Origin of the sequence: Streptomyces sp. MBT53 (genome assembly GCF_016654115.1) — a bacterium.
GTDB lineage: Bacteria > Actinomycetota > Actinomycetes > Streptomycetales > Streptomycetaceae > Streptomyces.
In genome coordinates, this window is record NZ_JAEQAZ010000007.1 from 1 (window position 1) to 57,671 (window position 57,671).

Here is a 57,671-nt window from a genome sequence, read left to right on the forward strand (position 1 = left end):
GGGCGCGAGTGTGGGCGCGACGGACGGGGCCGCGGCGAAGGAGACCTCGGGGGCGGGGGCGGCCGGCTGCCACTCCTGCTGCGGCGGGCGCCAGGACGGTTCCGGTGCGGGCTGCCAGTCGGGCTGGGCCGCGGGCTGCTGGGGGATGAGAGGAATTTGCCCTGTGGACCAAGCCGGTTGCTCGGCGACTGCGGGCATCTGCCCGGTCGACCAGGCCGGTTGCTCGGTCACTGCGGGCATCTGCCCCGTGGACCACGTCTGTTGCTCGGTCACTGCGGGGAACTGGCCCGTGGACCACGGCGCTTGCTGGGTCACTGCGGGCATCTGCCCTGTGGACCAGGGCTGTTGCTCGGTCACCATTGGCATCTGTCCGGTGGACCACGTGGTCTCCGGGGCGGACCAGGCCGTCTCCGGCGGCGGCCAGGTGGCGCCCGTCGGCGCGGTCTCGGTGCGCGGCGCGCCGATGGGCGGGAGCAGGTCCAGGCTCGCGGTGAGCGGGTCGAAGGCCGGTGCCGGGGCCGTCGCGAACTGCTGCGGTGCCATGACGCGCGCGGGCGGCACGCCGAAGGCCGGGGCGATCGGCACCGGCGGCAGGTCGAGGACGGTCGCCGGAGGCATCTGCGACATCTGGGCCTGAGCCATCTGCGCGATCTGGGCGATCTGAGACATCTGCGGAGACTGCGGCATCTGCGTCTGCGGCATCTGCGCCATCACAGGAGACTGCTGTGTCTGCTGTGTCTGCTGTGCGGCGGGAGGTAGCGCGGCGATGGGCGCTGCGGTCAACTCCGCTGCGGGAGCCATGAGTTGCGGGGCGGTGGGCTCCGGTGCGGCGGTGGTCCCCATGGTCAGTTCGGCCACGGCGCGGCCGGTGCTCTGGGGTTCGGGACGTCGTTCGGACCGATCGGACCGCTCGGGGCGGGATTCGGCCGGGCGGGCAGGGGTCCTGCCGGGCGGCAGTATCGCCGGTACGGTCGGGCCCAGTTGGGTGCGGGCGCGGTCGAACAGCTGCCGGGTGACGGCTTCGACGGCGGGGTCGGAAGAGCGTGACGCGCTGGGGCGCGACTCGACACGCTTGCGCGGTTTCCCGGACATCGCACGTGTGGCGTTGTAGGTTCCGGAGTCCGTCTCGGCCCGGTCGTAAAGAGAGTTGATCCGCCGCTGGACTTCGTCGCGGCTGGGTCGGTCGTCCACGGTGGGGCCACTGCCTCCGGTGCGCGTGCGTCGTTCTGCCGGCATGGCAGACGTGCTCCTTCCGCTTCGCGCCTACCGGGTTAGCTGTCGGGTTCGGGCGTCGATCACGGAAGGTTTGCCCTACGGTCCTTGCCCTGAGGGGCAGTTGGACCGATTCACCCCAAGTTCGGTTGGGTCCCCGGCTCCGGCTGTCGCGAGCGACACGCCGGACTCGGCGCAAGCCGTGCGGCCCGGCGCCGATCGCCGGAGTAGGTCGTACGGCCTGGACGCCAACTTAGCCAACGTGTGTGCCTCGTGTGAAGGTTGAAGCGCGATATGTCCGATACGTATTTGTGACCTTTACCTCGCCCTGGTGTGTCGAGGGGTCAGGGGCTCGCCGGGGCGGGTGATCCATAAGAGGTCGCTATGAATTTCTGGGACGGTTGAACACGCTGGGGCCGGGCTCCGTATTGGGTCGGGGGATTTCCATGCCGGGACGAGCCGGGCCGACCGATACGTGTAGGAGCAACTTCCTTGGCACGCAACACGCGCAGACGCCCCACAGGCGCACGACGCGCGACGATGGCAGCAGTCGCCCTGATGCTGGGCGGCGGAGGACTGATGGCGGCGAACGTCTACGCGTCGGCGTCCGAAGGTGGTTGGGGCGGTGACTCCGCCCAGCAAGGGTCTCCGGACGCGGCATCGCGAGGCGCGACGATCGACTGCCCGGACATCGGTACCCAGTTGACGACGGTGCCCGACGAGGCGAAGGCCGACGTCGACAAGGAACTCGCGAATCTGGACCAGCAGATAACCGAGGCCTACCAGAAGCTTCAGGACTCGAGGGAGTCCATACGCCAGGACGCCTCCTTCGCCGACAACGCGATCATGAATCCGTTGAAGGAGAAGCGGGCCGCGACCATCGGGCGGATCGACGACGCGATCGCGCGCGTCGGGGACCGGCCGGAGGGGCTCGACGCGCTCGCCGCCTGCACCCTGATCGCGCCCACGAACGAGAACGGCGACCAGGGTGACCAGGGAGGCAACGGCAACGGCGACGACCAGAGCGCCAGTGCCAGTGCCAGCACCGGAGACCAGGGCGGCCAGGGCCAGCAGCAGTCCACCAACGGGCCCGTTGCCTCGGACTACGCGGACATCACCTCCGTACAGCCGAATGTGAACGCTCCGCAGGACCAGGCCGATGCCTCCCGCGGCACGTTCGTCACCGCCTGCGGGGTGAACGAGAACGGCCTGTTCAACTCCGACAACGTGATCGTCGCGCCCGGAGTCAGCAACGGCGCCCACCACTTCCACGACTACATCGGCAACCAGTCCAACAACGCCTTCGCCAGCGACCAGGATCTCGCGAACGCCGACACCAGCTGCGAGAACCCGGGCGACAAGTCCACCTACTACTGGCCCGTGCTGCGTCTGCAGAACGGCAAGCAGGAGCGGGACGCCGACAAGCCCGGTGGCGGCACCGAGGGCAACACCGGTGAGATCGTCACGGCCAAGCAGGTCACCCTGACCTTCGAGGGCAACCCGCAGAGCAAGGTCGTCGCGATGCCGCGCCTCCTGCGCATCATCACCGGCGACGCGAAGGCCTTCGTCAACGGCCCGGCCAACGCCAACGCCTCCTGGAGCTGCACCGGGTTCGAGGACCGGCAGCTCAAGGACAAGTACCCGCTGTGCCCGTCCGGCAGTGACGTCGTGCGCACCTTCAAGTTCCAGAGCTGCTGGGACGGCCGCAACATCGACAGCGCCAACCACCGCACCCACGTGGCCTTCGAGGCCGCCGACGGCGCCTGCCCGGCCGGCTTCAAGGCCATTCCGCAGCTGGTCCAGCGGATCGTCTACGCCGTCGACGCGCCGAGCCTCCAGGACGGCGGCAAGACGAGCCCGCTGTTCGCGGTGGACTCCTTCCCCGAGCAGCAGCACAAGCCCGTCACCGACCACGGCGACTTCATCAACGTCTTCTCCGAGAGCCTGATGAACGACATGGTCACCTGCATCAACAGCGGCGAGAAGTGCGGCGCCGGCACGGACAACGACCCTGGAACGGGCGGCGGTTCGGACAACGGCAACGGCAACGGCAATGGCAATGGCAACGGTGCTGGCGGCGGTTCGGGTGAGCCGCAGGAGTCCCCGTCGGCGACCGACACCGCTACGGCGGCGCCTACCGCCACCGCGTCCGACGAGCCCGGCGGGAACGGCGGCAACGGCGGGGACGAGGGGAATGGCGGCAACGGCGGCAACTCCGGTGACCAGCCTTCCGCCGATCCCGCGACGAGCGCCCCGGACACCGAGACCAGCGCCCCCGAGCCCACCGACACCCAGACCACCGACCCCGGAGATCTGACGACCGCCGTGTCCGTCCCCAAGGCCGACACAAAGACCGAAGGGTCCAAGTCGACAGAGACGCAGGGGAGTTCGGAAGACCAGACCGGTGGCCAGGTCGGCAGCCCCGTGGCGACACCGCCCGACTCGTCCTCGGGCGGGGAGAGCTACGCAGCCGTGGGTCCGAACCAGCCGCAGGCTCAGGGCGGCCTGGCGGAGACCGGCGCGAACCTGTGGCCGGCGATGGCCGGAGCGCTGCTGCTCGTCGCCGGATTCGTCGTGCTGTACCGGAGTAAGCGCAGCACTCGCTGACACCTCGCTCGGCTCTGACCGACAACGGCCCGACCGCCCTCACCGGGGCGGCCGGGCCGTCGTACGTTCAGCGTGTTCCGGTGGTCAGGCGGCGGGTGCCGGGTACGTCGGGTACTCGACCCCGGAGACGTGCTGGACGACGCGGACGACCTGGCAGGAGTAGCCGAACTCGTTGTCGTACCAGAGGTAGAGGATCGCGTTGTCGCCGTCGACCTTGGTGGCGCCCGCGTCGATGATCGAGGCGTGGCGGGAGCCCATGAAGTCGCTCGACACCGCGTCCGGGGCGGTGGTGAAGTCGATCTGCCGCTTGAGCGGTGAGGTCAGCGAGACATCGCGGAGGTAGTCGAGGACCTCGGCGCGGGTGGTCTCGCGGCCGAGTCGCAGGCTGAGGATCGCGATCGAGACGTCCGGCACCGGGACGCGGATCGAGCTGCCGGTGATCGGCGCCTTGAGGTCCGGGAGCGCCTTGGCGACGGCGGACGCGGCACCGGTCTCGGTGATCACCATGTTGAGCGGCGCGGAACGGCCGCGGCGGTCGGCCTTGTGGTAATTGTCCAGCAGGTTCTGGTCGTTGGTGAACGAGTGGACGGTCTCCACATGGCCGCGCAGTACACCGTACTCGTCGGCCATCGCCTTCAGCGGCGGCACGATCGCGTTGGTGGTGCAGGACGCGCAGGACAGGATCTGCTCGTCCGGCTTGATCGTGTCGTGGTTGACGCCGTGCACGATGTTGGGGACGTCGCCCTTGCCCGGCGCGGTCAGCACCACCTTGTCGATCCCGGGCCGCAGATGCTGCGAAAGTCCTTCCCGGTCACGCCACTTGCCCGTGTTGTCGATGAGGATGGCGTCCTTGATGCCGTACGCCGTGTAGTCGACCTCGGACGGGTCGCTCGCGTAGATCACCTTGATCTCGTTGCCGTTGGCGATGATCGTGCTGCTCGCCTCGTCGACGGTGATCGTGCCCTGGAACTGGCCGTGGATCGAGTCGCGGCGCAGCAGCGAGGCGCGCTTCACGATGTCCTGGTCCCCGCCCTGGCGTACGACGATGGCGCGCAGCCGTAGGCCGTTGCCCGAGCCGGCCTTCTCGATGAGCAGGCGGGCGACCAGGCGGCCGATGCGGCCGAAGCCGTAGAGAACGACGTCGCGACCCTCGCGGAACGCGATCTTGTTGCCGCCGGTGGCACCCGCGACGGCCTCGGCTGTGAACTCCTCGGCGGTCAGGCCGTGTTCGTCGGTGCGGTGGGTCGCGGCGAGCATGCCGATGTCGATCTGGGAGGGGCCCAGGTCGAGCGTGGTGAGTGCCCGCAGATACGGCAGGGTCTCGGTGACGGAGAGTTCCTCGCCGTCGATCTGGCGGGCGAACCGGTGGGTCTTGAGGATGCTGACGACCGACTTGTTGACCAGGGAGCGGCTGTGCAGCAGGACGGTGACGTCCCTCTCGCGGTGCAGCTTCCCGATCATCGGGATCATCGACTCCGCGATCTCCTCACGGTGCTTCCAGTTGGTGAACGAGTCCTCGTTGACAGGCACAGGTTTCTCTTTCGAGCTAGGCGGCGCTCATATGCTAACCCGCTGTTCATCTGCTCGTTCCGAGGGGGTCCCTCCTGGGCCGCCGAACGCCGTGAGGGCCCTGCCGACGCGCGTCGGCAGGGCCCTCACGGTTGTGCTGGTGTCGTTCCTACGCGTCCTGGGGCGCGCCGCTGCCCAACAGCGCCGACGCGTTCTCGAACGGCGTGAGCGCGTGCACAGGCGCCGCCTCCGGCAGGCCGTGGCAGGTGAAGCCGAGCCGGGTCATGGCCCGGATGACCTCGCCGCTGTTGAAGTCGCGCGGATCCTGTCGGGTGATGACCTGCCCCACCTGCTTGACGGGGTAGCGGCGCCGCCCGATGGTCACGGACTCACCCGTGACCAGCTCGGGCTTGATGCCCTTCATCGTCTCCAGCACTCCCAGCTTGGTGAGATCGAAGGGATACCGGGCGATGACACAACGCATGTTGCCTCACAGAGAGAAGGAGAAACCGTCCGAACAGGTCGCCGAAGAGGCCGAGTTGATCCCTAGGCCGCAGGGCCGAAGGACGAGCGTCGCTGGCCCCTGCCGCTTCCGCCGGAGCCGCCGTTGCCGCCGCCACCGCGCCGGGCGGCACCGCCGCCGGTCCGGCCCTCGGCGGCGGGACGGCCACGACGGCCGCGCGACGACGAGGAGGAAGGGCTGCGGCGAGTGCGCTCGCGCTGCTCCACGACCGGGGCGGTGATGACGACCGGGACGCCGGAGGGGGCCTGGGCGCCGGTGATCCGGGTCAGCTCCTCCTCGCCCGAGCGCACCGAGGTGACCTCCGGGGTGACGCCGGCCATGGTCATCAGGCGGGTGAAGTCACGGCGCTGGTCGGGGGTGACCAGCGTGACGACACTGCCGGACTCGCCCGCACGGGCCGTACGGCCGCCGCGGTGCAGATAGTCCTTGGGGTCGGTGGGCGGGTCGACGTTGACGACCAGGTCGAGGTTGTCGACGTGGATGCCGCGCGCCGCGACGTTGGTCGCCACCAGCGCCGTCACATGCCCGTCCTTGAACTGGGCGAGGGTGCGGGTGCGCTGCGGCTGGGACTTGCCGCCGTGCAGACCGGCCGCGCGGACGCCGTTGCTCAGCAGGTGCTTGACCAGCTTGTCCACCGCGTGCTTGGTGTCCAGGAACATGATGACCCGGCCGTCGCGCGCCGCGATCTCGGTGGTCGCCCGCTGCTTGTCCGTGCCGTGGACGTGCAGGACGTGGTGTTCCATCGTCGTGACCGCGCCCGCGGAGGGGTCGACGGAGTGGACGACGGGGTCGGTCAGATAGCGGCGGACCAGGAGGTCCACGTTGCGGTCCAGGGTGGCCGAGAACAGCATCCGCTGGCCGCCGGTCTGCACCTGGTCCAGCAGGCCGGTGACCTGCGGCATGAAGCCCATGTCGGCCATCTGGTCGGCCTCGTCGAGGACGGTGATGGTGACGTGGTCGAGGCGGCAGTCGCCGCGGTCGATGAGGTCCTTGAGGCGTCCCGGAGTCGCGACCACGACCTCCGCACCGCCGCGCAGCGCCCCGGCCTGGCGGCCGATCGACATACCGCCGACGACGGTGGTCATCCGCACGCTGACGGCGCGGGCGTACGGGGTGAGCGCGTCGGTGACCTGCTGGGCCAGCTCGCGGGTCGGGACGAGGACGAGCGCGAGTGGCTGACGCGGCTCGGCACGGCGGCCCGCCGTACGGGCCAGCATCGCGAGGCCGAAGGCGAGGGTCTTGCCGGAGCCGGTACGGCCGCGGCCGAGAACGTCGCGCCCGGCAAGGGAGTTGGGGAGGGTCGTGGCCTGGATCGGGAACGGGACGGTGACGCCCTCGTGGCCGAGCGCGGCCAACAACTTGGCGGGCATGTCGAGTTCGGCGAACGACTCCACGGCCGGCAGGCCGGGGGTCACGGTCTTCGGCAGCGCGAACTCGCCCTGCAGCGCGGCCGGTCGACCGCCGCCGCCCTTGGAGCGGCGCGGAGCGCTGGAGCGATTGCCGGACGGAGCCGCCGAGCGGTAGCCGCCGCTCTTTCCGGATTCCGGATTTCCATTGCGCTTTCGCGCGAAGCGATCATTTGTACGTGCGCGGTTCAATGTGGAACCTTCCTTGATATGGCACGTATCAAGGAATTCCCGCGGTGAATGAACGGCGCAGAGAATCGCAAGAACGAGCCGGTGGCTTCGACGGAATAACGCCGAAGCATGGAAAATGCAGCGAGCTGGGGCCCGCACCCCAAGGTGCGGGCCCCAGCTGCGAAGTTAACGTCGGTGTTACGCAGGGACGATGTTCTCGGCCGTCGGGCCCTTCTGGCCCTGCGCGATGTCGAAGGTCACCTTCTGACCCTCCTGCAGCTCGCGGAAGCCCTGGGCGGCGATGTTCGAGTAGTGGGCGAAGACGTCAGCGCCGCCACCGTCCTGCTCGATGAAGCCGAAACCCTTTTCCGCGTTGAACCACTTCACGGTGCCACTGGCCATTTTGTTCTCCTTCGGGGCGGTCAGCGGAGTCCGCACAGTGCGGGCTCCGTGTCGCCGTGATGATCACCCCGCCGGAAGAAAAACCGGACACACAAAAAAATGCTCCACCGCCTCGGAGGGCGGTGCGGGCATCTGAAGGGTTTGGCAACCACAACTGCAACTGAGATCAATAGTAGCACGGCGCGATCGTGAGTGTGCGGGCGTGAATTCCGTTTCTCATGCCGCGAACATAGATATTCGATCTCCCGTCGGGCTATGCGAGGCCGTCGATCCAGTCGCGGACGGCCTTGGCCGTGGTCGGCGCGTTCTCTTCGAGCAGGCTGAGATGAGTGCCGGGGACGTCCGCCGTGTCCCGCACACCGGGCCAGGACGAGCGCCACTCCGACGGCATGTCCGCCAGGGGTGCGGAGGCCCGGACCAACAGGCTTGGCACCCGCGTGAGTTCGGGCTGCCAGCCACGGAACATCCGTGTGTACGCACCCAGCGACAGCAGTGCCAGATCGTCCACCAGGGTGTCGAATCTCTCGCCGGCCGCCAGCGGAATCCGCGCGGGCAGGGACAGCAGCCACGGCTCGGCCTCCCGGTCCGGGGTGATGTGGTACGAGTCGATCAGGACAAGCCCGGCCGGGGGAGCGTCGAGGTTCGCCAGGTGCGTGGTGAGCGCGTGGGCGGCCGATCCCCCCATGGAATGGCCGACCACTACATAGGGGCGATCGCCGAGCTGGTGCCGCACGGTCGCCGCGTGCGACGCGGTCAGGGTCTCCAGATCCCGTGGCAGCGCCTCTCCGTGATCGATCCCGGTGTGCCGCACCTCGAACACGTCCCGCTCGCCCTCGAAGCAGGCGGCGAGCCCGGCGTACCAGGGGCGGCCCAGGTTGGAGGCGAAGCCGGGAACACAGACCAGGGCCGGCCCCCGGGTGCCCGCGGCCAGCCGCAACGGCGGCAGCGCGTGCCGGGCCGCCTCCTCGGGGCCGAAGGCGGGAGCGCCGATGGACGCGGTCACCAGCAGATGCATGGCCGATACGACGTCACCGGTCTCGCACACCTGCCGGTACAGGGCGGGCAGCGACTGCCCGGCTCCGCGTCCACGTCCACCGGACCGCACCGGTGCCGGGACGCACGCGGCGGCGGGCTCGTCGGGCAGTGCGCCGCGCAGCTCGCCGTACAGGTGCTCGGCGAGCTGTTCGGTGTCCGGCCAGTCGTAGGCCACGGTGACGGCGAGCGGTGTCCCGGTCAGCAGGCTCAGCCGGTTGCAGAGCATGACCCGCATCAGGGAGTCGAGGCCCAGTTCGGCGAAGTCCCGGTTCACGGCGTCGACTTCGGTGTGTCCGAGCACGGCGGCGACCTCGGTGCGGATGAGCGAACGCAGGGCGGCCAACCGCTCGGGCGGGGCCAGGGCGGCGAGTTGGTTCCGCCAGGATCCTGCGCCGTCGTCCGCCACTCCGCCGCCCGCGCTGGCGGCGGCCGTGGGTCGGCCCGTACGCAGCAACCCGCGCAGTGGCGGCGGAACCGCCGTCCCGGCCGGGAGCGCCTTGGGCGAGCGGTCCAACGGCAGGGGCGCGAGGACGGGTTCGGTACTGCCGAGCGCGGCGTCGAAGAGCGCGAACGCCTGCTCCGGAGAGACCGCGCGCACCGGACCGCCGTGCACCCGTCCGCTGCGTGCTGCCATGCCCTCCTGATCCGCCCACGCGCCCCAGACCAACGACAGGGCGGGCAGGCCCAGTTCGGAGCGATGGCGTGCGAGCGCGTCCAGGAAGGAGTTCGCCGCCGCGTAGTTGGCCTGACCGGGGTTGCCCAGCAGCCCGGCCGCCGACGAGAACAGCACGAACCGGGCCGGCGGCAGATCCTTCGTCGACTCGTGCAACTGCCAGGCCGCGTCGGCCTTCGGCCCCAGCACCGCCGCCAGCCGCTCGGGTGTCATCGACGCCAGCACACCGTCGTCCAGCACCCCGGCCGCGTGCACTACGGCGGTCAGGTCCGGCCCGAACGCCTTGAGTACGGCGGCGAGTTGGTCCCGCTCGGTGATGTCGCAGGCCACCAGATCCACCTGTGCGCCCGCTCGATGAAGATCGTCACGCAACTCCCGCGCTCCCGGCGCCTGTTCGCCACGCCGACTGAGGAGGACGAGCCGTCGCACGCCGTGGCGGTCGACGAGGTGCCGGGCCAGCATCGCGCCCAGGGACCCGGTGCCGCCGGTGATCAGGACGGTGCCGCCGGCGAGCGAGCCCGCGTCCTCGGAAGGGGGCGCCGCTGCCAGTCGGGGCACGCACAACACGCCTTCACGTACGGCGAGTTGGGGTTCGCCCGTGGCGAGCGCGGCGGGCAGCTGTCGTAGCGACTCGGGGTGGCTGTCCACGTCCACGAGGGTGAGGCGTCCGGGGTACTCGGCCTGCGCGGTTCGGAGCAGGCCCCAGACCGTGGCGGCGGGCAGGTCGGGCGACGGCTCGGCGGCGCCGCGTGTGACCACGGTCAGGTGCCCGGAACCGGCGAGGTGTGTTTGCAGCAACTGCATTGCTCGTACGGTGAGTTGGTGTGCCTCCGCGACCGGGTCCGTGTCCTGGTCGCCGGGAGCGGCCAAGGAGGCGACTGTTGTCTCCGGTGTCTCCTCGTCGTCGGCAGAGGCGAGGAACGCGGCCAGGCCCAGATCGTCCGTCCGCGACACGACCACGGCGGGTACCTCACCGACAGCGGGCACGTTCGTCCACCGCAGCCGATACAGCTCCCCGGCCGGGGCGGGACCGATCTCCGGTGCCGGTCGGGTCGTCATCGACTCCAGGCGGGCCACGGGCGCGCCGGTCGGGGTCGCGAGATCGAGGGTGATCGTGTCCGGGCCGGGCCTCGTCATGCGGACGCGCAGTGCCGTCGCGCCTGTGGCGTGCACGGTCAGGCCGCGCCAGGCGAACGGCAGCCGGGCAGGACCGGAGGGCGGTTCGGCGAGCAGACCCGGGTGCAGGGCGGCGTCCAGCAGGGCCGGGTGGAGGACATGGCGCCGGGCGTCCGCGACCGGCAACGGGCCGACCTCGGCGAACAGTTCCTCGCCGCGCCGCCACAACGCGGTGACCCCCTGGAAGGCCGGACCGTAGGCCAACCCGGCCGCGGTCACCCGGTCGTAGGCCTCGGACAGGTCCACCCGCGTGGCACCCGTCGGCGGCCACACGGTGAGCGGGACCGCGTCGTCCAGGACACCCGGCGCGGTCGGGCCGAGCCGACCCGTCGCGTGCTGTGTCCAGGCGCCGAGCGCGCCGGACTTCTCGGACCGCGCGTACACGTCCGCCGCGCGACGCCCGGAGTCGTCCGGCTCACCCAGGACCACCTGGACCTGGACGCCCTCCTCGTCGTCGTCGGGCAGGAACAGCGGGTTCAGCAGGGCGAGTTCCTCCAGTACGGCCAGCCCGCACAGGTCGCCCGCGTGCAGCACGAGGTCGGCGAAGGCCGCGCCCGGCACGAGGGTGTGTCCGCCCACGACGTGGTCCCGCAACCACGGCTGGCCCGCACCGGACAACCGCCCGCCGCACAGCAGCCGTTCCGTACCCGGCACCGTGACGACCTGGGCCACCAGCGGGTGCCCGGAGCCTGCGCTCGGGTCGCTGCCGGTGTCGGGCAGCCAGTAGCGCTGCCGCTGGAAGGGATACGTCGGCAGGCCGTCGACCCGCCGGGCACCGCTGCCCGCGTAGACCTTGCGCCACTCCAACCGCACCCCATGCACGTGGAGTTGGCCGAGCGCGTCGAACAGCGTCCGCGCCTCGGCGCCTCTCCGCCGGGCCGTCGCGGCGAAGAGGAGCTCCTTGCCGGTCCCGGCGGCCTGGGCGGTGAGGTGGGCGTCCGGGCCGACCTCGGCGAACGCGGTCACCCGCCCGTCGTGTGCCAGCCAGTGCACGGCGTCCCCGAACCGCACGGCCTCACGGGCATGCCGCACCCAGTACGCGGCCGACCGCAGTTCCTCCCCGGTGGCCGGAAGCCCGGTCAGGCCCGACAGCACCGGGATGCCGGGAGTGCTGTAGGTCAACTCGCCCGCGACACGGCCGAATTCGGCGAGCATCGGCTCCATCAGCGGGGAGTGGAAGGCGTGACTGACCCGCAGCCGGACGGTACGACGGCCTCGTACCGCGAAGCGTTCCGCGAGCGCGAGGACCGGCTCCTGCGCGCCGGAGACGACGACCGCGCGCGGGCCGTTCACCGCCGCGATCGCGACTCCCTCGGTGAGCTCGGCCGTCACCTCCGCCTCGGTGGCGTCGAGCGCCACCATCGCGCCGCCCTCCGGCAGCTCCCGCATCAACCTCCCACGGGCCGCGACCAGTTCGACGGCGTCCGCCTCGGACAGCACGCCCGCGCAGTGCGCCGCCGCCAGCTCGCCGACCGAGTGCCCGGCCAGGAAGTCGGGCCGTACGCCCCAGGAGGAGAGCAGCCGGAAGAGGGACACCTCGTAGGTGAACAGGGCGGCCTGGGCGAAGTCCGTACGCTCCAGCAGGGCGCTTTGGCCCGCGTCCCAGAGCACCGGGCGCAACGGACACTCCAAGCGGGCGTCGAAGCGAGCGCACAGGGCGTCGAGCGCGGTCGCGAACACCGGGAAGGTGTCGTACAACTCCCGTCCCATGCCGGTGCGTTGGGCGCCCTGGCCGGTGAACAGCAGGGCCAGGCGGGCGGCGGAGGCGGCGGTGTGCGCGGGAGTGGACTCCGTCAGGGCGTCGAGGGCGGTCAGGGTCGCTGCCCGGTCGGTTGTGGTGACGGCCACGCGGTGGGGGAGGCCGGACCGGCTGGTCGCGTGGGTGAACGCCACGTCCAGAAGGGGGAGTTCGGGGTGCTCGCGGAGGAAGGCGGCGGTGCGTGCGGCCTGTGCTCGGAGGGCGGACGGGGTGGCGGCCGAGAGCAGCAGCGGGGGTGTCAACGTGTTGCGCGGGGATGGCGCAGCGTCTGCTTCCGCCTCCTCCAGGATCACGTGCGCGTTGGTCCCGCCGATGCCGAACGCGGAGACCGCCGCCCGCCTCGGCCGTCCGGGCTCGGGCCGCCACTCCTCGTCCTGGGACAGCAGCCGTACCGTGCCCGACGACCAGTCCACGTGCGGGGACGGCTCGTCGGCGTGCAGGGTGCGGGGGAGTCGGCCGTGGTGCATCGCCAGCACCGTCTTGATGACACCGGCGACCCCGGCCGCCGCCTGGGTGTGTCCGAGGTTGGACTTCAACGAGCCTAGCCACAGCGGGCGTTGGGCGGGACGGTCCCGGCCGTAGGTGGCGAGGAGCGCGTGGGCCTCGATCGGGTCGCCGAGCGCGGTGCCCGTGCCGTGTGCCTCCACGGTGTCGATGTCGGCGGGGGTCAGTCCCGCGTCGGCCAGGGCCGAGTGGATCACGCGTTGCTGCGCGGGGCCGTTGGGCGCGGTGAGACCGTTGGACGCGCCGTCGGAGTTGACGGCCGAGCCGCGCAGGACGGCCAGTACGGGATGGCCGTTGCGGCGCGCGTCCGAGAGCCGTTCCAGCAGGACCAGGCCGACCCCCTCGCCCCACGCGGTACCGTCGGCCGCCGCCGAGAAGGGCTTGCAGCGGCCGTCTGGCGCCAGCCCGCGCAGTCTGCTGAAGGCGATGAACGGTCCGGGCGACGACATGACCGTGACCCCGCCGGCCATCGCGAGGGAGCACTCCCCGTCGCGCAGGGACCGTACGGCCGAGTGCATCGCGACCAGCGACGACGAGCACGCGGTGTCCACGGTCACGGCGGGACCGCGCAGCCCCAGCGTGTAGGCGATGCGGCCGGAGGCCACGCTGCCTGCGGAGCCGAGGGCGAGATGCGCCTCCAACTCGTGCCCGCCGTGGTGCAGTCGGCTCGCGTAGGTGGCGTGCATGACGCCCACGAAGACACCGGTGTCGCTGTCGCGCAGACCGGCCGGGTCCAGCCCCGCCCGCTCCAGCAGCTCCCAACTCGTCTCCAGGAGCAGCCGTTGCTGGGGGTCGGTGGCCAGGGCCTCGCGGGGTGACATGGCGAAGAAGGCCGCGTCGAAGTCGGCCGCGTCATGCAGGAAACCGCCCCGCCGGGTGACCGATCTGCCGAGGCGGTCGGGGTCCGGGTCGTACAGGTCGGCCACGTTCCAGCCGCGGTCGGCGGGGAAGTCGGAGGTCGCGTCCGTGCCGTCGGCGAGCAGCCGCCACAGATCCTCCGGGGACTCCACCCCGCCCGGATAGCGGCAGGCCATGGCGACGACGGCGATGGGCTCCCCGGGGTCGCCTGCGGAGGTGCGCGCGGGACCCGGGGTGCTCTCGCCGTGCAACGTGGCACGCACCAGGTCAGCCACGGCGGTGGGCGTGGGGTGGTCGAAGACCAGGGTCGCGGGCAGCGTGAGACCGGTCGCCGTGCTCAGCCGATCGCGCAGCAGGACAGCGCCGAGCGAGGTCAACCCTTGGGCGCTGAACGGTACTTCGGGGTCCAGCTCCGGTACGGGGACGTCGAGGGTCCGTGCCGTCACGTCGAGGACCAGGCCGAGCACGGCGTCGGACGCGGCGGCGAACCGCTCGCGCAGGGCGGCCGAGGCAGCCGTACGTTCCGCGGCCAGGCGCTGCGGCAACTCCTCGACGAGCACCGCGCGGGCGAGCTTCCCGGACGCGGTGCGGGGAAGGGACTCGGTCGGATAGATCTCGTCCGGCACCTTGAACCCGGACAGCCGCTCCCGGCAGGCGGCGAGCGCCCGCTCGGTGTCGACCCCGTCCGGGCCGGGCACGACGAAGGCCACCGGCACCTCGCCCAGCACGTCGTGGCGTCGGCCGACGACCGCGGCGTCGACGACGTCGGGGCGGGCCAGCAACACCCGTTCCACCTCGGACGGGTTGATGTTCACCCCGCCCCGGATGATGAGTTCCTTGACCCTGCCGGTGACGTGGAGATGGCCGTGCGCGTCGCGCCGGCCGAGGTCCCCGGTGCGGTACCAGCCGTCGGTGAACGCCTCCGCGGTCGCCTCCGGACGGTTGTGATAGCCCGCCATCAGCCCCGGACCGCGTACCCAGATCTCGCCCTCGTCCGCGTCGCCGGCCTCGGCACCGGTGGAGGGGTCGGTGATCCGGATGTCCAGCACCAGCAGCGGAAATCCGCGCGAGGGGTCGTCGCGGGGGCTGTCCAGCCGCTCGATCGCGATCTTCCCGCAGGTCTCCGTGGAGCCGTACCCGTCGAGCAGGGGAGCGCCCAGGGTCTGTTCGACCTCGGTCCGCAACTCCGGGGAACAGGGAGCCCCGCCGCTGACACACACCCGCAGCGACGCGGGCACCGGACGTGCCGTCTCGCGCAGTGACTCCAGCAGGAGACGGTAGGTGGCGGGCACACCGCCCAGCACGGTGAACGGCTCGGCGGCGAGTGCCTCGGCGAGGTTCGCGCCCGGTCCGAGGACCCGCGCTGTCGCACCGACCGAGACGACACCCAGCAGGCACACGGAGTGGCCGAGGGCGTGGAACATCGGCAACGGCCACAGCAGTCGGTCCTGTTGCTCCAGCTCGTACGCCGGTACGTACGCCTTCGCCACCGACCAGAGCGCGGAACGCTGCGTGGAGACCACGCCCTTGCTCTGGCCGGTGGTGCCCGACGTGTAGTGGATCCAGGCCGGCTCGTCGAGCCCGAGGTCGTCACGGGCGGCCGTACCGGAATCCGTACCGGCCAGATCCTCGAAGTCGAGGGTGCCGTCGGCGAGTTCGTCCCTTCCGACGACGATCACCCGTCGTACGGCGGCCGGTTGGGCGACCGGCTGCTCCGTCACCACCACGACGGCTCCGCTGTCGTCGAGGAAGTACGTCAACTCCTCTTCCGACGCGGCGGAGTTGAGGAGCACACCGATCGCCCCGGCACGCAACACGCCGAGCCAGGCCTCGACCAGTTCCACCCGGTTGCCGAGGTGGATCGCGACCCGGTCCCCGCGTCGCACCCCGAGCCGTACCAGATGGCCCGCCAGCCGGGCGGTGCGCCGCTCCAACTCCCGGTAGGTGACGGCGCGTCGGTCGTCCAGGTAGGCGGTCTTGTCGCCGATCCGATCCGAGTGCTCCCGCAGAATGCCGGGCAGCGTGCGTGTCAACTCGTCGTCGGAAACGGCCATTTCCACCCCTTTGCTCACCAACCCCGAGTGGCAACCGTACGACAGGCACCCTCCGGAACCGGGATCGGGCAGGATCTTCGGCATGGCGATGTGCGACTACTTCTCCGCCGCGAGCGACGAGGCCGCCGTGGGTGTCCTCAACACGCCGGGCGGACCTGATCCGTCGGTCTTCGACGTGCTGTCCCTGAAGGGCATCGACCCGGTGGTCGTCATGGCGCGGCTCGAAGGCCTCCTCACGGACTGCGCCTACGACGAGGCACGCGCCCGTCCGCGCTCCGGGCAGCTGCTCTCGGATCCCGAGGCCGAAGCCGCCTTCGTCATCAGCGTCTCCGACACACTCAGGGACGCGTTGGCTTCGGCGACGGATGACCAACTGGGTCTGGTGGCAGGGCCGTTCGGGGCCGTGGAGGAGGTGGGTCTACCGCCCGCCGAGGCGCTGGAACTGCTCCGGCTGCTGTCCGGGCTGGCCGGGAGGGCCGTGGCGGAGAACCGGAGGCTGTACTGCTGGTGGGCCCTCTGACCCGACTCTCCGGTCTTACTCCAGTACGTCGGGCTCCTCCTCCACCACGAGGTCGGCCAGGAGATTGAAGTTGTGCCGTGCCATGTTGGCGTTGCTGAACTGCCGGTGCGCCAGCGTCACTTCCTCCTCGGTCATGATCCGGGGCGTTCCGGCGGCGTCGGCGAGCAGTTGCATCTGGCAGGCGCGTTCCATGGTGATGAACCACCACGCGGCCTCCTCGACCGAGCGGCCGACGGTCAGCAGGCCGTGGTGCCGGAGGATGGCCGCCCTCCGGTCGCCGAGCCGGACGGCGATCCGCTCGCCCTCGGACTTCTCGAGGACCAGACCCTTGTACTCGTCGAACAGGACATGGTCGTCGTGGAAGGCGCAGGACTCCTGCACGATCGGGGCCAAGGGCTTGTCCAGTGAGGCGAAGGCCCGGCCGTGGATGGTGTGGGCGTGTGCCACCGCCACGACGTCCGGGCGGGCGTGGTGGATGGAGGAGTGGATCCAGAAGGCCGCCTTGTTGGTCCTGCGTTCGCCCTCGATCACCCGGCCCTCCTCGTCGATGAGGAGGAGGTCGCTGACGCGGATCCTGGAGAAGTGCACCGCGTACGGGTTCACCCAGAACCGGTCGGGGAATTCGGGGTCCCGTGCGGTGATGTGTCCGGCGATGCCCTCGTCGAAGCCGTAGCGGGCGAAGATCCGGAACGCGGCTGCCAACTGCCGCTTGCGGTGGGTGCGTTCGGCCTCGATGGTGTCGCGGCTCTCCGCGAGGCGAGGAATGTCGAGTTCCTCGGTGTTGTCGAAGTCGATGTCGTTGCTTCCGGTGGTGACGGACATCAGCACGTCCTTTCCGGTGCGAGGTCACGAGGAATTTCTTTCAGGCTGCAACCATCCTCCGCCTCATGTCAACCTCAGAGGCAATTAATGTTGCCTCAGTGGCATCAAGCTCGGTCTGTTCAGTCGCCCCTTCGCCAGGCGCCCAGCACCATGAGCGTCTTCGTGCCGATCACCGCACCCGTGCGCCGGAGCCGGTCGATGACATCTCTGAGGTGCTGCACGTCGGTCACCCGGACGCGGACCAGGGCGTCGGGGTCGCCCGCGACGGTGAAGACCTCCTGGGCCTCCGGGACGCTGGTCGCGGCCATGGTGATCGCCTCGACCTTGACGTCGCCGGCGAACCGCAGCTCGACGAAGGCCTCGAAGCCGGCGCCGAGCTTTCCGTGGTCGAGGGTCACCGTGTAGCCCGCGATGACTCCGACCCGCTCCAGCCGGTCGACCCGGCGTTTGACCGCCGACGGAGAGAGGCTGACCCGCTCCGCGATCTCCGTCATCGTCCGGCGGCCGTCCTCGACCAGCAGATCCAGAATCGCGCGGTCGACGCTGTCGATGAGTCCTGTGTCGGTCATGTGCTGTCCTCCCGTTGACGCCCGTTCTTTGCGGCAAACCTCGATGTGAGTCGAGTTTCTTGCATCACGTGCAAGATACCTGCAACTTAATTGCCCCGCGCTCCGTCCCGCCGCTCCACTGTCCACACCTGCCAACCGGTCGGCGACCGCCGTTCGAGAGCGTGAGAAAGGGACTCAGCGGTGAAAGTTGAGCGCGAACTACCCTCCGGCGAAGCCCAGGAGCTGCTGGAGCTGACCGTCGACATCGCGGACAAGGAACTCGCCCCGCGTGCCGCGGAGTTCGAGGAGGAGGGCCACTTCCCCCGCGAGGTGTTCCACCTCCTGGGCGAGACGGGACTGCTGACCCTGCCCTTCGCCGAGGAGGTCGGGGGCGGCGGCCAGCCGTACGCCGTCTACCTGCAAGTACTCGAAGAACTGGCCGCCCGCTGGGCCGCCGTCGCGGTCGGCGTCAGCGTCCACACGCTGTCCTGCCACGCCGTCGCGGCCTTCGGCTCCGCGAGCCAGAAGCAGACGCTGCTCCCGTGGCAGCTGAGCGGCACCGCGCTCGGCGCGTACTGCCTGTCCGAGGAGCACGCGGGCTCCGACCCCAGCGCCATCCGTGCCCGCGCGGCACACGACGGCGGTGCGTGGGTCGCCCGGGGCACCAAGGCCTGGGTCACCCACGGTGGTGAAGCCGACTTCTACACCGCGTTTCTGCGCACCTCCGACGACCCCCGCAACGGCATCTCCTGCTTCCACGTGGACGCCCGGTCGCCCGGCCTGAGCGCGGGTGCCCCGGAGCGCAAGATGGGGCTGCGGAGTTCGACCACCGCGGTCATGAACTTCGACGACGTACGGATCCCCGAGGACCGGCTGATCGGCGAGCCCGGCCAGGGACTGAGGATCGCGCTGTCCGCACTCGACGCGGGACGGCTCGGCATCGCCGCCGTCGCGGTCGGCATCGCGCAGGCGGCCCTCGACCACGCGGTCGAATACGCCCGCGAGCGCCGGACGTTCGGCCACCGCATCATCGAGCACCAGGGCGTGGGATTCCTCCTCGCCGACATGGCCGCGCGCACCGAGGCGGCCCGCGCCACCTACCTGGTCGCCGCCCGTCGCAAGGACTCCGGTCAGCCGTTCAGCCGGCAGGCCAGCATCGCCAAGCTCATCGCGACCGACACGGCCATGGCCGTCACGACCGACGCCGTCCAGGTCCTCGGCGGTGCCGGATACGTCCGTGAACACCCGGTGGAGCGCTATATGCGCGAGGCGAAGATCACCCAGATCTTCGAGGGCACCAACCAGATCCAGCGCATGGTCATCAGTCGCCATCTCGACGGCTCCTGAACACCCCACGTTTTCAAAGAACTTGAGCGAACGAACTTGAGAAAGGCGGGCACCGTGGCACCACACGACGCCGTTGCCGTCATCGCGGGCGGCGGCTCCGGACTGGGGCGCGCGACCGCGCACCGGCTGCACCGACAGGGCCGTACGGTCGTGCTGTTGGACCTCCCCGGCAGCCAAGGCCAGGACGCGGCAGCCGCGTTGGGGGAACGCGCCCATTTCGTCCCGGCCGACGTGACCGATCCCGACCAGGTCCGGCAGGCCTTCGCGTACGCGGCCGGGCACGGGCCGGTGCGCGCGGCGGTCAACTGCGCCGGGATCGCGACACCCGGCCGCATCCTGGGCAAGCGGGGAGCACTGCCCGCCGAGGACTTCCGGCGCGTGATCGAGATCAACCTGCTCGGCACCTTCCACGTACTGTCCGCCGCTGCCGCCGTCATGGCGGGCAACACCCCGGACAACGGCGACCGGGGCGTCATCGTCTGCACCGCGTCGATCGCCGCCTACGACGGACAGATCGGCCAGGCCGCCTACGCGGCGAGCAAGGGCGGAGTGGTCTCCCTGACCCTGGCGGCGGCCCGGGATCTCGCCGACTCGGCCATCCGCGTCGTCACCGTCGCGCCCGGGCTGTTCGACACCCCGCTGCTGTCGGGACTCCCGGAGAAGCCACGGACGGAACTGGGAGCGGCCGTACCGCATCCGTCCCGGCTCGGATCGCCGGACGAATACGCCTCCCTGGTCGGCCACATCCTCGACAACCCGATGCTCAACGGCGAGGTCATCCGCCTCGACGGCGCCCTGCGCATGCCCCCGCGCTGAATCCCGAACCGACATCGCCCACGGCCCGTTGCCCGTCGCCCGCTGCCCGGAAAGAGACCGCTCATGGCACGCACCGAACCCGCGCCGCCGGAGACACCACCCTCCGACGCACCCATACAACTCCTCGACCCGGCCGGGAACTTGAGCACGGACGACCGGCTCCCGCTCGACCTGGCGACCGTCGACCTCGCCGCCCTGCACCGCGACATGGCGCTCACCCGCCGGCTGGACACGGAGGCCATCGCCCTGCAGCGGCAGGGCGAACTGGGACTGTGGCCCTCACTGCGCGGCCAGGAGGCCGCACAGGTCGGCGCCGCGCACGCACTGCGCCGCCAGGACATGGTCTTCCCCACCTACCGCGAGCACGGTGTGGCCTGGTGCCGCGGCCTCGACCCGGTCGCCCTGCTGGGCCTCTTCCGGGGCACCACACTCGGCGGCTGGGACCCCTACGCCCACCACTTCAACCTGTACACCCTGGTCATCGGGGCGCAGACCCTGCACGCGGTGGGCTACGCCATGGGCCTGCACCGGGACGACAGCACCGGCTCGGGCGATCCCGACCGCGACACGGCCGTCCTGGCGTTTCTCGGCGACGGCGCCCTGAGCGAGGGCGAGACCAACGAGGCGTTCATCTGGGCCGCCGCCCAGAATCTGCCGGTGGTCTTCTTCTGCCAGAACAACCAGTGGGCCATCTCCGCCCCCTACAGCGTGCAGAGCCGCATCCCCGCGGCCCAACGGGCGGCCGGATACGGCTTTCCGGGCATCCGCGTCGACGGCAACGACGTACTGGCCTGCCTCGCCGCCACCCGCCGGGCACTGCACCAGGCGCGCTCGGGCGGCGGCCCGACGCTGATCGAGGCCGTCACCTACCGCGTCAACGCCCACACCACCGCCGACGACGCGACCCGCTACCGGCCCGCCGCCGAGACCGAGGACTGGGCGGCCCGGGATCCGCTGGAGCGGCTGGAGGCCCATCTGCGGTCCACGGGCGCGGTGACCGACGACCACTTCACCGACCTCGAACAGCGGGAACGCGACCTGGCCGAGCAACTGCGCGCCGGTTGCCGCGAGTTGGCGGAGCCCAACCCGGCTTCCCCCTTCGAGTACACCTACGCGCAGATGCCCGCGGATCTGCGTCAACAGCTGCGCGCGCACCTGGAGTTCGTCTCCACCGGGCCGCAGGACGGAGAGCGGCAGTGAGCGTTTCCATGGTGAAAGCCCTCAACGACGGCCTGCGCCAAGCCCTGACCGACGACCCCAAGGTCCTGCTCATGGGTGAGGACATCGGCCGCCTCGGTGGTGTGTTCCGGGTGACGGACGGTCTGCGGAAGGAGTTCGGCGACCTGCGCGTCGTAGACACGCCACTGGGCGAGGCAGGCATCGTCGGAGCGGCGATCGGACTCGCGATGCGCGGCTACCGGCCCGTCTGCGAGCTCCAGTTCGACGGCTTCGTCTACCCGGCCGCGAACCAGATCATCACCCAACTCGCCAAACTCCGGCACCGCTCGGCGGGCCGTATCTCCCTGCCCGTCGTGATCCGCATCCCCTACGGCGGCGGCATCGGCTCGATCGAGCACCACTCGGAGTCGCCGGAGACGTACTTCGCTCACACCGCCGGGCTCAAGGTGGTCACCTGCTCCACTCCGCACGACGCGTTCCACATGATCCAGCAGGCCGTGGCCGACGACGACCCCGTGGTCTTCCTCGAACCCAAGCGGCACTACTGGACCAAGGGGGAGGTCGACTCCGCTTTGCCCCAGCCCTTGGAACAGGCCGTGATCCGCCGCCAGGGCACGGACGTGACACTCATCGCCTACGGCCCGACCGTGCCCGTCGCCCTGGAGGCGGCCGAGGCCGCGGCGGAGGAGGGGCGCAGCGTGGAGGTCGTGGACCTGCGCAGTCTCTCGCCCTGGGACATCACGACCGTCCGCGCGTCCGTGCACCGTACCGGCCGAGCCGTCGTGGTCCACGAGGCCGCCTTCTCCCACGGGTTCGGCGCCGAGGTCGCCGCACGGCTGCAGGACGAGGAGTTCCACTTCCTCGAAGCACCCGTCGTCCGGGTGACCGGCTACGACACCCCCTACCCGCCCAGCCGCCTTGAGTCGGACTGGCTTCCCGGTGTCGACCGGATCCTCAACGCCATTGACCGCAGCCTGAGTTACTAGGAAGGGGCGCACAGTGACGAGCCCGCAGCAGTTCCTGCTCCCCGACGTCGGCGAGGGCCTGACGGAGGCGGAGATCCTGGCCTGGTCGGTCCGGCCCGGCGACACCATCGAGGTCAACCAGATCATCGTCGAGGTGGAGACGGCCAAGGCCGCCGTAGAACTCCCCTCGCCCTACGCCGGTGTCGTCAGCGCCCTCCACGCGGAAGTGGGGGAGTCCCTGGCGGTCGGCAAACCGCTCATCACCATCGACACCGGACCACCGGGAGAGACGGCGGACGGACCGTCGGACGGTCGTACGACGCGGCAGTCGGAGCCGGAACAGGCGGCGCTGTTGGTCGGATACGGCCCGCAGGGCGCGGGCACCGGCCGTCGTAGAAGGCGCTCGGCCGCACCCCCGGACGGGACAGCACAGCCCGCGGCCAGCCGCTCGGACCACGTGGCCGCGAGGCCCGCGGCCAAGCCGCCGGTCCGCAAGCTCGCCAAGGATCTCGGAGTCGACCTCACCACCGTCACCCCCACCGGCCCCGGGGGCACCATCACCCGCGAGGATGTGCGAGAGGCCGCCGCGCGCGCGACCCCGGAGACCGCGCCCATCCCGGCCCCCGACACGGCACGACCGGCCGAGACCCGCATACCGATCCGAGGCGTACGCAAGCACACGGCCGCCGCCATGGTCGCCTCCGCCTTCACCGCACCGCATGTCACCGAGTTCATCACCGTCGACGTCACCGCCACCATGCGACTTCGTGAACTCGTCGTCGGGCGACGGGAGTTCCGCGACCTGCGGGTCACCCCCCTGCTGTTCTTCGCCCGGGCCCTGGTGATCGCGCTGGCCAAGACCCCCGAGGCGAACTCCAGTTGGGACGAGGCGGCGCAGGAGATCGTCCTGAAGCACTACGTCAACCTCGGGGTCGCGGCGGCGACGGACCGCGGGCTGGTCGTGCCGAACATCAAGGGCGCGGACCGGATGTCGTTGCGCGAACTCGCCCAGGCACTGGCCGACTTGACCGCGACCGCCCGGGCCGGCCGTACCTCACCGCAGGACATGACGGGCGGCACTGTCACGCTCACCAACGTGGGGGTGTTCGGGGTGGACACCGGTACCCCGATCCTCAACCCGGGAGAGGCCGCCATCCTCGCCGTGGGCGCAGTCCGCCGTATGCCCTGGGTGGTCCGGGACGACGACCGGGACGAACGGATCGAACCTCGGTGGGTGACGCAGCTCGCGCTCTCCTTCGACCACAGGTTGATGGACGGCCGGCAGGGCTCCGAGCTGCTGGCGGGTATCGCGGAGATCCTGCACGAACCGGGGCTGGCGTTGCTGTGACGGCGATCGCGCCAATCGGCGACTTGGCCTTGGAGGCAACTTAAATTGCCTAAGAGGTTGACTTGGTCGGGCTGGGCCGAGACTCTGTGGGAAAGGCCGAGGGGTCTTTGAGTCTCAGGAGGAGCGGGCCATGGCAACGTTCGTGCTGGTACACGGTTCATGGGGTGGCGGCTGGGTGTGGGACCGGTTGCGGCCCCTGCTGGAGAGCGCCGGCCATACGGTTCTCACCCCGACCCTGGCCGGTCTCGCCGAGCGTCACGAGCTCTCCGCGCCGGACGTCGGCCTCGGTGTCCACGCGCGGGAAATCGCCCAACTCCTCGAATCCGAAGGGGTGCAGGACGCGATCCTGGTCGGGCACAGCTACGGCGGAATGGTGATCACCGGAGCCGCCGCGCTCGCCGCCGACCGGGTCGGACAGGTGGTCTACGCGGACGCCTTCGCCCCGGTGACCGGCGAGTCGGCGTTCGGGATGCTGCCCTGGCTGGAGCCGGCGTTCGCCGAGGCGCGGGGGCCGGCCGAGTGGGAGGTGGCGCCGCTCGACACCGGGGCGCTCGGTGCCGACGAGGAGGGGGCGGCCTGGCTGTCGAGCAGGATGACGCCGATGCCGCGGTTCACCCACGAGGAACCGCTCGGGCCCGGCAGCGAAGAGGTTCTGGCGGCCAAGCCCGTCACCTATGTCTACTGTGCCGATCAGGACTTCTTCACCGAGGTGGCCGCCGCGGCGGAGAAACGCGGGTTCCGGGTCGTCGCACTGTCCGGCGTCACCCATGTCGGCCTGCTGACGCACCCGGACGGCTTCGCGCAGGAACTGCTGAAGCTCGCGTAAGGGCCCCGCCCGATGTACCTGGCAGGCTGGCTTGATTACCTCACAGGCATGTTATCGTGCGGGAATGTCGATCGAGGACACTGATCTGTGGGTTGCCCAACGCCTCAAGGACATGCGGGGCGAGCGGGGCATCACCCTGACGACACTGTCCGAACAGACCGGCATTTCCTCGGCGCATCTCTCGCGCCTGGAGAAGGGCGTACGCAAGCCGTCCATCGGCAGCCTGCTCCAGATCGCCCGCGTCTACGGCGTGTCCATCAGTGAACTCGTGCAGGAACCCGACCAGGACGACTTCCATCTGGTGCGCGCCGACGAGGCGATGACACGTGAGGGCCAGGACGGCCGCTACACCGTACTGAGCGGACCTCGCGAAACGATGTCCGTCATCCGGGTCGAATTGACGGCCGGCAAACCCACCAAGACCGCACGACATGTCGGCGAGGAATGGCTGCATGTCGTGTCGGGGGCGATCACGCTCGACATCTCGGGCGTATCGCTGCAACTCAATGCCGGGGACTCGGTGCATTTCGACTCGTCGAAGGAGCACCGTCTCACCAGCAACGACGATGCCGACGCCACCGTACTGATCGCGTCGACGGCGGCGACCGTTCCGATGCGACACCCCATTCCGGCGTCGCGTCGCAATTAGCCGCACACCCGCTGCATACCGCACAGGAATGCCGGAAACACCCATTCTGCGGCAAGAGGGAAGGCCTCGCCATGTCTTCGATCATCGCGCTGAATCCCGCTGAACTCCCGCCCCTCACCGGTGTGATCTCCCACGGTCTGGCAGTCCCCGACCTCGGTCTTCTCTACACGTCCGGACAGGTCGCGTGGGACGCCGAGGGGAAACTCGTCGGCCGGGGCGACCTGGCCGCGCAGTTCACCAAGGCCTACGAGAACATCGACGCGGTGCTGGCGGCCGGAGGTTCGAGCCGTAGCAAAATCATCAAGGAGACCATTCACCTCGTGGGCTACGACCCCGATCACGCCGACGCGTTGATCGCGCTCATCGCCAGTTGCCGAGGGGAGGGGCAGACGCCGCCCGCGAGCACCTGTGTGGGTGTGGAGACGCTCTTCGCGGAGGGCTACCTGGTCGAGATCGAGGTGGTCGCGACCCTCTGACCGACCGGTGCGGGCCGCCTGGGTAGCATTGATCAGTGACCAAGACGCCAGGCGCTGCCCGAACCAAGGTCGGTATCACGCTCGACCGGGTGGTCGGGGCCGCATTCGACGTCCTGCAGAGAGAAGGCATCGCCAAGCTCTCCGCGAGGGCGGTGGCCGCCGAACTCGGCGTCAGGATGAACACGGTCATGTGGCACATCCGGACCAAGGACCGACTGCTCGGCCTGATGGCGGAGTTCATCATGGGCGAGGTCGACCTGGCGAACCTGCACGGAGACTGGCGCGAGCAAGTGACCGAACTGCTCGGGCGGTTGCGAGAGGCCATGCTCGCCCACCGCGACGGCGCTCTGCTCGTCGCCGGAACCTTTCCCGTCGAGCCGAACACGCTGGCCTTCTCCGAACGGCTGGTGACCGTCCTCTTCGAGGGATGCCCCACCCGCAAGTCGGCCGCGTGGACGTCCTGGAGTCTTTTCTATTTCACGCTCGGCCTCGTCCAGGAGGAGCAGGCGACACCGGCCGTGTTCCACGACCGGTTGCGGGAATCCGTCGACGAGCAGCATTTCCCCGGCCTCCATTCGGTACTGGAGGACTACGTCTCGATCGACTACGGCGAGCGCTTCGCCTTCGGTGTCGAGCAGATCCTGCAATCGGCCCCGACGACCAGACCCCGGCCCGCTTCCGGGAGTTGAGTGAGGGCCTGTCCGCCGGACATCGGTCCGGCGGACAGGCCCTCGGGTCGTGACTATCCGCGGCGGCCTGCCGGATCGTGGGCGACCGAGTCCTGGTCCTCACCGGCGGAGATACCGGAACTGGTGTCCTGAGCAGGCGCGGTTTCCCGGGCGCGGTCGGCATGGCCGGGCCACCAGGCCGTGTGGCCCATCAGGGCGGTGAGGCTGGGCGTGAAGAACATCGCCATCACGAACGCGGCGACGGCGATGCCGAAGGAGACGGCGAAACCCATCTCCGTGAGCAGCGCGTTGCCGGCCAGCATCATCGTGGCGAAGGTCGCCGCGAGGATGAAACCGGCCGCCGCCACGGTCGGCCCCGCGTGCCGCAGCGCCATACCCGCAGCCTCGCGCGGATCGCGACCCTCGCGGGCCTCCTCGCGGAGCCGGGCGATCATCAGGATGTTGTAGTCCGTGCCGATGGCGACCACGAAGAGATACATGATCACCGGGAGCATGAACATCAGCCCCGGGTGTCCCTGCGCGTCCTGGAAGATCCAGACGGTGGCGCCGAGTGTGGCGCCGAAGCCGAGACCCACCGATGCCATGAGGTACAGGGGCGCGACCACGCTCCGCAGCACCAGGCCCAGGATCAGCATGATCAGCAGGGCGGCGACGGGGAAGACGGTCCGGTAGTCGTGATTGACCGCCGCGTTGATGTCCTTGTAGATCGAGGACATCCCACCGACCAGGGCCTCCGTACCGTCGGGAGCGGAGGAGTGCGCGACCTCGCGCACCCGGCCCACGGTGTCGATCGCCTTCTCCGTCGAAGCCTCGAACTTCAGCGTGACGGTGAAGTCCGCCGTGGTCCCGCCCTTGTTGACCTGGCTCATCCGGGCGCTCGCGACACCGTCCACGGCCCCGAGTTTCTCGGCGTAGGCGGTGAAGGTGCTCCGGTCGAGGGGGCTGCCGTCGGAGCTGGAGAGGTAGACGTCGGTGGGAGCGGCGGCGCCCGCCGAGTACGCCTTCTGCATCTCGTCCTGGACGACCATCGACTCCTTGGTCTTGGGCATGGAACCCGAGGCCAGGTCGAAGGTGGCCTTGTAGCCGAGGGTGCCGAGCGAGAGGGCGACGAGCACGAGGCCGGAGAGCGCGGCGGTCAGCGCGGGACGGCTGCGCACACCGCGGCCGAGGGCGGCGAACCGGGCGTTCTCCGGCTCCCGCTGCCACGACTTGGAGGGCCAGAAGACCTTCGGCCCGATCAGCGACACCACGGCCGGGATCAGGGTCAGGCCCGCGATCAGTGTGACGCTGACCGCGATGGCCAGCGCCGGACCCATCTGCTTGAGGAAGCCCAGCGTGGACAGCACCAGCGCGAGGAACGCGATGATGACCGCGCCGGCCGCCGACGCGATGGCCTCGCCGACCCGGGCGACCGCGTTGATCATGGCCTGCTTCGGTTCGTCACCTGCCCGCAGCCGTTCTCGGTAACGGAACATCAGGAACAGGAAGTAGTCCGTGCCCACACCGAACAGCACGACGATCAGGATCGACGAGACGGAACTGTTGGCCTGCAGCCCGAACAGCTTGGTGGCGTACGCGATCAGCCCGTTGGCGATGGCCGCCACCACACCGATCAGCAGCAGGGGCAGGAAAGCGAGGATCGGCGCCCGGAAGATGATCAGGAGCGTCACCAGAATGATGACGAAGGTCCCGATGCCGATCAGCGCCTCGCCGCGCTTGGAGGAGTCCTGCTGGTCGAGGGCCTGCGCGGCGGAACCGCCCAGCTTCACCTCCAGGTCCGTGCCCTTGACCAGTTGCTTGACGTCGTCACGCAACACCTTGGCGGCATCCGCCTGAACGGGCTGGCCGGCGTTCTTGCTGTCCATCTGGACCAGGGACATGGTGTAGCGGCCGTCCTTCGACGGCTGGCCGGTGACCACCTTCTGCACCTGGTCGATGTGCTTGTCGCCCAGCTCGGTGGTGATCCGGGCGACGTCCTTCTTGTCGGCGGCGGTCAGTGTGCCGCCGTCGGTGCGCTGGTACAGCGCGATGGCGGACGGGGTGAAGGCGCTGGGGAACGCCTTCACCTGCAGATCCGCCGCTTTGATGGATTCGTAGCTCTTGGGCAGGAAGCTGCTCTCGTCACTGTTGGAGGGCAGGCCCGGAGCGGTGGCGACAATCGCCACCGCCGCGATCAGCCACGCGACGATCGTCCAGACGGGATGTCGGACGACCGTATTGCCAATACGTTGGAACATGCGGGAGGTCCTCCTGGGCAGGAAGATCACCGCAGCCCGGGGAGCGGACCCCGGCATCGGCGACCCCGACCGGCCCTCACCCGGTGGCCGGTCGAATGGTTGTCTGTCTTTTTGTCATATCGGTCAGGCGTGAAGATTCATAACACACGCATGGTCGCGACCGCGGGTGAGTTTTTACGGGCGGAACGAGACCGTGGGCCCGCCGCCGTGACGACCTAGGCTCCGAACGCGAGCTTCGAGATGTCGTCCCACTTCCGCCACTCGTCCAGTCGTGCCCCGTACTCCTTGGTGATCAGTTCCAGGGGTCCTTCGCCGAAGAAGATCCGCAGCGGCGGCTGCTCCGCGTCGACCACGGTGAGGATCGCCGCGCGCGTCGCGCTCGGGTCGCCGCGTCGCGCCGCGATCCGCGTCATGGCGGCACGGAAGTCGTCGTAGGCTGGCAGGTGTTGGGCCTGTACGGCGGAGGGCCCGGCCCATTCGGTGGCGTATCCGGCCGGTTCGACCAGGGTGACCTTGATGCCGAAGCCCTTGACCTCGGCGGCGAGGCTCGCGGTGAAGCCCTCCAGGGCGAACTTGGACGCGTGGTAGAGGCCAAGTCCGGGCAGCGACACGACCCCGCCGATGGACGACACCTGGATGATGTGGCCGGATCGGCGGGCGCGCAGGTGCGGCAGCACGGCCTGGGTGACCCAGAGCGCGCCGAACACATTGACGTCGATCTGTTCGCGGGCCTGCTGCTCGGTGACCTCCTCGGTCATGCCGAACAGGCCGTAGCCCGCGTTGTTGATGACGACGTCAAGGCCGCCGAACGTGTCGACCGTCTGTTGCACGGCCTCGAACGCCGCATCGCGGTCGACGACATCGAGCCGCAGCGGCAGGACCGCGTCGCCGTACTTCGCGACCAGGTCGTCGAACGCGGACTCCGAGCGACTGGTCACGGCGACCCGGTCGCCTCGTTCGAGCGCGGCTTCCGCCCATTCCAGGCCGAATCCCTTGGAGGCTCCGGTGATGAACCATGTCTTCGGCATGATCTCCCTCGCTCACTCTCTTGTTCGCTGACCAACAAGGCAAGTGAACTTGGTCGGTGACCAAGATGTCAACCCGCGACAACGCGCCCCTTGTGTGGTGACCAAGGGGCGCGTTACTGTCCTTGTGCGGCGACCAAGATGATCGTCGGCCCTGTCCTGTGGCGAGGGCTGAATTGTTTCCGGGCACGAAAGGACCACTCTGCGGCCATGAATGCGACTGAGCGTTATCGGGATCTCTTCGACGGTATGTACACGTGGGTCTCGGACCTGTGTGACGTCGAGAAGGGTGGTGCTCTCGACGAGATTCACCGCTACTGGGCGGACGGCGCGCGGATCGTCACCTTCGGCAGAGTCAAGGCGGACGGCATCGAGGCGCTGCGGAAGCACTTCGGGGTCTTTCCCGAGCTGTACGAGAAAGTGCAGGTTCGCGTGCCTTACTACACATACCTGGAATCGGGAAACAGGGTCGTCGTCGAGCACGACATCCTGATCCGTCCGCGAAGCGCCGACCATGCCGTCATCGACGGGGAGGCCGGCCGGGAGGAGTTCCGGGTGACGTCGATCTTCACCGTCCTCGACGGCAGGATCACGGAAATGCGTGAGGTCGCCGCCGTCAAGGCCGGAGATGACTGACCGTCAGTCGGAGAGCGGTGCCGCTTTGCGGCGCAACCACATGTTGCGGCAGGAGACGCCGTATCGGTTCAGGTCCGTCCGGTCCTGGAAGAACTGCCCCTGATCGCCGGCCAGCCAGTCGCGCACCGCCGACACGACCCCACCGGTCTCGCCCGGGGGCTTTATGCGCACGCACAGTTCCGGGGAATCTATGAGACCGTCCTCGACCACGAAGAAGCCGTCGTCCGGGACGAACCGGGAGTAGTGGCGCAGCGCCGCGTGGGTGGTCGCGTAGGCGTGCCGGGTGTCCTCCACCACGAGACAGCGCGCGCCCTGCGGAATGTGCTCGGCGACTGCGAAGCTCGTGTCCTGGTCGAGGATGTCCCCTTCGAGCAGGGTGATGTGCTCGCCGTAACGACTGTCGGCCGCGGCCAGGACGTCGTGCGTGTTCTTCTGCGAGAGGTCCACGGAGATCACGCGGATGCCCTGGGGGATCAGACCGTAGGCGGCCATGGTCCGCAGCCGATCCCGGAACCACAGCGCCGAGCCGCCCGAATGTGTGCCGAGCTCCACGACGACCTGGGCTCGGGAAAGCCACAGCAGATGTTCGAACATCCGCAGATCCTCGGGGAACTTCATGAGGCGAACGCCGGCGTACGAATCATGCACGTGCTGGCCCACGCGATCCTGCCAGTAGGTCAGCAGGCTCCCCTCGGCGGGGGATTCCACTCCGGGCGGAAGTAATTCGGGGTCGTCGACGTGGGGCGGAAGGACGACTGACTCCTGGTCGGTCATGTGATTTCCCATCGGTGGTTCCACGAGAAGGGCAGGCGGGAATGCGCTCCGACTGCTGCCCAGCAAGCGGAGAACCTACCACCGCTTAGTGCCGACGGAAGAGGTTTCTCGTGGATGGGATGAGCCTCGTAGGTAAAGATTCTTGCCCGTGAGGTGTAGACCCAGATGCGGGACGAGGGCTCCCCGTGAGAGGCTGCACGGCATGGGGGCAACGTCGGGCCATCAGGCGGCCAGGGAATTCCCGGCAGGGCTGCACACGGGGGACATCTGCTGGACGAGGGCCGGGTGCGGCCTGTGATGAACGGTGACGAGAACCCGGAACTCTGGGCGTTCCTGGCCTCGCTTCATCCCGGCGAAATTCTGTCCGGGACGGTCGCCGCGATCGAGCGGTTCGGCGTGTTCGTGGCGCTGGACGACGGTCCTGACCACCCCGTCTTCCCCGGCGTCGGGTTCATCACGATCCCCGAACTGTCATGGCGCCGCATCGACGCCGCTTCGGACGTCGTTCGGGTCGGGCAGCGCGTCTCGTGCGAGTTCCTCCAGTTCGACGACTGGAACGGAGAGGCGCGGCTGTCGTTGCGGGCGATGCAGCCGGACCCCTTCGCGGTGTTCGCCGAAGGGGTCACGGTGGGTCGGGCACTGCACGGACAGGTCACCAAGGTGGTCCCGTTCGGCGTCTTCGTCCGGGTCGCCGACGGCATCGAGGGACTGGTCCATCTACGAGAACTCACCGAGCTGCCCGTGGAGACGGCGGAGGGCATCCTTCAAGTGGGCGACGAACTCATGGTCGTCATCACCGAAATCGACCTGGAACGACGCAGGTTGGCGCTCTCTCGGGCGCAGCGACCGTGAACTCCCGCACCCGGCCGCACTGTTCACCATGAGTCAGGTGCCGGGATCCGTCCCCACGTCGCCCTCGCGCGGAGACGGATCAGGCAGTCGCCTCAGGACTTGACCGGCCGCCCCCGACCCCACGCCCAGGCGAGCCGGTCCGCGCCGGACTGGTTGGTCGTCTCCAGCCAGGGTCGGGCCGCGTCGCCGATGAGCTTCTGGATCGAGTACGTGTCGTCGGTGCGCAGGCCGGGCCAGTAGACGGAGCCCATGCCGAGCTTGCGGAAGGTGTCGGTGTCGGCCTGGATGAAGTTGACCGAATTATCGGCAGGAGTCGGCACGTTGTAGTTCAGGCCCGTGGTCATCGGGGCGCCGAACTCGTCGGCCACGGTGCGGTTCGCGCAGTCGCCGAGGCGTACCTTGAGGTCGCTCACCCACTGGTCGTAGGTGGCGTAGTCCTTCCAGAAGCCGTAGTGGTGCAGGGAGAGGTAAGTCCCCTTGAGGCGCGGGTCGGCGCAGACCGTGGTGACGTGGTCGTTGTAGCCGGCGCCGCTCACGAACACGCGGTTGCGCGGCACCTTGGAGTAGGTGTCCAGCCACTTGGCGGCGAGGTCGGCCCACTCGGCGTCGGTGTAGCCGTGCGGCTCGTTCATCGGCTCGAAGTAGACGCGCTGGTTGTGCTGGTAGGTCTTCACCACGGTGTCCCACATCGGCCAGTACGTGGCGGGGTCGTCGATGAAGCCGTCCTTGTTGGCGCCCGTGCCCTCCCAGTACGACACGATGACCTTGAAGCCCTGCGCCGTCGCCGCGTCGATGACACCGCGGTACGACTTCCAGTAACTGCCGTTCACCGTGTACGGGTTGATGGGCAGCCGCACCGTGTTGGCGCCGAGGTTGGCGCGGAACGCCGCGATGACTCGGGTCGCCTTCCTGTACGTCTGGGCATAGGTGTCGGTGAGCGACAGGCCCGACAGGACGACCGGGTCGTCGGCGTAATTGTCGCGCGGGTCGGCCCAGTTGACGCCCTTGAACTGGGAGGTGTTGGTGCTCGGCGCGGCGGAGGCGGGGCTGCCGGCCAGCGTCGTGCCGGTGACCGCGGCGATCGCGACGGCCACGAAGGTGGCCCGCAGACGGGTTCTGGCGGGGTTGGTGCGCATCGACTTGCCCTTTCAGGAATGGCGACTCGGCGCAGGGCGGGGCCCGCGCGCGGCTGAGCGGCCGTCGGAACAGATACCGGGCGGGCGGCTCGTGCCGGCTCGCCGTCCTTGGACCCGGTGGGCTCGGTGTGGGGGAGTGGAGTGGGATGTTTACGCAAACATGGCGGCGCCGGAATCGTGGCATCCGGCACCGCCATCGTCAAGGTTTCCCGCACGTAACGTCGTTGGCGTCCTGCGACGCGGCTACGGCTTGATGCCCACTCCGGTCCACAGGCTGACCTCGGCGTCCGTGGGCGGCTCCGCCGTGACGGTGTCCTCGTCGGCGGCGTCGGGGCGCCAGCGGTGGCCGACCGCGATGCCGGGTTCGAGCAGATCGAGCCCGGTGAAGAAGCGGGAGACGTCCTTCTGGGAGCGGAACTGCACCGGTGTCCCGGCGTTGGTGTAGATCGACGTCACCTTCTCCCAGGTGGCCGGGTCGAAGTCGGGCGTGCAGTGGCTTATGGCCAGGGCGCTGCCCGAAGGGAGAACCGACAGCAGGCGCTCGACGAGCCCGTACGGGTCCTGGGCGTCGGTGACGAAGTGCAGGAGCGCGTTGAGGGAGAGCGCGACCGGCTGGCCGAGGTCCAGTACCTCGGCCAACTCCGGCGCGTTGAGCAGGGTTTCGGGGTCGTTGACGTCCGCCTGCACATAGGTGGTGCGGCCCTGCCGGGTGCTGCGCATCAGTCGCTCGGCGTACTTGAGGACCAGCGGGTCGTTGTCGGCGTAGACCACCCGGGCCTCGGGGACCACGGACTGGGCGACCTGGTGCAGGTTCGGTTCGGTGGGGATGCCGGTGCCGATGTCGAGCCACTGCCGGATGCCGTGCTCCCGGGCCAGGACACGGGTGGCCCGGTGCATGAACGCACGATTCTCGCGGGCGCAGACGAAGATGGCGGGGTAGGCCGCCGCGACCGTCTCGGCCGCCTGCTTGTCGACCTCGAAGTGGTCCTTGCCGCCCAGGTAGTAGTCGTACATGCGGGCGGAGTGCGGCCTGCTGGTGTCGATGTCCCGCGCGGCGTGGGGGTTGGTCATGCTGTCCCTCTCAAGTGGTGTGCATCGGCGTCTCGGGCAGGTCGCAGCCGGGCCGGCTCCAGTTCCTCACGCCCGTGGTTCTGGTTCAGCCGGCCATCAGATGGTCGGCCAGGCCGCGCTTGACCCCGGCGACGAACGCCGCCATCTCCTGCGGCGTGTAGATCAGCGCGGGTCCGGCGGGGTCGGTCGACTGGCGCAACGCGACACGGCCGTCGGCGAGTTGCTTGGTCTCCACGCACTGACCGCCGTTGGGACCGCTCCAGGGGCATTCCCAGCCCTGCTCGCCGAGGTTCGACGCGGGCATCCCGTTGTAGACCGAGTTGTCGGTGGAGGTCATGAGTACTCCTTGCGCATGCGGTTCAAGAGCGCCTTGCTGTCCGCGGACGAGGTCAGCAGCGACATCCTGTTGTGCGCCTCCAGATGGGCCGCGACATCGGATCGCTGGTCCAGATACATGGAGGCGGAGAGGATCTCGCTGTAGACGATGTCGGGCAGCTCCGGTTCCTCGAACCGGAAATAGGTGAAGGGTGCGCACGCCCCCACGTGGGCACCCGCCGAGAACGGGACGATGTCGACACTGACGTGGTCCAGTTCCGAGACCTCGAGGAGCCGGTCTATCTGGTCCCGCATGACCGCGGGAGTGCCCACCACCCGGTGGAGCACGGCTTCTTCCAGCACCGCCCACAGGGTGGGCGAGTCCGGCCTCTCCAGCAGACTCTGGCGGCGCAGACGTAACTGCACCCGCCGTTCGAGGTCTTCGTCGTTGTCGTTCGGGAAGCCGCCGCTCAGTACGGCACGCGCGTAGTCGTACGTCTGGAGGAGTCCCGTGACGTAGTGGGGTTCATAGGTGCGCAGGGTCTTGGCGCCGGTCTCCAGGCTCACATAGGCGGTGAACCAGCCGGGCAGCACATCACGGAAGTCGTGCCACCAGCCGGGCCGGTTGGCGCGCTCGGCGAGGGCGACGAACTCCTCGATCTCCTGCCGGTCGGCGCCGTAGGTCTCCAGCAGCTTCTCGACGTAGAGCGGTTTGAGGCCGACCTCGGCCTTCTCCAGGCGGCGGATGGTCAGGGACGTCACCCGCAGGGCCCTGGCGGCGTCGTCCAAGGACACGCCCGCGTCCTGCCGCCGGTCCTGCAGCCGGCGGCCGAGGATCATGCGCAGGACCGTGGGTGCACCGGCGCCCGAACGAGCTTCGCTCACGCCCAACCTCCTGAGGGACTGTCACCGGCGTTAGTGTGACAGCGACTTGCTGATGCCGCCAGACAGAAATCGCCGTTCTGTAATTATCAGGGAGCCGGTTGCAGCTTGAACTGACCTATGGGCATAGTTACTTGTGTCAGTGATCTAGGCCGTCCGCCGGAACACCCCAATTCCGGCACGCCTGTTGCCGCTGACGCGCGTCTCCCGCCTGCGCACGCCCCCGATGGAAGGCGAACCACCGTGTCCCCCCACACGACTCCCTCCCCGCAGCTTTTAGACGTCGCCAGCCCCGACCTGGCGCACTGGCTGGAACTTCCCGCGCACCGCTCCGGCGTCCGGGTCGCCCGCCACGTCATGGGCGCGCAACTGACCAAGTGGGGCCTGCCCGAGAGCGTGCGTGACGACGCGGTGCTCCTAGTCTCGGAGTTGGCCACCAACGGTGTGTGTCACACACCCAGCGCGCGGCTGCTGTGCGGGGTCGGGATCGTCGACGACCGCTCTCTGCGCATCGAGGTGCACGACCACGACTACACCGGTGGCGGACTCTCCCGTTGTGAGCCGTGTGTCGACGACGAGAGCGGGCGCGGGCTGTTCATCGTGCAGGCGCTCGCGGACACCTGGGGGGTCGACCGGTCGGCGCTCACCGGCGGCAAGGCCGTGTGGGCCATGCTGCCGACCGGGCGCTGATCCCGGACGATGCAGGGGGCGAGGACGCCCGCGGCCTGTTCAGGTGGTCGCGGGCGTCAACTCGGCCAGCAGCAGCGTGCGGTCGTCGGCTCCCGGTGCCGCGCCGGGAGAGCGGAGCAGCCGCTCGCACAGCGAGGGGAACGCGTCCGGGCCGCCCGATGGCGCGGGCTCGGCGGCGGCGGTGTCGAGGGCGGCGCCCAACCGGGCGATCTCCTGATCTATGTCGGCGTGCCGGGACTCCACCAGCCCGTCGCTGTAGAGCAGGAGCAGGGACGGCTCGGAGACGGTCAGCACCGTGGCTTCGTAGTTGCCGGTGCCGAGTCCCAGTGGCAGTCCCGCGCTGGCGAGGATGACGGGTGCCGCCGGTCCCCCGGGGCCGCGCAGCAGCGGCGGAGGGTGCCCGGCGCCGACCAGGGTGCAGGTGTGCGCCCGCGCGTCCCACTCGGCGTATATACAGGTGGCGAAGGACGCGCCCGGGGTGTCGTAGGCCAACTCGTCCAGGCGGCGCATCAGTTCGGCCGGTTCCATGTCGAGTCGGGCCAACGTGCGTACGGCGGTGCGCAGTTGGATCATGGCGACGGCCGAGTCGGGGCCGTGTCCCATCGCGTCGCCGACGACGAGGCCGACCCGGCCGCCGGGGCGGGGCAGCACGTCGAACCAGTCGCCGCCGATGATGTTGCCCTGGCCTGCGGGGAGATAGCCGTGCGCGATACGGCAGCCGGGGAACTGCCGGGCCGGGTCCGGGAGCAGGCTGTTGCGGATGGCCAGCGCGGTGCGGCGCTCGCGTTCGTAGCGGCGCGCGTTGTCCAGGGCCACCCCGGCCCGGGCCGCCAGTGACTCCACGGCCACGGCCTCGCCGGGCAGGAACGCTTCCCGCTCCGGGCCGCGGGTGCAGGCGATGAACCCGATGACGGCGCCGCGCAGTTGGAGCGGCACCACGAGGAAGGACGCCGTCTTCAGCAGATCGTCTATGCGCTGCGCGTCCCCGCCCGCGGAGGCCAGCAGCCGTTGCGAGGTGTGCGCGTCGACTCCGTCGAGCACCTGGGTGTGCCCGGTCGCGAGGGCCCGCGCGTACGGCGTCTCGCGCGGGAAGACGATCACCTCACCGACCGGCAGCACACCGTCCCAGGACTCCTGCGCCTCCGTACCCACCCGCACCGCCAGCCGGCGCGCCTCGATCTGGGCCGGGTCCACGGAGGGCGTCGCGTTCTCCTCCAGCACCCACCGCTCCAGCAGATACACCGAGGCCGCGTCGCAGAACCCGGGCGTCAGCGCGTGCACGACATGCGTGCCGGTCAGCCGCAGATCGAGCTCCGAGCCGATCACGTCCGCCGCCGGGGCGAAGGCCTGCCTGCGGCGTGGGGGCCCGGCAGGGAGTGCGTCACCGTAGTGACTTCGCGGTTCGTTCCGCAGGGTCGTGCCTTTCCGGGTGGGGACCGGCCGCGTGGCGTGGGGCATGCGGTCTGCCGTGCGTTCGACGGCAATCATATGATGACTCGTCAAGGATCTTCGGGCGAAAAGGAGTTGCAGTGCCGGGTAGTGGAGGTCTGCCGCAGGGGATCGATCCCGACAAGGCGAGTGTCGCCCGAATGTACGACGCGATGCTGGGCGGTGAACACAATTTCGCCATAGACCGCGAGGCGGTGGCGGCGTTCACCGCGATCGACCCCCAGGTCCGCACCCTGGCCCGGGCCAACCGCGACTTCCTCGGCCGGGCCGTGCGCTTCCTGGTCGCCTCCGGAGTACGGCAGTTCATCGACCTCGGCTCGGGCATCCCCACCCAGGGCAACGTCCACGAGGTCGCACAGGCGGCGAGCCCCGGCGCCCGCGTGGTCTACGTCGACAACGACCCGGTGGCCGTCGCGCACAGCACCTCCCTCCTCGCCGACAACCCGGACGCGGACATCGTCGACGGCGACATCCGGCGGCCGGACGAGATCCTGTCCGCCCCGCAGGTAAGGAAGTTGATCGACTTCGAGCAGCCGGTCGCGGTCCTGATGATCACGATCCTGCACTTCATCACGCCCGCGGAGGACCCGGCCGGCATCGTCGCCGCGTTCCGTGACGCGCTGCCCGACGGCAGCTGGCTCGCGCTGAGCCACGCGACGAACCAGGACCGCCCGGACACCGCGGCGGCCGTGGGCCAGTTGTACCGTTCCAAGGCCACCTCGCCCGTCACCGCGCGTTCCCACGACGAGATCCTCGGCCTGTTCGACGGCTTCGACCTCGCGCAACCCGGTCTGACCTATGTCCCCTTGTGGCGCCCGGACTCCGAGGACGAGATCCCGGAGAACCCTTCGGAGTACTGGGTCTACGCGGGCGTCGGCCGCAAGGGCGCGTGAGCCGTCCGGTCGAGTTCCGTACCGAAAGCCAGGCGCCCGCCCCGGATTTGACCCGACGAGGGGGAGTGAGACGCGCGATCCGGGGCAGGGGGCTCTAGACGGAAGTTCGTTCGAGCGAATGGGGTGGGCGTTATGGGAGCCGTGACGGCAGCGAAGGCAGCGGCCACGGCAGGGCGGCGGGTGGCGGCCGAGGAGTCGCTCCCGTTGATCGCGGAGCCGTTGAAGGTGAGCCCGAAGGACGCGCGTGAGCTGTCGCGCCAGTTCTTCGACCGGCTGACCTCGCTGGAGGAGGGCACCCCCGAGTTCCAGTACGTGCGCAACACCCTGATCGAGATGAACCTCTCCCTCGTGCGCTACGCGGCGGCGCGCTTCCGCAGCCGCAGCAACAACGAGATGGAGGACATCGTCCAGGTCGGCACGATCGGACTCATCAAGGCGATCGACCGCTTCGAACTCACCCGGCAGGTCGAGTTCACCTCGTTCGCCGTCCCCTACATCGTCGGCGAGATCAAGCGCTTCTTCCGCGACACCAGTTGGGCCGTCCATGTGCCGCGCCGACTGCAGGAGGCCCGCGTCGAACTCGCCAAGGCGACCGAGGAACTCCGCTCCCGCCTCGGACGTACCCCCACCACGCGTGAACTCTCCGAGCTGATGTGCCTGACCGAGGAAGAGGTCATCGAGGCCCGCAAGGCGTCGAACGGCTACACCTCCTCCTCGCTCGACGCCGCGCTCAGCTCCGACGCCGGCGCCGAGGGCGAGACCGTGCTCGCCGACGTCATCGGCGAGGACGACCCGGGCCTCGAACTGGTCGACGACCTCAGCTCCTTGGCCCCCCTGATCGCCCAACTCGACGGTCGGGAGCGGAAGATCATCCACATGCGCTACGTCGAGGAGCGCACCCAGGCCGAGATCGGCGAGGAACTCGGCATCTCCCAGATGCACGTGTCCCGTCTCATCAGTCGTATGCTCCGGCGCCTGCGCGCGGGGCTGCTCGATCCCGCGGTGGCCTGACCGGCCATTCTGCCCAACAATCCGGTCTGTTGGGTGAAATCACCCTCCCCGGACGCCCGTTCCGCGGGACTCTCGTACTGTGACCGGTCCGGCACCCTCGGTGCCGGACCGGCCGTTGCAGGGTTGCCGGAAGGGGGAGTTGTGGCGTGGCGGAGTGAGGAGTTCGGGGAGTCCCACGAGGGCATCGTGGGGGCGACACTCGCCGACGGCAGTGAGCCCAAACCCGTGTATCTGGACGTGGGCAGTGGCACCAACGGATTCCAGACGTGCGAGTGGTGGGCGTACAACGGCTGGCTGGGCCGCCCCAAGGCGGCGGCCTGGCGGGCCTCCTGTGTGTGCGGCTGGCGTGGCGAGAGCCATCCCATCGACTGGGACCAGGTCGAGGACCGCGACCTGGACGACCTGGACACGTCCGACGCGTACGAGGACTGGTGGGAGCACATCAGCGCGGTCGAACGCCGTACGGTCCCGCTGCCTGAGGAACTCTCCGATCTGATCGAGCAGTTGGAGGAGCGGCTCGACGCGCTCGCCGAGACGGCACCGGTGGCCGCGCTGAAGGCGGTGGCCATGCTGGAACGCATGGCGAGCCGGGTCGGCAGGGAGGCCGCGTACGGGGTACGGGCCGACGACGTGTCCGGCGAGGCGCTCGGCAAGGCACTGGGACTCAGCGTGAACCGGGCCCGCTCCCGGGTCGACCGTTACCTGCGCCCCTACTGAGCGGACGGCGGGCGGGACGCCGTGCCGCTGCGATGCCGTACGGTCGCCGGGCCGTGCCAGACTGGACGTACCGTTAGTCCCGCTCCGCCGTTCCCGCACTTCACCGAGGTTGTCCGTGACCAAGCCCCCGGCCCGAGTCCCCCAGCGAAGCAACGCGCGCTCCAACCGGGAACGCATCCTGGCCACGGCCCGCCGGGAACTCGGCCGGAACCCGGACATCACCCTCGAAGAGCTCGCCCGCGCCTCCGGTGTGGTGCGGCGCACCCTGTTCGGGCACTTCCCCGGCAGGGAGGCGCTGCTGGAGGCGCTCGCCGAGGAGGCTTCGGAGGCGTTGAAGGCCGCGCTGCCCGCCGGCCCGGAACCGGCGGAGCCGGAGTCGGCCGACCGGGCGTTCGTACGCTTCGTTTTGTCGATGTGGACCGTGGGCGACCGCTACCGGCTGCTGCTGGCCCTGGCCCGCCGTGACCTGGGTGTCGAGCGGGTGGCCGAGGTCCTGGCACCGGCCCGCCGCGTCGCCACCGCCATCCTGGACCGCGGGCAGCGCGACGGCGTCTTCCATACACAGCTGCCACCCGCCGTACTGAGCGCGGGACTTGAGGCCCTGACGATCGCGCTGCTCGAAGAGCTCAACACCGGCGAGCTGGAGGACGACGGCACGCACGCGGCCGTCGCCGCGCTGATCGCGACCGGTGTCCCGGAGAAGCAGGCGCGTGACGTGGTGGACGAGATCGCGGGCGCGGACGACCGATTCCTCAACCAGCAATCCGGTACGGCTGGTTGACTCACGCCGAACCGCTCCGCGCGCTGCCGTCGGACCGGAAGGTGACCGACTCGCCCGACAGCCGGGCGCTGAGCCCGCTCTCCGTCGCGGTGACGGACCGCAGTCGCAGTCCCTCGGGGATGTTCCGCAGCTGTATCGGCCGCTCGAAGACCGCTGTGAGCGCCGCCCGCCCGACCTCGGGCAGCAGGCCGCCGGTGACCTGGAAGTTCTTGAAGGCGATGCGGTTGCCGGACAGCACGGATACGGTCGCCGCCACGGTGACGTCGGCGCCGGGAGCGAGCTGCACCGTCGCGCGGACCTGGTCGGGGCGGGTGCCCCGGGAGATCTCCAGTCCGAGGGCGTCGGACACGTCGGGGTAGGACAGCAGGGCGGTCGCCTCGGCCGAGCGGGCCAGTGCCTCCTTGTCGTCGTCGGACTTCCTCAACCCGGCCAGATGCAGCGAGAGTTGGCTCACCGGAAGCCGGCCGGTGGTGTCGCTCGCCGGTATGTCGTGCGCGGTGATGTCCACCTGCCGCAGAGTGCCGGCGGCCAGTTGGGTCAGGACGGGGAAGCCCCGGACGTGGACCTCCGGCAACGAGGGCGTGTGCATGCCCTCTTGGAACGCCTTGGCCGTACGGGACTCGACCCGCGCGGTCGCGAAGCGGTCGACGGCGACGGGAATCACGAGCAGTGCGACCAGCGAGCCGACCGCGATGACGACCGGGCGCCGGTTCCTGCGGGGCGGGCGGGTGTCGTCGGGCTCGTACGCCCCGTACGTGAAGTCGGCGTATTCGTAAGGGTGTTGGTCCATGAGATCTCCTTCAGCCGGACGGGCGCAGATGGTGAACCGTGGCGGCGGCGCTGTCGCGCCCGACGCCGGCGGCGATGAGGGCGGCGGTGGCGGCCGCCGTGCCGTCGTCGTTCCAGAGGCCTGAGTTGACGCATTCCAGCAGCGCCAGCATCTGCGCCTCCAGGGCTCTGTTGAGCGGTCCCGGTGGGACGGCGGTGTGGAAGTCGCCCTGTTGCTGGCCCTGGGTGAGGATCCCGACGGCGGTCTCGCGGGCCGGGCGGAGGAGCGCGTCGATCGCGTCGGGGCCGAGGTCGTGGTGGGCGAGTCGCAGGAGCGTGCGGTAGCGGTCACCGACCGGCCACAGGGCCAGGACGAAGCGGGCCAGCGCGGTCACGGCGTCCGGCGTCGGCGCCCGGGTGGCGGCGCTCACCCGCCGTACCGCGTCCCCGGCGTCCGCGGCGAGGCCCTCGACGAGCGCGGCCCGCCCGGTGAAGTGCCCGTAGATGGTGCGCCGGGCAACGCCCGCGGCTCCTGCGATGTCACCGAGGCTGCAGTCGGGGTCGCGGCCCAGTTCCCGCAGGGCCGCTTCCAGGATCCGGGCGCGGGTGGCGTGCGCCCTGGCGCTGCTGCGGCTGATCACGTCGACACCTCCTGGCGGGGCTGGCTCGTCTCGGCATAGTTGCACATCGATGAGCAATAAAATAGTCTGCACATCAGTGAGCAATTAATGCGTCCCCAGGAGTTCCCGATGCCGCTCTTCGTCACCACCCCCGTCGACCGGACGGCCGGGCCCTACGCACGCCGCTGGTCCGCCCTGATCGTCCTGTGCCTGAGCCTGCTGATCGTGGTCATGGCGAACACCTCGCTGATCGTGGCCGCGCCCGACATGACCACTGACCTCGGCCTGAGCAGCAGCGATCTGCAGTGGGTCATCGACGGCTACACCGTCCCCTATGCCGCGCTGATGCTCGTACTGGGCTCGATCGGCGACAAGTACAGCCGCCGCGGCGCCCTCGTCACCGGCCTGGTGATCTTCGCCGGCGGATCGGTGATGGGCAGCCTCGTCCACGAGACCGGGCTCGTCATCGCCGCCCGCGCGATCATGGGAGTGGGCGCGGCCGTGGTCATGCCGGCCACGCTGTCCCTGCTGGTCGCGATCTTCCCGAAGCACGAGCGGGCGCGGGCCATCACGGCCTGGACCGCCACCTCGGGCCTCGCCATCGCGGTCGGCCCGCTGGTCGCGGGGTGGCTGCTCGAGAGCCACGCCTGGGGTTCCACGTTCCTGATCAACGTCCCCATCGCCGTCCTCGCTGTGGTCGGCGCCCTGGTCCTCGTCCCGCCGTCCAAGGCGGACACGGCGTTCCGCATCGACTACGTAGGCGGTCTGCTCTCCATCGTCTCGGTCGGCAGCCTTGTCTACGCCATCATCGAGGGCCCGCACTTCGGCTGGGGCGCGGGACCTGTCACCGCGGCCGTCGTCGCCGCCGTAGGACTGCCCGCCTTCGTGGCCTGGGAGCTGCGCCACCCGCACCCCATGCTCGACGTCCGCAAGTTCGCCCACCGCCCCTTCAGCGGCTCGATGACGGCGGTGCTGTTCTTCTTCTTCGGCACCTTCGGCGCGATCTACTACGCCACGCAGTTCCTGCAGTTCGTCCTCGGCTACAACGCGCTGGAGACCGGCGTACGACTGCTGCCGCTGGCCGGAGCCGTCTTCCTCGGCGCCGCGGTCACCGGACGGCTCACCCCCAAGCTCGGCATGAAGCCGATGGTGGTGACCGGCATGGTGCTCGGCACCGTGGCCGTCTTCCTGCTCACCCGGATCGACAAGACCTCCACCTACGGAGATTTCCTGCCCACGATGATGCTGCTCGGCTTCGCGATCGGACTGAGCGTCTCCCCGGCCACGGACACGATCATGGGCTCCTTCCCGGAGAACGAGCTCGGCGTCGGCGGCGGCGCCAACGACACCGCGCTGGAACTGGGCGGCTCGCTCGGCATCGCCATCCTCGGCTCGCTGCTCGGCACCAGCTACAAGGACAGGCTGACCGACCTGGTCGGCGGCCATCTCCCCGCCGCCGCCCTCGACACCGCCAAGGACTCGGTCGGCGGCGGCCTGGCGGTCGCCGAGGAGATCGCGAAGACGCCGTCCGCCGGACCGCAGCAGGCACAGGCCCTGGTCGACGCCGTGCACGAGGCCTTCGCCCACGGTGTCGCGCAGACCAGCCTGGTCGGCGGGATCATCATGGCCGCCGGCACGCTGATCGTCCTCGCGGTCCTGCCCGGCCGCCGTGCGGCCGGCGAGCCCGAGCCGAAGGCGACGGAGACCAGCCGCGACCAGGAGCACGCCGACTCCGTCTGAAGTCTCGGGCGATGCGGGCCCCTGCGTGCAGCGGGGGCCCGCACGATCGCGTGCGGGGCCGACGAATACGGCGTGCGTGCGTGACGAACAAGCAGGGGCACACTGCGGTCCGCCGGGCCATCGTGCATAAACTGGCACAGTTCCGCCTCGGCGCCCGCTCCCTCGTCCGCTCGGAGAACACCGTCCCCGCACTGAGCGGCGCCGGGATCGCCGACGGTTGAAGCTCACTTCACGAAATCGACGGTCCTGCCTGTGCACGCTCCGGACACCACCGCCATCACCCCCGAACCGGCCGACACGGCGCCGCGTCGCACCCGACGCTGGCTGCGCCCGGTGGTGATCACGGTCCTGCTCGCGCTGTTCACCACCGAACTGGTGCTGGGCTGGCCGTCACTCGCCGCCGCCCTGTCACAGCTGCGCGCACCCCGGCTGAACTGGTTCGCCGTCGCGCTCGTCGCCGAGGTCGGCGCCATGGGCTGCTACGCGCGCATGCAGCGCCGGCTGCTGCGCTCGGCCGGTGTGGAGGTGCCGATCCAACGCCATGTCGCCCTGGCCTACGCCGCGCACTCGCTCAGCGTCACACTGCCCGGCGGACCCGCCTTCTCCACCCACTTCAACTACCAGCAGATGCGCCGCTTCGGGGCCACGCCCGCCGTCGCCTCCTGGTGCATCGCGCTGTCCGGCATCCTCTCCGCGGCGGCTCTGGCCGTCGTCACCGCGATCTCCGCGATCGCCTCCGACGGCAGTCTGCAGTGGCACAGCCTGGTCACCCTCGGCCTGGCCGTCCTGCTGCTCACCGTCGGCATCCGGCGCATCACCCGGCACCCGGAGAAGGTCGAACCGGCGACCCGGGCCGCGCTGGCCAAGGTCAACAAGTTGCGGCACCTGCCCGAGACCCAGGGCCTCGACCGGATCCGCGGCTTCGTCGAGCAACTCCGCACCGCCCGGCTGCAACCCCGGCACGCGGTCGCCGCCGCCGTCTTCGCCGTGCTCAACTGGCTGCTCGACGCGGGCTGTCTGTGGCTCTGCTTCCACGCCATAAGCGACACACAGATCAGCAACGCCCAACTGCTGCTCGCCTTCTGCGCGGGCATGGCCGCCGGCACCCTCACGATCATCCCGGGCGGACTCGGCATCATCGACAGCGCGCTCGTCCTCGGGCTGGTCACGGGTGGCGTGGCGACCAGTACCGCCATCGCCACGGTCGTGCTCTACCGGATCATCAGCTTCGGGTTCATCATCGGCGTCGGCTGGATAACGTGGCTGGTCATCCGCCGCCACAACCGCCGTGAGCCGGTCGTCGCGGCGGACGCCGACGGTGCCCAGGAGGACAGGGGTCCCCTGGGCACCGGTGCCGGTACGTCGGCGGGTCGTTAGCTGAGCGTGAAGTCGTCGGCCGTGACGTTCGACTGGCCGTACCAGCCGTGGACGAACACGGTGACCGTTCCGCTGCTGCCGGTGGTGAAGGGGACCGACAGCTGGTTCCAGCTCGTGCTGTTGGACCAGGTACTCGCGGAGGCGCCGCCGCTCACCCCGAGGTAGGCGTACGGGCCCTGGACCCAGGCGGTGAGCGTGTAGCTCTTGTTGGGGGACAGGGTGACGGTCTGGTCGCATTCGCCGGTACCGCTGGCACTCGGCGTGACCTGGAGGCTGTGGCTTCCGCTGTGTACGGGACTGGAGACCACCGCGCTGCCGCCCGTGCAGGTCCACGGACTCAGACTGCCGGTCTCGAAGCCCGCGTTGGTCAGCGAGCCCCCGCCGCCTCCGCCACCACTGCTGCTGGTGACGGTGAGCGTGTACGTGGCGGTGTGGCTGCCGGTCGCGGCGGTGCCGGTGACGGTGATCGGGTAGCTGCCCGCGGCCACGGACGAACCGACCGCCGCCGTCAGTGTCGAACTGCCCCCGGACGTCACGGAGTTGGGGCTGAAGGAGACGCTGACGCCGGAGGGAGCGCCGGAGGCGGAGAGAGTGACGGACTCGGCGCTGCCGGAGGTGACGGCGGTGGAGACGGCCGAGGTCGCCGTACCGCCCTGAGCGACCGAGGCGGAGCCCGGCGACAGGGACAGTGAGAAGTCGCTGGTGGTGCCTCCGCCGCCGCCCGTGCCCGTGCCCGTGTAGGGCACGAACGCGTCGGTGAACGCGAGGCTGTTCTGGCTGATCTGACTGCACGTGGGCAGGGAGTTGGCGCTGCCGCCGCACGCCTGGTCGCGGGTGATGGCCCAGAACGCCAGTCGGCCGACGCTGTTCTGCGCGGCGAAGGTCTCCACCGTCTGGGCATCGGCCAGGGTGAAGGTGGAGCCGTCGTCGTTCTTGCCGATCATCGGGGTGATGCCGAGGTTGGCGTAGGTGTAGCTGGAGTCGACGGACTGCATCTGCGCCAGGGTGGCCTTCGCGGCGGAGACCGCGGCCTGCCCCATCTCGGTGCCGGTGCCCGCGTAGTAGTCCATCGCCATGATGTTGAGCACGTCGATCTTGATGCCCGCGGTCTTGGCGGCCTTGACGATGTTGACGCCGTCGCCGGTCAACCCGCTCGTCAGGACCGGGAGGGTCATGGAGAACTTCAGGTTCGGGTTGGCCGCCTTGAGGTCCTTCATCGCCTGCATCTGGCGGGCCACCGCGGCGGTGTCCGCGATGGCGGCGCCCTCGATGTCGAAGTCGAGCTGGGTGACGCCGTAGTCGTTGATGATGGCCTGGTATCCGGCGTCGATGCTGCTCTGCGTCGAGCACGTCCAGGCCAGCGGCTCGCCGCTCGCGCCGCCGGAGGAGATGATGACCGACGCGCCCTCGGACTTCGCCTTGGCGATCAGGGGGTCGGTGAAGGAGTCGTTGCCGATGGGGAGGGTGTCGCCCCAGATCTGGTTGCAGCCGACGCCGAGCACGAAGGCCGCTGTGTACGCCTTGAGTTGGTGTCCGGTGATGGCGGTGTCGAGCAGTCCTTCCTGACTGTTCGACATGTCGACGTAGGGGGCCACGGAGTAGACGCTGCTTCCCGCGGCGCTGCTCGCGGGGGCCAGGGCGACGGTGACGCCGGTGACCGAGAGCGCGAGGGTGCACACGGAGGCCGCGAGTCTTGCCAGGCGCATGACAGATCCCCTTTCGGGGGTGCCTATAAGGAGGGAGTGGTGGGGGGTGGCGCGTGAAGGCTTTGGTATATACCAAAGCGCCGGTGCGGCTCTCCGTCAAGAGGACTAGACCAACTCAATACCGTCGGGTCGGTCCGCCTCGACTCCCCACGGGTGTCGGCGCCATGAGGTGCCGACACCCGGGTCCTCGCGGCCGGTCCGGACTCAGGCCGGGTTCGCCTCGCGGGCGACCAGGTCGAGTGCGATGTCCGTGATCATGTCCTCCTGGCCGCCGACCATCGCCCGCCGCCCCGCCTCGACGAGGATGCTGCGTGTGTCGAGCCCGTAGCGGGCGGCTGCCGTCTCGGCGTGGCGCAGGAAGCTGGAGTACACGCCCGCGTACCCGAGGCTCAGGGTCTCGCGGTCCACCCGCACCTCGCGGTCCTGCAACGGTCGTACGAGGTCGTCGGCCGCGTCCATCAGCGGGAACAGGTCGCAGCCGTGCTTCCAGCCCATCAGGTCGGCCACCGCTACGAACGCCTCCAGCGGACAGTTGCCCGCGCCCGCGCCCTGGCCCGCGAGGGAGGCGTCGACGCGGATGGCGCCGCCCTCGACCGCGACGACCGTGTTGGCCACGCCGAGTGCGAGGTTGTGGTGGGCGTGGATGCCCAACTCGGTCTCCGGGGCGAGGACTTCGCGGTAGGCGCGGAAGCGGTCCCGGACGCCGTCCATCGTCAACCGGCCGCCGGAGTCGGTGACATAGACGCAGTGGGCGCCGTAGGACTCCATCAGCTTGGCCTGGCGGGCGAGTTCGGTGGGCTCGGCCATGTGGGACATCATCAGGAAGCCGGCCACGTCCATGCCCAACTCCCGCGCCGCGGCGATGTGTTGGGCGGAGATGTCGGCCTCGGTGCAGTGCGTGGCGACCCGTACCGAGCGGATGCCCAGCGCGTGCGCCTGCTTGAGGTCGTGGACGGTTCCGATGCCGGGCAGGAGGAGGGTCGTCGGGATCGACTGCCGTACGACGTCGGTGACGGCCTCGATCCACTCCCAGTCGGTGTGGGCACCGACGCCGTAGTTGATGCTGGAGCCCGACAGCCCGTCGCCGTGGGCGATCTCGATGGCCGCAACCTCGGCCGCGTCCAGGGCGGCGGCGATCGCGCGGGCCTGGTCGACGGTGTAGCGGTGGCGTACGGCGTGCATGCCGTCCCGGAGGGTGACGTCCTGGACATAGAGGGACGGGGTCACTTGGCGGTCTCCTTGCCGGTCCGGGCGGCCATGCGCTCCGCGGTGCGCAGGGCGGCCGAGGTCATGATGTCGAGGTTTCCGGCGTAGGCGGGCAGGTAGTGGGCGGCGCCCTCGACCTCCAGGAACACCGACACCTTCAGCAACTCGCCCGCGCCCGGCGCCAGGGTGCGCAGCGGATCGTCGGCCGCCACCTTGTCGTACTGCACCTGCTGCTTGAGGCGGTAGCCGGGCACATACGCCTGCACGCGGCCGACCATCTCCTCGACGGACGCGGTGACCGCCTCGGTCGCGCAGTCGGAGACCAGGCAGTGCACGGTGTCCCGCATGATCAGCGGGGGTTCGGCCGGGTTGAGGACGATGATCGCCTTGCCGCGCGTGGCGCCGCCGACCGCCTCGATGGCCTGGGAGGTGGTCTCGGTGAACTCGTCGATGTTCGCGCGGGTGCCGGGGCCGGCCGAGCGCGAGGCGATGGACGCGACGATCTCGCCGTAGTGGACCGGCGAGACCGCGCCCACGGCGGCGACGATCGGGATCGTGGCCTGGCCGCCGCAGGTGACCATGTTGACGTTCGGGGCGTCGAGGTGGGCCTCGCCGTTGACCGGCGGGACGACGTACGGGCCGATGGCGGCCGGGGTGAGGTCGACGAGGGTGCGGCCCAGGGGCCGTAGAACCTCTTCGTGGTGGCGGTGGGCGCCGGCCGAGGTCGCGTCGAAGACGAGGTCCACGTCGGCGAACTCGTCCAACTTGACCAGTCCTTCGACGCCCTCGTGAGTCGTGGCGACCTTGAGGCGGCGGGCGCGGGCCAGGCCGTCGGAGTCCGGGTCGATGCCGGCCAGCGCGGCGATCTCCAGGGTGTCCGAGAGGCGCAGAACCTTGATCAGGAGGTCGGTGCCTATGTTGCCGGAGCCGATGATGGCGACCTTGGTCGTCACTTGCCGTTCCCTTCCGTGGCGAAGCGGACCCGTACCGAGCCCAGGTCCGAGATGTGCGCCTCGAAGGAGTCGCCCGGGGCGGCCGGGGTCATCGGGCCGAGGGCGCCGGTCAGCACGAGGTCGCCCGCGCGCAGCGGGTCGCCGCGCTCGGCGAGGGCCGAGGCCAGCCAGACCGCCGCGGTGAGGGGGCTGCCGAGGCAGTCGGCGCCGGTGCCCTCGGAGACGGTCTCGCCGTCCCGGCTCATGGTCATCGTGACCGCGCGCAGGTCGACCCTGTCGAGCGGTACGGGCGTGCCGCCCAGGACGTACAGACCGCAGGAGGCGTTGTCGGCGACGGTGTCGACCAGGGAGATGTCCCAGTTCCGCACCCGGCTGTCGACGATCTCCAGCGCGGGCAGCGCGAAGTCGACCGCGCGCAGCACGTCGACGATCGTGCACTCGCGTTCCGGCAGGTCCCGGCCGAGGACCAGCGCGACCTCCGCCTCCACCTTCGGCTGGAGCAGTCGGCCCACCGGCACCTCGCCGCCGTCCGGCACCGCCATGTCGGCGAACAGCGCGCCGAAGTCCGGCTGGTCCACGCCGAGTTGGCGCTGCACGGCGGGGGAGGTCAGGCCGATCTTCCGGCCGACGACACGGCGTCCTGCGGCCAGACCGCGGCGGACGTTCACCTGCTGCACGGCGTAGGCGGTCTCCAGGCCGCCGCCGTCGAGCAGGTCGCGCACCGGCGGACAGGCGACCCCGGTACGGGTGGCCTCCGCCAGCAGGTCGGCGGCCTTGACCACGGCCGGGGACACGGCGTCCGGGCTGGCGCCGTCGGGCACGGTGGGCACGGGTTACCTCCTGGGAGAGCAGTGCGGTACACCCCTCGGTATAGACAGCATCCCCGCCAAGGGACAATCTTTGTTCCGTGACACGGAACAACGCGGGCGGCAGCATGCTGGAGAAGGCCGCGCTCATCCTCGACTGCTTCAGTCCGAGCGGCGGACCGTACCGCCTGTCGGAACTCTCGGAGCACACCGGACTGCCCAAGCCCACCGTCCACCGGCTGGCGGCCGACCTTGTCCGGCTGGGCTGGCTGGAGCGCTCGGGCACCCGCTATCTGCTCGGCGCGAAGCTGTTCGAGCTGGGCTCGCTGGTCCCGCACCGGCGCGATCTGCGCGAGACGGCCCTGCCCTTCCTCCAGGACTTGTTCGAGGCCACCCGCGAGACCATCCACCTCGGTATCCGCGAGGGCCTGGAAGTGGTCTACCTGGAACGCATCCACGGCCACGAGGCACTGCGGCTGCCCTCCCGCATCGGCGGCAGCCTGCCCTTGACCTGCACCGCCGTCGGCAAGGCCCTACTGGCCTTCTCCGGCGCCGAGTTGACGGAGGAGGTGCTGTCCCGCCCGCTGCCGAGTCTCACCCCGCACTCGATCACCGACCCGGCCCGGCTGCGCACGGCCCTGGAGAAGATCCAGGTCTCCGGCCTCGCCTACGAGGAACAGGAGGCGGCCTCGGGCGTGAGCTGCATCGCGGCCCCGGTGTTCGCCGGTGACACCGCGGTCGCCGCCCTCTCCGTCGCCGTACCGCGCACCCGCTTCCGGCCCGCCCAACTCGCCCCGGCGGTACGGACGGCGGCGCTCGGGCTGTCCAGGGTGCTGAGAGGCGGAGGTGCCCCGCGGGCTCCACTTACCTAGCGGCGAACCCGACCGTACACTGACAAGTCACGGTAACGGGGGCGTTGTTGAGCGGGGGGAGAATCATGTCCGGGGATCAGTACGGCGGTTATCAGGGATACCAGGGAAATCAGGGATATCAGGGGTTCGCCGTTCCACCCATGCCCACCTCACCTCCACCCGCTCCGCCGGACCGACTCAGATCCGTCGCGGTCGGCCTCCTCAACCTCAGTGGCCTGGGCCTCGGTTACGCACTGACGCGACGCTGGCTGCTGATGCTCGTGTGCTGGGTCGCGACCGCCGTCCTGCTGCTGGTGGCGCTGCCCGCCGACCCGGACGGTGTCTCCGGTGTCCTCGTCACCCTGTACGTCGTGTTCCTCGTGTTCGCCGCCGTCCACGGCGCGTTGGTCGGTCTGCGCACCCGGCTGGCCTGGCCCGCGGCCGCACCGCTCGCGATCCTGCTGGGCCTGGTACTGCTCGCCGTACCCGCCGGGGGAGTCGTGCTGTACGACAACGCCCGGGACGAGGCGACCCAGCAGATGCTCCTCGACCGGCTGGAGAAGGCCGACCAACTCGTGGCGGACAACGGGAGGTTGTCGTTCTCCGTGGCCGAGCCCCACTACCGTCAGGCGCTGGCGGTGTACGACGACCTCACCACCGCGCACTCCGGTTCGCGGGCCGCCGGCAAGGTGCCCGACCGGCTGAAGACGTTCTACACGACGGTCGCCGGGGCCTACGCGCAGAAGAACTACTGTGACGCGATACCCCAGTTGAAGTATCTGCGGACCGTCCCCGGCACCATCGGGAAGAAGCAGCTGGGCACCCTGACCAGCTGGCCGGACGACCGGCTGGCCACCTCCCTCTACGAGTGCGCCTCCGCCTCGCTGGCCACGCAGAGCGCCGACTGGCCGACGAACTTCGGGGATCTGCTGACCACGTTCCCGCAGTCGTCTCAGGCGGGCCAGGTCGAACCGGCCGTCAAGTCGGCCGTCACCAAGGCGGCGCAGGGTGTGAGCGGCAGCCAACCGTGCGCGGCCGTCGAGCAGTTGAAGAGCCTCTCCTCCCAGATCGGGACCCTGGAGGGCGGACAGGCGGGCGTGGCCGACGAGTTGAGCGCCGACGCCGCGCGGGCCGACGGTCAGGCCGGCGCCGGGGCCTATCAGTGCGGTGTCTCGCAGTACAGGTCCGGCGACTTCGACTCTGCGCTCTCCACGATGAACGACTTCGTGAAGAACAACACGCACGACAAGAACCGGGCCCGCGCCAAGAAGATCGCCATCGCCGCCGAGGTGGCCAAGACGGTCCCCGCCGCGGGCAAGAAGCTGCCGACCACCGCGTCCGGCGGCAGCATCTCCGTCACGGTCAAGAACGACAGCCCCGACGACATCACCGTCCTCTACACCGGGCCGGTCACCGGCAGCTTCACGCTCAAGGCGTGCGGCAGCTGCACGACGTACTCCCTGTCCACCACCCTGCTGTCCGGCTTCAAGCCATGCAGCGGAGGCAAGAACTACCCGCAGAAGACGATCAGTCTGCCGACCGGCACCACGTACTTCGTGCACCGGCCGGACAGTTCCACCGCGAGTCCGGCCTCGGACACGGCCAAGCTCAGGTCGGGCTACATCTACACGGAGTGCGCCTACGCCACGGGGGCCTTCGGCACCGGCTGACGGGCGAGGGTCCGCTCACAGCAGCGCCGGTGCGTGGAAGGCGCCGAGGCCGGTGGTCAGGTCGCGGTCCATCCAGTACCGGCGCGGCTCGGCGAGCATGACGGAGACGCTCACGCCGAGCAGGCCCGGAATCCTGGCCAGTTCGCCGTCGACGAAGAGCGCCAGGGCGGAGCGGTCGGTCACCAGGCCGGTGGCCAGGACCGACATGTCGCTGGCCACATGCGCGGCGAGCCGCGTCTGCGGGAGCTGGTCGATGCGGTGCATGACCTCGGGGGTCGCACCCGGCGCCACCCGCAGGCGCAGGATGAACGGGGTCTGGAAGCCGAGCCACTCCGACACGATCTCCAGGCGCGGCTTGACCCATCCCTCGTCCAGGACCCGGCGGACGACGCGGTGCGCGGTGGAGGTGGCCAGACCGGTGGCCCGGGAGACGCTCGCCGCGGACGCGCGGCTGTCCCCGAGCAACTCGGCGACCACAGCGCGCTCCGCCTCGCTCAGCGGCTTCGCCGGGGGTGTCGCGGTCGCGGTGCCCTCGGGGCGGGCGCCGGCGAGCTTCAACAGCTCGGCGCGCTCGGCGTCCGTGAGGAACTGCGGGTCCCAGGTCCGGCCCCGGCGCAGTGTGCTGAGCGCGGGCAGCGCGTTGACGCGGCGGACACCGGGCACGGAGAACATCCGGTCGATCGCCTGGCTGGTCGCCGCCTCCGACGGGGCGTGCACGACCGCGTAGAGCGGATAGTCGCCCGAGACCTGCGCCAGCAGCTGGAGATGGGGCAGGTCGCGGAGCCGGTGCAGGACGGCCAGGGGGCTCTCGCCGGTGATGTCCAGGAAGACGTGGACGGGCATCGCCGTGGAGTGGATGCCCCAGTCGGCCTGAGCCGAGTGCCCACGGCGCGGTGAAGACCGCCCGCAAGGGCACCGGGATCTTCCAGGTCACCGCCACGGGCGTCGAGTCCCACGCGGGGCTCGCACCGCAGGACGGGGCGAGCGCGATCACCGCACTGTCCGAGTTCGTGGTCGCCGCCGCTGCCGTGGCCGCCCCGGAACGCGGTACCACCGTCAACACAGGCCTCATCAGGGGCGGTTCGGCCATCAACGTCGTCGCCGGGCAGGCGACCGCCGGTGTCGACATCCGGGTGAGCAGCGCCGCCGAACAGGACCGGGTGGACGCCGAGTTCGACGCCATCACGGTCAGCGACCCGCGCGTCCGCATCGAGATCGACCACGCCTGGAACCGCCCGCCGATGACCCTCAACGCGGCCTCCGCCCCGCTGCTCGACCTGGCCCGGACGGTCGCTCGCGAACAGGGCCGCGACCCCCTGCGCGACACCGCGGTCGGCGGCGCCAGCGACGCCAACTTCGTCGCCGCGCTCGGCCTGCCCGTGCTGTGCGGAATGGGCGCGGTCGGCGACGGGGCGCATGCGCAGGGGGAGTTCATCTATCCGGATACGGTGCCGGGGCAGACGGCGCTGGTCGCGGGGTTGTTGGGGCGACTGGCGGAACCGCTGCGGGGATGAGCGCGATCGGCGCATCCAGGGTGGGGCGCGTCATGGAACCGACCCCGGGCCGGGGACAATCGGTGTCATGACGGACGACAGAGACGACCCCGAGAGCCGCCTGGCCAGGATCGAGCGGCTGCTGGAGGACGGCAGTCGCGATGTGGTGCCCGCCTGGCGGCGGGTGACGCACGGGGAGACGCGGTGGGCCGTGTCGGCCGTGATCCTGGTGGCGGTCGCCGTGCAGCTGATGCTGCCGCACCGGCTCGCCTTTCAGCCGTACTGGCTCTTGCCGACCCTCGAACTCGTCCTCATGGTCGGTCTGTTCGTCGCCAACCCCCGGCGGATCGAGCCCGGCACGCGGTGGCTGCGCTGGCCGAGTCTGGTGCTGACCGGGGTCATCAGCCTGGCGAACAGCTGGTCGGCGGCGCGGTTGGTGGTGGGCCTGGTCAGAGGCACCGAAGGCCTGGCCGCCGGACCCCTGCTGCTGACCGGCGGGGGCATCTGGCTGACGAACGTCATCGTGTTCGCGCTCTGGTACTGGGAGTGGGACCGGGGCGGGCCCATGGCGCGGGTCATGGGCAACCACCAGTACGCCGACTTCCTCTTCGTCCAGATGCAGAGCCCGGAGACCGCGCCACCGGACTGGGAACCGGCGTTCCTGGACTACCTGTACCTGTCCTTCACCAACTCCACGGCCTTCAGCCCGACCGACGTGATGCCGCTTTCGCGCTGGGCCAAGATGCTGATGATGGGCCAGTCCTCGGTCTCCGTGTCGATCGTCGTCCTGGTGGTCGCGCGGGCGGTCAACATCCTTCGCTAGCGACGGACAGCGGCGCCGAGCAGGCTCTTCCCAAGGCCGACTCGGCGTCGCAGCCCATGTCCTGCTGATCCCGCCGGATCAGCAGGAGCCCTCGTCCTGCCAGGGGCCCCACTCGGAGGCTCCGGGCACCTCGTTCTGGGTCCACCACTTGGCGACCCAGTTGTGGTTTCCGTACGACACCTCGTTGCCCTTCACGTAGACGGCCGTGGAACTCCACGCCGTCTTGCACGTGCCGGGGGTCGGTGTGGGAGTCGGGGTGGGCGTCGGTGTCGTGGTCGGCGGGGTCACGCCCGCGAACTGGACCGAGTACTTGGCGAAGTCCCACGCGTTCTGCGCCACGCTGGAGCAAGTGCCGGACGTGGTACCGCCGTTGTCGACCGGGCTGCACTGACGGTCGCGGTTGAGCGACCAGAACGTGAAGCGGTCCATGTTGTGGCTGGTGGCGTAGTTCAGGACCGTCTGGAAGTCGGCCTGGGTGAAGTACTCGCCGGTGTCGCTGCGCCCGTTCATCCCCGAGAAGCCCTCGTGGGCGTACGCGGTCGCCGAGTCCCAGCCGAACGTGGACTGGAGGATGGAGTTGAAGTTGGTGAGCGCGCTGGTCTGAGAGGCCGCGCCGTTGAAGCCGCCGTCGAACGGCATGATGGAGAAGTTGTTCGGCGTGAACCCCTGCGACTTCGCCTCCAGCAGCATCTGCTTGCCGAACCAGCCGGTGCCGTCCGCCGTACCGGCCGTGGTGACGGAGACGTACAGACCCGCGTTGTTCTGCTGGAGGATCTTCGCCGCGCCGATCTCGTTGTGGATGGCCGCCGTGTTCTCGTACTCCGGCTCCTCCAGGTCGAAGTCGATCGCGTGCAGGCCGTACTTGGTGATCACCTGCTGGTAGGCCGCGGCCGTCGAGGCCGGGTCGGAGCAGGCCTGGCCGAGCTTGGTGCCGCCGTAGCCGCCGATGGAGACGGAGACGTCGCCGCCCTTGGCGCGGATCGTGTTGATGACCGACTGGACGGCGGTGTCCGAGGAGACCGGTGAGGTGCCTCCCCAAGTGGGGGTGCAGCCACCGCCGTTGGGGGCGAGGACGAAGGCGAGCTGGAAGGCCTTGAGGCCGGTGGCGTCCATGATGCTGCCGGCGTCGGGCGGGTTGTTGTCCGTCGGCATGAGGTAGGGGGCCGCGGCGTACCAGCGGTTGCTGAGCGCGGTGGCCGCGTTGGTCGCGCCCTGGGCGTTGGTCGCGATGAGAGCGGTCGTGCCCGCGGCGGCGAGTGTCACTGCGGCTGCCGCGCCGAGACATGCGCGAGGACGTGTCACGTTGTGCCTCCGGTGGGAGTGGGGGAGGCGCCCAGCTTCTGGCGGTGTCGCGGCCACGTCAATGGATTGGACTGGACCAAATTGCTCTTTGGACTAGACCATGCGATTTCTTTACCGTCGGCCCGTTGAAGCGCGTCGCGCGACACGTTTGCGACTAGTGTCCCGGCTCACATGGCGTTATAGGGGTGACGCCGACACCATGGTGCACGTCACCGGCAGGCTGAAGGGATCCGGAATGTTCCGCAAGGTGCTGGTCGCCAACCGTGGAGAGATCGCGATCAGGGCGTTCCGCGCCGGCTATGAGCTGGGCGCGCGAACGGTCGCGGTCTTCCCCCACGAGGACCGCAATTCGCTGCACCGGCTCAAGGCCGACGAGGCCTACGAGATCGGCCAGCCCGGGCATCCGGTCCGCGCCTATCTCTCGGTCGACGAGATCGTCCGCGCGGCCCAGCGCGCCGGCGCCGACGCGGTGTACCCGGGCTACGGGTTCCTCTCCGAGAACCCCGAACTCGCCCGCGCCTGCGAGGAGGCGGGCATCACCTTCGTCGGCCCCAGCGCCCACATCCTGGAGATGACAGGCAACAAGGCCACCGCGATCGCCGCCGCCCGTGCGGCCGGCGTGCCGGTGCTCGGCTCCTCGGAGCCCTCGACGGACGTCGACGAACTGGTGCGCGCCGCCGAGGAGATCGGCTTCCCGGTGTTCGTGAAGGCCGTCGCCGGTGGCGGCGGGCGCGGCATGCGCCGCGTCGAGGACCCGGCCGCCCTGCGCGAGTCCATCGAGGCGGCCGCCCGCGAGGCCATGTCCGCGTTCGGCGACGCCACGGTGTTCCTGGAGAAGGCCGTCGTCGACCCCCGGCACATCGAGGTGCAGATCCTCGCCGACGGCGAGGGCAACGTCATCCACCTCTTCGAGCGCGACTGCTCGCTGCAGCGCCGCCACCAGAAGGTCGTCGAGCTGGCCCCCGCGCCCAACCTCGACCCCGAACTGCGCGACCGCATCTGCGCCGACGCCGTCCGCTTCGCCCGCGAGATCGGCTACCGCAACGCCGGCACCGTCGAGTTCCTTCTCGACCCGCACGGCAAGCACGTCTTCATCGAGATGAACCCGCGCATCCAGGTCGAGCACACGGTGACCGAGGAGGTCACCGATGTCGACCTCGTCCAGGCGCAGTTGCGGATCGCCTCCGGGGAGACCCTCGCCGACCTCGGCCTCTCGCAGGAGACGGTCACCCTGCACGGCGCCGCCCTCCAGTGCCGTATCACCACAGAGGACCCCGCCAACGGCTTCCGCCCCGACACCGGCCGCATCAGCGCCTACCGCTCGCCCGGCGGCTCCGGTATCCGGCTCGACGGCGGAACCACCCACGCCGGTACGGAGATCAGCGCGCACTTCGACTCCATGCTGGTCAAACTCACCTGCCGGGGGCGGGACTTCACGACCGCCGTCAACCGCGCGCGGCGTGCTGTGGCCGAGTTCCGCATTCGCGGTGTGGCCACCAACATTCCCTTCCTGCAAGCGGTGTTGGACGATCCCGACTTCCAGGCCGGGCGCATCACCACCTCGTTCATCGAGCAGCGCCCGCAGCTGCTGACGGCCCGTCAATCGGCCGACCGTGGCACCAAGCTGCTCACCTACCTCGCCGACGTCACGGTCAACAAGCCGCACGGCGAACGCCCCGACCTGATCGACCCCACCACCAAGCTGCCGCCCGTCCCGACCGGCGAACCCCCGGCCGGTTCACGGCAGTTGCTCGCCCAACTCGGCCCCGAGGGCTTCGCCCGCCACCTCCGCGAGTCGCCCACGATCGGCGTC

47 protein-coding genes, 3 pseudogenes and 1 riboswitch (1 of these 51 running past the window's edge) are annotated in these 57,671 nt (G+C 69.9%); of the genes and pseudogenes, 26 read left to right on the forward strand and 24 right to left on the reverse strand.

Annotated features, from left to right (window positions below; genetic code table 11):
- The coding region (locus tag JHN45_RS04245) for a peptidoglycan endopeptidase (protein ID WP_201048060.1) at positions 1 to 1,236 on the reverse strand (1,236 nt) is incomplete at its 3' end.
- An 8-nt stretch (positions 1,237 to 1,244) separates the two neighbouring features.
- Positions 1,245 to 1,418: riboswitch (cyclic di-AMP (ydaO/yuaA leader) on the reverse strand.
- A gap of 334 nt (positions 1,419 to 1,752) precedes the next feature.
- Here JHN45_RS04245 and JHN45_RS04250 point away from each other — a divergent pair.
- Positions 1,753 to 3,819: a DUF1996 domain-containing protein gene (locus JHN45_RS04250; protein ID WP_201048061.1), complete on the forward strand. Its 2,067-nt coding sequence runs from the start codon at positions 1,753 to 1,755 to the stop codon at positions 3,817 to 3,819.
- A gap of 84 nt (positions 3,820 to 3,903) precedes the next feature.
- Here JHN45_RS04250 and JHN45_RS04255 read toward each other — a convergent pair whose 3' ends face one another.
- The 5 genes from JHN45_RS04255 to JHN45_RS04275 all read right to left on the reverse strand — a co-directional run bounded on the left by JHN45_RS04255 (position 3,904) and on the right by JHN45_RS04275 (position 15,889).
- The gene (locus JHN45_RS04255; protein ID WP_201048062.1) at positions 3,904 to 5,349 is read right to left on the reverse strand and encodes a glyceraldehyde-3-phosphate dehydrogenase; all 1,446 of its coding nucleotides are present in this window, start codon (positions 5,347 to 5,349) and stop codon (positions 3,904 to 3,906) included.
- Positions 5,350 to 5,497: 148 nt separating this feature from the next.
- Positions 5,498 to 5,812: an SCO5918 family protein gene (locus JHN45_RS04260; protein WP_200708523.1), complete on the reverse strand. Its 315-nt coding sequence runs from the start codon at positions 5,810 to 5,812 to the stop codon at positions 5,498 to 5,500.
- Positions 5,813 to 5,874: 62 nt separating this feature from the next.
- Positions 5,875 to 7,449, reverse strand: a complete 1,575-nt coding sequence (locus tag JHN45_RS04265; protein WP_200708524.1) for a DEAD/DEAH box helicase — start codon at positions 7,447 to 7,449, stop codon at positions 5,875 to 5,877.
- A 177-nt stretch (positions 7,450 to 7,626) separates the two neighbouring features.
- Complete coding sequence (locus JHN45_RS04270) at positions 7,627 to 7,830, reverse strand: cold-shock protein (protein WP_019056860.1); 204 nt, start codon at positions 7,828 to 7,830, stop codon at positions 7,627 to 7,629.
- A gap of 253 nt (positions 7,831 to 8,083) precedes the next feature.
- On the reverse strand, positions 8,084 to 15,889 hold the full coding sequence (locus JHN45_RS04275) for a type I polyketide synthase (RefSeq protein ID WP_201048063.1): 7,806 nt from the start codon (positions 15,887 to 15,889) through the stop codon (positions 8,084 to 8,086).
- Positions 15,890 to 15,971: 82 nt separating this feature from the next.
- Between JHN45_RS04275 and JHN45_RS04280 the strand changes: the two genes are divergently transcribed.
- Positions 15,972 to 16,409, forward strand: coding sequence for a hypothetical protein (locus JHN45_RS04280; protein ID WP_201048064.1), 438 nt, complete (start codon positions 15,972 to 15,974; stop codon positions 16,407 to 16,409).
- A gap of 15 nt (positions 16,410 to 16,424) precedes the next feature.
- Here the strand turns inward: JHN45_RS04280 and JHN45_RS04285 are convergent, their stop codons facing one another.
- Positions 16,425 to 17,231 (reverse strand): class II aldolase/adducin family protein, encoded by an 807-nt coding sequence (locus JHN45_RS04285; protein ID WP_201048065.1) that lies wholly within the window; start codon positions 17,229 to 17,231, stop codon positions 16,425 to 16,427.
- Positions 17,232 to 17,350: 119 nt separating this feature from the next.
- Positions 17,351 to 17,800 (reverse strand): Lrp/AsnC family transcriptional regulator, encoded by a 450-nt coding sequence (locus JHN45_RS04290; protein WP_019070147.1) that lies wholly within the window; start codon positions 17,798 to 17,800, stop codon positions 17,351 to 17,353.
- 180 nt (positions 17,801 to 17,980) lie between these two features.
- Between JHN45_RS04290 and JHN45_RS04295 the strand changes: the two genes are divergently transcribed.
- The 9 genes from JHN45_RS04295 (at position 17,981) to JHN45_RS04335 (ending at position 26,074) form a co-directional block, all read left to right on the forward strand.
- The gene (locus JHN45_RS04295; RefSeq protein WP_201048066.1) at positions 17,981 to 19,126 is read left to right on the forward strand and encodes an acyl-CoA dehydrogenase family protein; all 1,146 of its coding nucleotides are present in this window, start codon (positions 17,981 to 17,983) and stop codon (positions 19,124 to 19,126) included.
- A gap of 54 nt (positions 19,127 to 19,180) precedes the next feature.
- Positions 19,181 to 19,942 (forward strand): SDR family NAD(P)-dependent oxidoreductase, encoded by a 762-nt coding sequence (locus JHN45_RS04300; protein ID WP_201048067.1) that lies wholly within the window; start codon positions 19,181 to 19,183, stop codon positions 19,940 to 19,942.
- A gap of 63 nt (positions 19,943 to 20,005) precedes the next feature.
- Positions 20,006 to 21,142 (forward strand): thiamine pyrophosphate-dependent dehydrogenase E1 component subunit alpha, encoded by a 1,137-nt coding sequence (locus tag JHN45_RS04305; protein WP_201048068.1) that lies wholly within the window; start codon positions 20,006 to 20,008, stop codon positions 21,140 to 21,142.
- 8 nt (positions 21,143 to 21,150) lie between these two features.
- Positions 21,151 to 22,107, forward strand: coding sequence for an alpha-ketoacid dehydrogenase subunit beta (locus JHN45_RS04310; RefSeq protein WP_201048119.1), 957 nt, complete (start codon positions 21,151 to 21,153; stop codon positions 22,105 to 22,107).
- Positions 22,108 to 22,120: 13 nt separating this feature from the next.
- Entirely contained in the window at positions 22,121 to 23,434 is a 1,314-nt protein-coding gene (locus tag JHN45_RS04315) for a dihydrolipoamide acetyltransferase family protein (protein WP_201048069.1), read from the forward strand.
- A gap of 130 nt (positions 23,435 to 23,564) precedes the next feature.
- Positions 23,565 to 24,260 (forward strand): alpha/beta fold hydrolase, encoded by a 696-nt coding sequence (locus tag JHN45_RS04320; protein WP_200708532.1) that lies wholly within the window; start codon positions 23,565 to 23,567, stop codon positions 24,258 to 24,260.
- Positions 24,261 to 24,324: 64 nt separating this feature from the next.
- The gene (locus JHN45_RS04325) at positions 24,325 to 24,909 is read left to right on the forward strand and encodes a helix-turn-helix domain-containing protein (protein WP_200708533.1); all 585 of its coding nucleotides are present in this window, start codon (positions 24,325 to 24,327) and stop codon (positions 24,907 to 24,909) included.
- Positions 24,910 to 24,980: 71 nt separating this feature from the next.
- Positions 24,981 to 25,385: a RidA family protein gene (locus JHN45_RS04330; RefSeq protein WP_201048070.1), complete on the forward strand. Its 405-nt coding sequence runs from the start codon at positions 24,981 to 24,983 to the stop codon at positions 25,383 to 25,385.
- 35 nt (positions 25,386 to 25,420) lie between these two features.
- Entirely contained in the window at positions 25,421 to 26,074 is a 654-nt protein-coding gene (locus JHN45_RS04335; protein WP_201048071.1) for a TetR/AcrR family transcriptional regulator, read from the forward strand.
- 53 nt (positions 26,075 to 26,127) lie between these two features.
- Here JHN45_RS04335 and JHN45_RS04340 read toward each other — a convergent pair whose 3' ends face one another.
- Both JHN45_RS04340 and JHN45_RS04345 read right to left on the reverse strand, forming a co-directional pair.
- Positions 26,128 to 28,311: an MMPL family transporter gene (locus tag JHN45_RS04340; protein ID WP_201048072.1), complete on the reverse strand. Its 2,184-nt coding sequence runs from the start codon at positions 28,309 to 28,311 to the stop codon at positions 26,128 to 26,130.
- Positions 28,312 to 28,526: 215 nt separating this feature from the next.
- Positions 28,527 to 29,339 carry an SDR family NAD(P)-dependent oxidoreductase gene (locus JHN45_RS04345; RefSeq protein WP_201048073.1) on the reverse strand — a complete coding sequence of 271 codons (813 nt, stop codon included), beginning with the start codon at positions 29,337 to 29,339 and terminating at the stop codon, positions 28,527 to 28,529.
- 138 nt (positions 29,340 to 29,477) lie between these two features.
- Here JHN45_RS04345 and JHN45_RS04350 point away from each other — a divergent pair, with 138 nt between their 5' ends.
- Positions 29,478 to 29,972, forward strand: a complete 495-nt coding sequence (locus JHN45_RS04350; RefSeq protein WP_234467405.1) for a nuclear transport factor 2 family protein — start codon at positions 29,478 to 29,480, stop codon at positions 29,970 to 29,972.
- 3 nt (positions 29,973 to 29,975) lie between these two features.
- Here JHN45_RS04350 and JHN45_RS04355 read toward each other — a convergent pair whose 3' ends face one another.
- Complete coding sequence (locus JHN45_RS04355) at positions 29,976 to 30,746, reverse strand: CmcI family methyltransferase (RefSeq protein ID WP_200708538.1); 771 nt, start codon at positions 30,744 to 30,746, stop codon at positions 29,976 to 29,978.
- A gap of 297 nt (positions 30,747 to 31,043) precedes the next feature.
- On the opposite strand from JHN45_RS04355, the gene JHN45_RS04360 reads away from it, so the two are divergent.
- Positions 31,044 to 31,598 (forward strand): S1 RNA-binding domain-containing protein, encoded by a 555-nt coding sequence (locus JHN45_RS04360; protein ID WP_201048074.1) that lies wholly within the window; start codon positions 31,044 to 31,046, stop codon positions 31,596 to 31,598.
- 92 nt (positions 31,599 to 31,690) lie between these two features.
- Here JHN45_RS04360 and JHN45_RS04365 read toward each other — a convergent pair whose 3' ends face one another.
- The 4 genes from JHN45_RS04365 to JHN45_RS04380 all read right to left on the reverse strand — a co-directional run bounded on the left by JHN45_RS04365 (position 31,691) and on the right by JHN45_RS04380 (position 35,005).
- Complete coding sequence (locus tag JHN45_RS04365; RefSeq protein WP_201048075.1) at positions 31,691 to 32,734, reverse strand: glycoside hydrolase family 5 protein; 1,044 nt, start codon at positions 32,732 to 32,734, stop codon at positions 31,691 to 31,693.
- Between the two features lie 243 nt (positions 32,735 to 32,977).
- Positions 32,978 to 33,805 carry an SAM-dependent methyltransferase gene (locus tag JHN45_RS04370; protein ID WP_201048076.1) on the reverse strand — a complete coding sequence of 276 codons (828 nt, stop codon included), beginning with the start codon at positions 33,803 to 33,805 and terminating at the stop codon, positions 32,978 to 32,980.
- An 85-nt stretch (positions 33,806 to 33,890) separates the two neighbouring features.
- Entirely contained in the window at positions 33,891 to 34,142 is a 252-nt protein-coding gene (locus JHN45_RS04375; RefSeq protein WP_200708542.1) for a DUF397 domain-containing protein, read from the reverse strand.
- Positions 34,139 to 35,005 (reverse strand): helix-turn-helix transcriptional regulator, encoded by an 867-nt coding sequence (locus JHN45_RS04380; protein WP_200708543.1) that lies wholly within the window; start codon positions 35,003 to 35,005, stop codon positions 34,139 to 34,141. The genes JHN45_RS04375 and JHN45_RS04380 overlap by 4 nt, the downstream gene beginning before the upstream one ends.
- Positions 35,006 to 35,245: 240 nt before the next feature.
- Between JHN45_RS04380 and JHN45_RS04385 the strand changes: the two genes are divergently transcribed.
- The gene (locus JHN45_RS04385; RefSeq protein WP_200708544.1) at positions 35,246 to 35,692 is read left to right on the forward strand and encodes an ATP-binding protein; all 447 of its coding nucleotides are present in this window, start codon (positions 35,246 to 35,248) and stop codon (positions 35,690 to 35,692) included.
- A 39-nt stretch (positions 35,693 to 35,731) separates the two neighbouring features.
- Here JHN45_RS04385 and JHN45_RS04390 read toward each other — a convergent pair whose 3' ends face one another.
- Positions 35,732 to 37,180 carry a PP2C family protein-serine/threonine phosphatase gene (locus JHN45_RS04390; RefSeq protein ID WP_201048077.1) on the reverse strand — a complete coding sequence of 483 codons (1,449 nt, stop codon included), beginning with the start codon at positions 37,178 to 37,180 and terminating at the stop codon, positions 35,732 to 35,734.
- Between the two features lie 41 nt (positions 37,181 to 37,221).
- Here JHN45_RS04390 and JHN45_RS04395 point away from each other — a divergent pair, with 41 nt between their 5' ends.
- The 4 genes from JHN45_RS04395 to JHN45_RS04410 all read left to right on the forward strand — a co-directional run bounded on the left by JHN45_RS04395 (position 37,222) and on the right by JHN45_RS04410 (position 40,543).
- Positions 37,222 to 38,034: an SAM-dependent methyltransferase gene (locus JHN45_RS04395; protein WP_200708546.1), complete on the forward strand. Its 813-nt coding sequence runs from the start codon at positions 37,222 to 37,224 to the stop codon at positions 38,032 to 38,034.
- A 132-nt stretch (positions 38,035 to 38,166) separates the two neighbouring features.
- A complete protein-coding gene (locus JHN45_RS04400) occupies positions 38,167 to 39,045 on the forward strand; it encodes a SigB/SigF/SigG family RNA polymerase sigma factor (protein ID WP_236583315.1) in 879 nt (292 codons plus the stop codon).
- 141 nt (positions 39,046 to 39,186) lie between these two features.
- Positions 39,187 to 39,762: a hypothetical protein gene (locus JHN45_RS04405; protein ID WP_200708547.1), complete on the forward strand. Its 576-nt coding sequence runs from the start codon at positions 39,187 to 39,189 to the stop codon at positions 39,760 to 39,762.
- A 115-nt stretch (positions 39,763 to 39,877) separates the two neighbouring features.
- Positions 39,878 to 40,543 (forward strand): TetR/AcrR family transcriptional regulator, encoded by a 666-nt coding sequence (locus JHN45_RS04410; protein WP_200708548.1) that lies wholly within the window; start codon positions 39,878 to 39,880, stop codon positions 40,541 to 40,543.
- A gap of 1 nt (position 40,544) precedes the next feature.
- On the opposite strand, the gene JHN45_RS04415 is transcribed toward JHN45_RS04410, so the two are convergent.
- Together JHN45_RS04415 and JHN45_RS04420 are read right to left on the reverse strand one after the other, a co-directional pair.
- Positions 40,545 to 41,333 (reverse strand): DUF2993 domain-containing protein, encoded by a 789-nt coding sequence (locus tag JHN45_RS04415; RefSeq protein WP_200708549.1) that lies wholly within the window; start codon positions 41,331 to 41,333, stop codon positions 40,545 to 40,547.
- 10 nt (positions 41,334 to 41,343) lie between these two features.
- Positions 41,344 to 41,952, reverse strand: a complete 609-nt coding sequence (locus JHN45_RS04420; protein WP_200708550.1) for a TetR/AcrR family transcriptional regulator — start codon at positions 41,950 to 41,952, stop codon at positions 41,344 to 41,346.
- Between the two features lie 108 nt (positions 41,953 to 42,060).
- On the opposite strand from JHN45_RS04420, the gene JHN45_RS04425 reads away from it, so the two are divergent.
- From JHN45_RS04425 to JHN45_RS04435, 3 genes and pseudogenes are all read left to right on the forward strand, one after another.
- Entirely contained in the window at positions 42,061 to 43,671 is a 1,611-nt protein-coding gene (locus tag JHN45_RS04425) for an MFS transporter (RefSeq protein WP_201048078.1), read from the forward strand.
- A 95-nt stretch (positions 43,672 to 43,766) separates the two neighbouring features.
- Positions 43,767 to 43,892: pseudogene (locus tag JHN45_RS04430) on the forward strand (extradiol ring-cleavage dioxygenase); the annotation flags it as partial.
- 31 nt (positions 43,893 to 43,923) lie between these two features.
- Positions 43,924 to 45,048, forward strand: coding sequence for a YbhN family protein (locus JHN45_RS04435; RefSeq protein ID WP_201048079.1), 1,125 nt, complete (start codon positions 43,924 to 43,926; stop codon positions 45,046 to 45,048).
- Here the strand turns inward: JHN45_RS04435 and JHN45_RS04440 are convergent.
- The 4 genes from JHN45_RS04440 to mhpD all read right to left on the reverse strand — a co-directional run bounded on the left by JHN45_RS04440 (position 45,045) and on the right by mhpD (position 49,743).
- Positions 45,045 to 46,754, reverse strand: coding sequence for a carbohydrate binding domain-containing protein (locus tag JHN45_RS04440; protein ID WP_201048080.1), 1,710 nt, complete (start codon positions 46,752 to 46,754; stop codon positions 45,045 to 45,047). The genes JHN45_RS04435 and JHN45_RS04440 overlap by 4 nt on opposite strands.
- A gap of 204 nt (positions 46,755 to 46,958) precedes the next feature.
- Positions 46,959 to 47,981, reverse strand: coding sequence for a 4-hydroxy-2-oxovalerate aldolase (gene dmpG / locus JHN45_RS04445; RefSeq protein ID WP_201048081.1), 1,023 nt, complete (start codon positions 47,979 to 47,981; stop codon positions 46,959 to 46,961).
- Positions 47,978 to 48,913, reverse strand: a complete 936-nt coding sequence (locus tag JHN45_RS04450; protein WP_200708555.1) for an acetaldehyde dehydrogenase (acetylating) — start codon at positions 48,911 to 48,913, stop codon at positions 47,978 to 47,980. The genes dmpG and JHN45_RS04450 overlap by 4 nt, the downstream gene beginning before the upstream one ends.
- Positions 48,910 to 49,743 carry a 2-keto-4-pentenoate hydratase gene (gene mhpD, locus JHN45_RS04455; protein ID WP_201048082.1) on the reverse strand — a complete coding sequence of 278 codons (834 nt, stop codon included), beginning with the start codon at positions 49,741 to 49,743 and terminating at the stop codon, positions 48,910 to 48,912. Before mhpD ends, JHN45_RS04450 begins: the two co-directional genes overlap by 4 nt.
- 104 nt (positions 49,744 to 49,847) lie before the next feature.
- Between mhpD and JHN45_RS04460 the strand changes: the two genes are divergently transcribed.
- The gene (locus JHN45_RS04460; protein ID WP_201048121.1) at positions 49,848 to 50,591 is read left to right on the forward strand and encodes an IclR family transcriptional regulator; all 744 of its coding nucleotides are present in this window, start codon (positions 49,848 to 49,850) and stop codon (positions 50,589 to 50,591) included.
- A 140-nt stretch (positions 50,592 to 50,731) separates the two neighbouring features.
- Entirely contained in the window at positions 50,732 to 52,240 is a 1,509-nt protein-coding gene (locus tag JHN45_RS04465; RefSeq protein ID WP_201048083.1) for a hypothetical protein, read from the forward strand.
- Between the two features lie 15 nt (positions 52,241 to 52,255).
- On the opposite strand, the pseudogene JHN45_RS04470 reads toward JHN45_RS04465, so the two are convergent.
- Positions 52,256 to 53,113 (reverse strand): annotated as a pseudogene (locus tag JHN45_RS04470) (Lrp/AsnC ligand binding domain-containing protein); the annotation flags it as partial.
- Here JHN45_RS04470 and JHN45_RS04475 point away from each other — a divergent pair.
- Both JHN45_RS04475 and JHN45_RS04480 read left to right on the forward strand, forming a co-directional pair.
- Positions 53,113 to 53,754 (forward strand): annotated as a pseudogene (locus JHN45_RS04475) (M20/M25/M40 family metallo-hydrolase); the annotation flags it as partial. The pseudogenes JHN45_RS04470 and JHN45_RS04475 sit on opposite strands and share 1 nt — an antisense overlap.
- Before the next feature lie 67 nt (positions 53,755 to 53,821).
- The gene (locus JHN45_RS04480; protein ID WP_201048084.1) at positions 53,822 to 54,556 is read left to right on the forward strand and encodes a hypothetical protein; all 735 of its coding nucleotides are present in this window, start codon (positions 53,822 to 53,824) and stop codon (positions 54,554 to 54,556) included.
- 78 nt (positions 54,557 to 54,634) lie between these two features.
- Here the strand turns inward: JHN45_RS04480 and JHN45_RS04485 are convergent, their stop codons facing one another.
- Positions 54,635 to 55,858, reverse strand: a complete 1,224-nt coding sequence (locus JHN45_RS04485; RefSeq protein ID WP_201048085.1) for a chitinase — start codon at positions 55,856 to 55,858, stop codon at positions 54,635 to 54,637.
- 235 nt (positions 55,859 to 56,093) lie between these two features.
- Between JHN45_RS04485 and JHN45_RS04490 the strand changes: the two genes are divergently transcribed.
- Positions 56,094 to 57,671, forward strand: the start of a protein-coding gene (locus JHN45_RS04490) for a pyruvate carboxylase (protein ID WP_201048122.1). It continues 1,797 nt past the right edge of the window; the window shows 1,578 of its 3,375 coding nt (coding positions 1–1,578); the start codon lies at positions 56,094 to 56,096; its stop codon lies off the right edge, out of view.

Bases quoted from the DNA above. Each gene is read 5' to 3' on its own strand.
- JHN45_RS04250 (WP_201048061.1), top strand. From the start codon at position 1,753: ATGGCAGCAGTCGCCCTGATGCTGGGCGGCGGAGGACTGATGGCGGCG.
- JHN45_RS04260 (WP_200708523.1), bottom strand. From the start codon at position 5,812: ATGCGTTGTGTCATCGCCCGGTATCCCTTCGATCTCACCAAGCTGGGA.
- JHN45_RS04270 (WP_019056860.1), bottom strand. From the start codon at position 7,830: ATGGCCAGTGGCACCGTGAAGTGGTTCAACGCGGAAAAGGGTTTCGGC.
- JHN45_RS04275 (WP_201048063.1), bottom strand. From the start codon at position 15,889: ATGGCCGTTTCCGACGACGAGTTGACACGCACGCTGCCCGGCATTCTG.
- JHN45_RS04280 (WP_201048064.1), top strand. From the start codon at position 15,972: ATGGCGATGTGCGACTACTTCTCCGCCGCGAGCGACGAGGCCGCCGTG.
- JHN45_RS04285 (WP_201048065.1), bottom strand. From the start codon at position 17,231: ATGTCCGTCACCACCGGAAGCAACGACATCGACTTCGACAACACCGAG.
- JHN45_RS04290 (WP_019070147.1), bottom strand. From the start codon at position 17,800: ATGACCGACACAGGACTCATCGACAGCGTCGACCGCGCGATTCTGGAT.
- JHN45_RS04305 (WP_201048068.1), top strand. From the start codon at position 20,006: ATGGCACGCACCGAACCCGCGCCGCCGGAGACACCACCCTCCGACGCA.
- JHN45_RS04310 (WP_201048119.1), top strand. From the start codon at position 21,151: ATGGTGAAAGCCCTCAACGACGGCCTGCGCCAAGCCCTGACCGACGAC.
- JHN45_RS04320 (WP_200708532.1), top strand. From the start codon at position 23,565: ATGGCAACGTTCGTGCTGGTACACGGTTCATGGGGTGGCGGCTGGGTG.
- JHN45_RS04325 (WP_200708533.1), top strand. From the start codon at position 24,325: ATGTCGATCGAGGACACTGATCTGTGGGTTGCCCAACGCCTCAAGGAC.
- JHN45_RS04330 (WP_201048070.1), top strand. From the start codon at position 24,981: ATGTCTTCGATCATCGCGCTGAATCCCGCTGAACTCCCGCCCCTCACC.
- JHN45_RS04340 (WP_201048072.1), bottom strand. From the start codon at position 28,311: ATGTTCCAACGTATTGGCAATACGGTCGTCCGACATCCCGTCTGGACG.
- JHN45_RS04345 (WP_201048073.1), bottom strand. From the start codon at position 29,339: ATGCCGAAGACATGGTTCATCACCGGAGCCTCCAAGGGATTCGGCCTG.
- JHN45_RS04350 (WP_234467405.1), top strand. From the start codon at position 29,478: ATGATCGTCGGCCCTGTCCTGTGGCGAGGGCTGAATTGTTTCCGGGCA.
- JHN45_RS04355 (WP_200708538.1), bottom strand. From the start codon at position 30,746: ATGACCGACCAGGAGTCAGTCGTCCTTCCGCCCCACGTCGACGACCCC.
- JHN45_RS04360 (WP_201048074.1), top strand. From the start codon at position 31,044: ATGAACGGTGACGAGAACCCGGAACTCTGGGCGTTCCTGGCCTCGCTT.
- JHN45_RS04365 (WP_201048075.1), bottom strand. From the start codon at position 32,734: ATGCGCACCAACCCCGCCAGAACCCGTCTGCGGGCCACCTTCGTGGCC.
- JHN45_RS04370 (WP_201048076.1), bottom strand. From the start codon at position 33,805: ATGACCAACCCCCACGCCGCGCGGGACATCGACACCAGCAGGCCGCAC.
- JHN45_RS04375 (WP_200708542.1), bottom strand. From the start codon at position 34,142: ATGACCTCCACCGACAACTCGGTCTACAACGGGATGCCCGCGTCGAAC.
- JHN45_RS04390 (WP_201048077.1), bottom strand. From the start codon at position 37,180: ATGATTGCCGTCGAACGCACGGCAGACCGCATGCCCCACGCCACGCGG.
- JHN45_RS04400 (WP_236583315.1), top strand. From the start codon at position 38,167: ATGGGAGCCGTGACGGCAGCGAAGGCAGCGGCCACGGCAGGGCGGCGG.
- JHN45_RS04415 (WP_200708549.1), bottom strand. From the start codon at position 41,333: ATGGACCAACACCCTTACGAATACGCCGACTTCACGTACGGGGCGTAC.
- JHN45_RS04425 (WP_201048078.1), top strand. From the start codon at position 42,061: ATGCCGCTCTTCGTCACCACCCCCGTCGACCGGACGGCCGGGCCCTAC.
- JHN45_RS04440 (WP_201048080.1), bottom strand. From the start codon at position 46,754: ATGCGCCTGGCAAGACTCGCGGCCTCCGTGTGCACCCTCGCGCTCTCG.
- JHN45_RS04460 (WP_201048121.1), top strand. From the start codon at position 49,848: ATGCTGGAGAAGGCCGCGCTCATCCTCGACTGCTTCAGTCCGAGCGGC.
- JHN45_RS04465 (WP_201048083.1), top strand. From the start codon at position 50,732: ATGCCCACCTCACCTCCACCCGCTCCGCCGGACCGACTCAGATCCGTC.
- JHN45_RS04480 (WP_201048084.1), top strand. From the start codon at position 53,822: ATGACGGACGACAGAGACGACCCCGAGAGCCGCCTGGCCAGGATCGAG.